This is a genomic window from Sphingomonas sp. Leaf208 (assembly GCF_001421415.1).
GTDB lineage: Bacteria > Pseudomonadota > Alphaproteobacteria > Sphingomonadales > Sphingomonadaceae > Sphingomonas.
In genome coordinates, this window is the sequence record NZ_LMKH01000014.1 from 1 (window position 1) to 53,359 (window position 53,359).

Annotated in this window: 49 protein-coding genes and 1 pseudogene; 28 read left to right on the forward strand and 22 right to left on the reverse strand. The window is 62.8% G+C overall.

What is annotated here, in order from left to right; translation table 11 throughout:
• Positions 1 to 763 precede the first annotated feature (763 nt).
• The 14 genes from ASE69_RS23430 to ASE69_RS09060 all read left to right on the forward strand — a co-directional run bounded on the left by ASE69_RS23430 (position 764) and on the right by ASE69_RS09060 (position 13,332).
• Entirely contained in the window at positions 764 to 1,087 is a 324-nt protein-coding gene (locus tag ASE69_RS23430) for an Rrf2 family transcriptional regulator (protein ID WP_082453011.1), read from the forward strand.
• Complete coding sequence (locus ASE69_RS23435; RefSeq protein ID WP_082453012.1) at positions 1,075 to 1,647, forward strand: RrF2 family transcriptional regulator; 573 nt, start codon at positions 1,075 to 1,077, stop codon at positions 1,645 to 1,647. Before ASE69_RS23430 ends, ASE69_RS23435 begins: the two co-directional genes overlap by 13 nt.
• The gene (locus ASE69_RS21310) at positions 1,635 to 1,910 is read left to right on the forward strand and encodes a hypothetical protein (protein WP_082453013.1); all 276 of its coding nucleotides are present in this window, start codon (positions 1,635 to 1,637) and stop codon (positions 1,908 to 1,910) included. The genes ASE69_RS23435 and ASE69_RS21310 overlap by 13 nt, the downstream gene beginning before the upstream one ends.
• 222 nt (positions 1,911 to 2,132) lie before the next feature.
• A complete protein-coding gene (locus ASE69_RS09015; RefSeq protein WP_056485395.1) occupies positions 2,133 to 2,978 on the forward strand; it encodes a LysR substrate-binding domain-containing protein in 846 nt (281 codons plus the stop codon).
• 176 nt (positions 2,979 to 3,154) lie between these two features.
• Positions 3,155 to 3,955 (forward strand): ABC transporter permease, encoded by an 801-nt coding sequence (locus ASE69_RS09020; protein ID WP_056485397.1) that lies wholly within the window; start codon positions 3,155 to 3,157, stop codon positions 3,953 to 3,955.
• A gap of 3 nt (positions 3,956 to 3,958) precedes the next feature.
• A complete protein-coding gene (locus ASE69_RS09025) occupies positions 3,959 to 4,714 on the forward strand; it encodes an ABC transporter ATP-binding protein (RefSeq protein ID WP_056485399.1) in 756 nt (251 codons plus the stop codon).
• Positions 4,714 to 5,328 (forward strand): cysteine dioxygenase, encoded by a 615-nt coding sequence (locus ASE69_RS09030; protein WP_156362257.1) that lies wholly within the window; start codon positions 4,714 to 4,716, stop codon positions 5,326 to 5,328. The genes ASE69_RS09025 and ASE69_RS09030 overlap by 1 nt, the downstream gene beginning before the upstream one ends.
• On the forward strand, positions 5,325 to 6,548 hold the full coding sequence (locus ASE69_RS09035; RefSeq protein ID WP_056485404.1) for a rhodanese-like domain-containing protein: 1,224 nt from the start codon (positions 5,325 to 5,327) through the stop codon (positions 6,546 to 6,548). Before ASE69_RS09030 ends, ASE69_RS09035 begins: the two co-directional genes overlap by 4 nt.
• A gap of 15 nt (positions 6,549 to 6,563) precedes the next feature.
• Positions 6,564 to 7,664 (forward strand): LLM class flavin-dependent oxidoreductase, encoded by a 1,101-nt coding sequence (locus ASE69_RS09040; protein WP_056485406.1) that lies wholly within the window; start codon positions 6,564 to 6,566, stop codon positions 7,662 to 7,664.
• A complete protein-coding gene (locus ASE69_RS09045; protein WP_082453014.1) occupies positions 7,664 to 8,683 on the forward strand; it encodes an ABC transporter substrate-binding protein in 1,020 nt (339 codons plus the stop codon). The genes ASE69_RS09040 and ASE69_RS09045 overlap by 1 nt, the downstream gene beginning before the upstream one ends.
• Positions 8,684 to 8,801: 118 nt before the next feature.
• Positions 8,802 to 9,314 carry a TonB-dependent receptor plug domain-containing protein gene (locus ASE69_RS22920; protein ID WP_235518357.1) on the forward strand — a complete coding sequence of 171 codons (513 nt, stop codon included), beginning with the start codon at positions 8,802 to 8,804 and terminating at the stop codon, positions 9,312 to 9,314.
• Between the two features lie 15 nt (positions 9,315 to 9,329).
• Entirely contained in the window at positions 9,330 to 11,336 is a 2,007-nt protein-coding gene (locus ASE69_RS09050; RefSeq protein WP_235518361.1) for a TonB-dependent receptor plug domain-containing protein, read from the forward strand.
• The gene (locus tag ASE69_RS09055) at positions 11,333 to 12,679 is read left to right on the forward strand and encodes an LLM class flavin-dependent oxidoreductase (protein WP_235518364.1); all 1,347 of its coding nucleotides are present in this window, start codon (positions 11,333 to 11,335) and stop codon (positions 12,677 to 12,679) included. Before ASE69_RS09050 ends, ASE69_RS09055 begins: the two co-directional genes overlap by 4 nt.
• Positions 12,676 to 13,332: a peroxiredoxin-like family protein gene (locus tag ASE69_RS09060; protein WP_056485410.1), complete on the forward strand. Its 657-nt coding sequence runs from the start codon at positions 12,676 to 12,678 to the stop codon at positions 13,330 to 13,332. Before ASE69_RS09055 ends, ASE69_RS09060 begins: the two co-directional genes overlap by 4 nt.
• Before the next feature lie 219 nt (positions 13,333 to 13,551).
• Here the strand turns inward: ASE69_RS09060 and ASE69_RS09065 are convergent, their stop codons facing one another.
• Positions 13,552 to 14,148 carry an alpha-ketoglutarate-dependent dioxygenase AlkB gene (locus ASE69_RS09065; protein ID WP_056485412.1) on the reverse strand — a complete coding sequence of 199 codons (597 nt, stop codon included), beginning with the start codon at positions 14,146 to 14,148 and terminating at the stop codon, positions 13,552 to 13,554.
• Complete coding sequence (dinB, locus tag ASE69_RS09070; protein ID WP_056485414.1) at positions 14,148 to 15,242, reverse strand: DNA polymerase IV; 1,095 nt, start codon at positions 15,240 to 15,242, stop codon at positions 14,148 to 14,150. The genes ASE69_RS09065 and dinB overlap by 1 nt, the downstream gene beginning before the upstream one ends.
• Before the next feature lie 313 nt (positions 15,243 to 15,555).
• Here dinB and ASE69_RS09075 point away from each other — a divergent pair.
• The 5 genes and pseudogenes from ASE69_RS09075 (at position 15,556) to ASE69_RS09100 (ending at position 22,032) form a co-directional block, all read left to right on the forward strand.
• Positions 15,556 to 17,787 (forward strand): annotated as a pseudogene (locus ASE69_RS09075) (TonB-dependent receptor).
• A gap of 72 nt (positions 17,788 to 17,859) precedes the next feature.
• Positions 17,860 to 19,284 carry a M20/M25/M40 family metallo-hydrolase gene (locus ASE69_RS09085; protein ID WP_056485420.1) on the forward strand — a complete coding sequence of 475 codons (1,425 nt, stop codon included), beginning with the start codon at positions 17,860 to 17,862 and terminating at the stop codon, positions 19,282 to 19,284.
• A 278-nt stretch (positions 19,285 to 19,562) separates the two neighbouring features.
• Positions 19,563 to 20,132: an alpha/beta hydrolase gene (locus ASE69_RS21315; RefSeq protein ID WP_162236866.1), complete on the forward strand. Its 570-nt coding sequence runs from the start codon at positions 19,563 to 19,565 to the stop codon at positions 20,130 to 20,132.
• Between the two features lie 194 nt (positions 20,133 to 20,326).
• Complete coding sequence (locus ASE69_RS09095; RefSeq protein ID WP_056485468.1) at positions 20,327 to 21,217, forward strand: fatty acid desaturase; 891 nt, start codon at positions 20,327 to 20,329, stop codon at positions 21,215 to 21,217.
• Positions 21,214 to 22,032 (forward strand): phosphate/phosphite/phosphonate ABC transporter substrate-binding protein, encoded by an 819-nt coding sequence (locus tag ASE69_RS09100; RefSeq protein WP_056485424.1) that lies wholly within the window; start codon positions 21,214 to 21,216, stop codon positions 22,030 to 22,032. The genes ASE69_RS09095 and ASE69_RS09100 overlap by 4 nt, the downstream gene beginning before the upstream one ends.
• A gap of 105 nt (positions 22,033 to 22,137) precedes the next feature.
• On the opposite strand, the gene ASE69_RS09105 is transcribed toward ASE69_RS09100, so the two are convergent.
• Genes ASE69_RS09105 through def form a run of 3 tightly spaced genes read right to left on the reverse strand, consistent with a single transcriptional unit; the run spans position 22,138 to position 24,823 of the window.
• Entirely contained in the window at positions 22,138 to 23,031 is an 894-nt protein-coding gene (locus tag ASE69_RS09105; protein WP_056485426.1) for a TauD/TfdA dioxygenase family protein, read from the reverse strand.
• Positions 22,989 to 24,281: an APC family permease gene (locus ASE69_RS09110; RefSeq protein ID WP_056485428.1), complete on the reverse strand. Its 1,293-nt coding sequence runs from the start codon at positions 24,279 to 24,281 to the stop codon at positions 22,989 to 22,991. Before ASE69_RS09110 ends, ASE69_RS09105 begins: the two co-directional genes overlap by 43 nt.
• Positions 24,281 to 24,823: a peptide deformylase gene (gene def, locus ASE69_RS09115; protein WP_082453017.1), complete on the reverse strand. Its 543-nt coding sequence runs from the start codon at positions 24,821 to 24,823 to the stop codon at positions 24,281 to 24,283. The genes ASE69_RS09110 and def overlap by 1 nt, the downstream gene beginning before the upstream one ends.
• A gap of 210 nt (positions 24,824 to 25,033) precedes the next feature.
• Here def and ASE69_RS09120 point away from each other — a divergent pair, with 210 nt between their 5' ends.
• The gene (locus ASE69_RS09120) at positions 25,034 to 27,427 is read left to right on the forward strand and encodes a TonB-dependent receptor (protein WP_056485432.1); all 2,394 of its coding nucleotides are present in this window, start codon (positions 25,034 to 25,036) and stop codon (positions 27,425 to 27,427) included.
• Positions 27,428 to 28,319: 892 nt separating this feature from the next.
• Here ASE69_RS09120 and ASE69_RS21320 read toward each other — a convergent pair.
• Positions 28,320 to 29,120, reverse strand: a complete 801-nt coding sequence (locus ASE69_RS21320) for a carbohydrate porin (RefSeq protein ID WP_082453018.1) — start codon at positions 29,118 to 29,120, stop codon at positions 28,320 to 28,322.
• A gap of 13 nt (positions 29,121 to 29,133) precedes the next feature.
• Between ASE69_RS21320 and ASE69_RS21325 the strand changes: the two genes are divergently transcribed.
• Entirely contained in the window at positions 29,134 to 29,757 is a 624-nt protein-coding gene (locus tag ASE69_RS21325; RefSeq protein WP_082453019.1) for a hypothetical protein, read from the forward strand.
• Positions 29,758 to 29,922: 165 nt separating this feature from the next.
• Here ASE69_RS21325 and ASE69_RS09130 read toward each other — a convergent pair whose 3' ends face one another.
• The 7 genes from ASE69_RS09130 to ASE69_RS09160 form a co-directional block, all read right to left on the reverse strand.
• Positions 29,923 to 30,996, reverse strand: coding sequence for a phosphotransferase (locus ASE69_RS09130; protein ID WP_056485470.1), 1,074 nt, complete (start codon positions 30,994 to 30,996; stop codon positions 29,923 to 29,925).
• A gap of 115 nt (positions 30,997 to 31,111) precedes the next feature.
• Positions 31,112 to 31,885, reverse strand: coding sequence for an SDR family NAD(P)-dependent oxidoreductase (locus tag ASE69_RS09135; RefSeq protein ID WP_056485436.1), 774 nt, complete (start codon positions 31,883 to 31,885; stop codon positions 31,112 to 31,114).
• Positions 31,882 to 33,378, reverse strand: a complete 1,497-nt coding sequence (locus ASE69_RS09140) for a class I adenylate-forming enzyme family protein (protein ID WP_056485438.1) — start codon at positions 33,376 to 33,378, stop codon at positions 31,882 to 31,884. The genes ASE69_RS09135 and ASE69_RS09140 overlap by 4 nt, the downstream gene beginning before the upstream one ends.
• Entirely contained in the window at positions 33,371 to 34,165 is a 795-nt protein-coding gene (locus ASE69_RS09145) for an SDR family NAD(P)-dependent oxidoreductase (protein ID WP_056485472.1), read from the reverse strand. Before ASE69_RS09145 ends, ASE69_RS09140 begins: the two co-directional genes overlap by 8 nt.
• Positions 34,158 to 34,502 carry an EthD family reductase gene (locus ASE69_RS09150; RefSeq protein WP_056485474.1) on the reverse strand — a complete coding sequence of 115 codons (345 nt, stop codon included), beginning with the start codon at positions 34,500 to 34,502 and terminating at the stop codon, positions 34,158 to 34,160. The genes ASE69_RS09145 and ASE69_RS09150 overlap by 8 nt, the downstream gene beginning before the upstream one ends.
• 16 nt (positions 34,503 to 34,518) lie before the next feature.
• On the reverse strand, positions 34,519 to 35,316 hold the full coding sequence (locus tag ASE69_RS09155; RefSeq protein ID WP_056485440.1) for an enoyl-CoA hydratase/isomerase family protein: 798 nt from the start codon (positions 35,314 to 35,316) through the stop codon (positions 34,519 to 34,521).
• Between the two features lie 41 nt (positions 35,317 to 35,357).
• Entirely contained in the window at positions 35,358 to 36,050 is a 693-nt protein-coding gene (locus ASE69_RS09160; protein ID WP_056485442.1) for a carboxymuconolactone decarboxylase family protein, read from the reverse strand.
• Positions 36,051 to 36,386: 336 nt separating this feature from the next.
• Between ASE69_RS09160 and ASE69_RS09165 the strand changes: the two genes are divergently transcribed.
• The 6 genes from ASE69_RS09165 (at position 36,387) to ASE69_RS09190 (ending at position 44,081) form a co-directional block, all read left to right on the forward strand.
• The gene (locus ASE69_RS09165) at positions 36,387 to 37,625 is read left to right on the forward strand and encodes an acyl-CoA dehydrogenase family protein (protein WP_082453020.1); all 1,239 of its coding nucleotides are present in this window, start codon (positions 36,387 to 36,389) and stop codon (positions 37,623 to 37,625) included.
• Positions 37,622 to 38,698 (forward strand): phosphotransferase family protein, encoded by a 1,077-nt coding sequence (locus tag ASE69_RS09170; protein WP_056485444.1) that lies wholly within the window; start codon positions 37,622 to 37,624, stop codon positions 38,696 to 38,698. Before ASE69_RS09165 ends, ASE69_RS09170 begins: the two co-directional genes overlap by 4 nt.
• A gap of 116 nt (positions 38,699 to 38,814) precedes the next feature.
• Positions 38,815 to 41,184: a TonB-dependent receptor gene (locus tag ASE69_RS09175; protein WP_082453021.1), complete on the forward strand. Its 2,370-nt coding sequence runs from the start codon at positions 38,815 to 38,817 to the stop codon at positions 41,182 to 41,184.
• Position 41,185: 1 nt separating this feature from the next.
• On the forward strand, positions 41,186 to 42,448 hold the full coding sequence (locus tag ASE69_RS09180; RefSeq protein ID WP_156362258.1) for a spinster family MFS transporter: 1,263 nt from the start codon (positions 41,186 to 41,188) through the stop codon (positions 42,446 to 42,448).
• Positions 42,445 to 43,335, forward strand: coding sequence for an SDR family NAD(P)-dependent oxidoreductase (locus tag ASE69_RS09185; protein WP_056485447.1), 891 nt, complete (start codon positions 42,445 to 42,447; stop codon positions 43,333 to 43,335). The genes ASE69_RS09180 and ASE69_RS09185 overlap by 4 nt, the downstream gene beginning before the upstream one ends.
• The gene (locus ASE69_RS09190) at positions 43,332 to 44,081 is read left to right on the forward strand and encodes an SDR family NAD(P)-dependent oxidoreductase (protein WP_056485449.1); all 750 of its coding nucleotides are present in this window, start codon (positions 43,332 to 43,334) and stop codon (positions 44,079 to 44,081) included. Before ASE69_RS09185 ends, ASE69_RS09190 begins: the two co-directional genes overlap by 4 nt.
• A 4-nt stretch (positions 44,082 to 44,085) precedes the next feature.
• Here the strand turns inward: ASE69_RS09190 and ASE69_RS09195 are convergent, their stop codons facing one another.
• The 9 genes from ASE69_RS09195 to ASE69_RS09235 all read right to left on the reverse strand — a co-directional run bounded on the left by ASE69_RS09195 (position 44,086) and on the right by ASE69_RS09235 (position 52,397).
• Complete coding sequence (locus tag ASE69_RS09195; protein WP_056485451.1) at positions 44,086 to 45,102, reverse strand: NADP-dependent oxidoreductase; 1,017 nt, start codon at positions 45,100 to 45,102, stop codon at positions 44,086 to 44,088.
• Positions 45,099 to 46,106, reverse strand: coding sequence for an acyl-CoA dehydrogenase family protein (locus ASE69_RS09200; RefSeq protein ID WP_056485453.1), 1,008 nt, complete (start codon positions 46,104 to 46,106; stop codon positions 45,099 to 45,101). The genes ASE69_RS09195 and ASE69_RS09200 overlap by 4 nt, the downstream gene beginning before the upstream one ends.
• 1 nt (position 46,107) lies before the next feature.
• Positions 46,108 to 47,283, reverse strand: coding sequence for an acetyl-CoA C-acetyltransferase (locus tag ASE69_RS09205; RefSeq protein ID WP_056485455.1), 1,176 nt, complete (start codon positions 47,281 to 47,283; stop codon positions 46,108 to 46,110).
• A 19-nt stretch (positions 47,284 to 47,302) separates the two neighbouring features.
• Positions 47,303 to 48,478, reverse strand: a complete 1,176-nt coding sequence (locus ASE69_RS09210; protein ID WP_056485457.1) for an acyl-CoA dehydrogenase family protein — start codon at positions 48,476 to 48,478, stop codon at positions 47,303 to 47,305.
• Positions 48,478 to 49,626: a thiolase family protein gene (locus ASE69_RS09215; protein WP_056485459.1), complete on the reverse strand. Its 1,149-nt coding sequence runs from the start codon at positions 49,624 to 49,626 to the stop codon at positions 48,478 to 48,480. Before ASE69_RS09215 ends, ASE69_RS09210 begins: the two co-directional genes overlap by 1 nt.
• Entirely contained in the window at positions 49,623 to 50,051 is a 429-nt protein-coding gene (locus tag ASE69_RS09220) for a Zn-ribbon domain-containing OB-fold protein (RefSeq protein ID WP_056485461.1), read from the reverse strand. The genes ASE69_RS09215 and ASE69_RS09220 overlap by 4 nt, the downstream gene beginning before the upstream one ends.
• A 61-nt stretch (positions 50,052 to 50,112) precedes the next feature.
• Positions 50,113 to 50,913 carry a helix-turn-helix transcriptional regulator gene (locus ASE69_RS09225; RefSeq protein ID WP_235518379.1) on the reverse strand — a complete coding sequence of 267 codons (801 nt, stop codon included), beginning with the start codon at positions 50,911 to 50,913 and terminating at the stop codon, positions 50,113 to 50,115.
• A gap of 73 nt (positions 50,914 to 50,986) precedes the next feature.
• The gene (locus tag ASE69_RS09230) at positions 50,987 to 51,601 is read right to left on the reverse strand and encodes a TetR/AcrR family transcriptional regulator (protein ID WP_056485464.1); all 615 of its coding nucleotides are present in this window, start codon (positions 51,599 to 51,601) and stop codon (positions 50,987 to 50,989) included.
• 85 nt (positions 51,602 to 51,686) lie between these two features.
• A complete protein-coding gene (locus tag ASE69_RS09235) occupies positions 51,687 to 52,397 on the reverse strand; it encodes a carboxymuconolactone decarboxylase family protein (RefSeq protein WP_056485480.1) in 711 nt (236 codons plus the stop codon).
• 137 nt (positions 52,398 to 52,534) lie between these two features.
• Between ASE69_RS09235 and ASE69_RS09240 the strand changes: the two genes are divergently transcribed.
• The coding region (locus tag ASE69_RS09240; protein ID WP_235518388.1) for an SDR family NAD(P)-dependent oxidoreductase at positions 52,535 to 53,359 on the forward strand (825 nt) is incomplete at its 3' end.

The following is a 53,359-nucleotide window of genomic DNA, read 5'->3' on the forward strand; positions in this document are numbered from 1 at the left end:
GCCGCGCGTCATAAACATGGCCGCGCGTCATAAACATGCTTGACCCGAAGGGCTGCTTTCCAAAGCCGTGACGGTGACGGTTCCTGCCTCCCGTCAATCCAAGACAATGTCGTTATCAAACGTCCTTCGTCGCCGAACTTGGATACCAACAGATCCGCTTTTATAAGGCTGCCATCGGGACGTACATATGCTTTGCGCAGATGGGTTGGAGCGGCCTTATCTATCAGCCCCGTAAGCATTTTACTGCTTCTGGAGAGATCAGCAGGAGCGGTAATAGCTTTGTACGATATACCAATTAACCGATCAGGCCTGCGCTGAACCAGTCGACAGAACCCGTGATCAAAATCTAGAATGATCCCTGCCATGCTGGATACACAATGAGCGACGGGCATTCAGCGCCTTTCGAATAATTTAAGTTAATTTTCTCAAGGTTTGCGACACAATGAGCGACGGGCATTCAGCGCCTTTCGAATAATTTAAGTTAATTTTCTCAAGGTTTGCGAGATCGGCTTACTTCGTATGCTTGGCACGTGACTGCTACCGGTTGTTACCCCCCCTATCTAGCACAACTAAAAGACGATCGAAAACGCACAAAGATGCTGGGGTTTGATGCTGTTGGCAATCGACCGCGGTGAGACCCTTTGCCGCTCGCGTCAAAGCGTGGGCGGAGGTGAACGCTCAGGTGCTCGGTAGCGTGAGAAACTCGGCGTTTGCCGTGAGCGAGCGATTGGTTTAACTACTACCCGCCGGGTCGGAGTTTCACGTGAGCCATATCAGTACGGCAGTCGAGTATGCACTTCATACCCTGCTCTACATCATTGACTTGCCTGACGACGCAGCGGCGCCAAGTTCAAAGGATCTGGCTACGCTGCGCGCACTGCCAGTGAAGTTCATGGCAGGCGTGACGACYAAGCTTAACAAGGCGGGGATAGTCGTCGCGACCGAGGGTATGCGGGGCGGCATTCGCCTCGCCCGATCGGCTGAAGATGCGGCTTTTCATCTGCCAGTAAGGTTTAAAGTTCGACTACGTAGGTATTGTAAGAATGTGCTTAGCAATTCAGTATCAAGTCGAGTATGCACTCCATAGTCGAGTATGCACTYCATACCCTGCTCTACATCATTGACTTGCCTGACGACGCAGCGGCGCCAAGTTCAAAGGATCTGGCTACGCTGCGCGCACTGCCAGTGAAGTTCATGGCAGGCGTGACGACYAAGCTTAACAAGGCGGGGATAGTCGTCGCGACCGAGGGTATGCGGGGCGGCATTCGCCTCGCCCGATCGGCTGAAGAAATATCGTTTTATGACGTCGTGRTCGCAGTCGACGGCCAAAAAGCGCTCTTCGACTGCCGCAATGTTAGGCATGCATGCCCCTTGTACGGTCAAACGCCCCCTGCCTGGGCGACGTCCGGCGTATGCGGGATCCACGCCGTGATGCTGGAAGCCGACGCGCGGATGAAGGATGTTCTGAAAGCGAGAACACTTCGCGACATGGCTGATCATGCCGCCACGCGGGTTCCCGCKGAGTTTCGGGAAGARACCCGAATATGGCTGGAAAACMGATCTCAAACGAGGCGGCGAACATCGAGTTCGCYAGARGGCATCGCGAAATCTGCTGAGATGACGGAGGTAAAAATATGCCAGAAGTGAAAGCCCGTTTGCAGCAGCTGGCCTTGATCGAGCAAGCCGCCCAGAACGCCGTTTATATTGCTGATCAATGCAATGAGCTTTTGATTGGTATTCGAGCGGATGAATGCCTTCCGCAGCAGCTGGCCTTGATCGAGCAAGCCGCCCAGAACGCCGTTTATATTGCTGATCAATGCAATGAGCTTTTGATTGGTATTCGAGCGGATGAATGCCTTCRGACTGTTCGTGATCGCATCGCTGAAATTTCCGAGCAAGGCCGACTGTAGGTAGGCGTTCTGATGCTACCTTGGCTTGAAGACCCACAAGCAGACGTTCGGGCCTGCTTTGCCATCTCCCAGCTTCGGCCGTTCGTTAATCTCCGCGATCGGACCGCTTCAAGCCTCGATTCCTGCTCATGATGTCGCCTTCCGGAGGCGAGAGGCTTCGTTTCTCATCGGACCCATACAGATTAGCTGCTACGCATCAGCGCCTAGCTTCTAGGACCGATTATGGCCGTCAACATTCCTACCGACGTCGTGCGCAGCTTCGTCGCGATCGTCGATGCCGGCTCCATGCTCCGTGCCGCGGACCGCGTGTTCGTCAGCCAGTCCGCGCTCAGCCTGCAGATGAAACGCCTTGAGGAACTGCTCCAGGTCGCGCTGTTCCGGCGGGAGGGACGCAGGCTCGTCCTGTCGGTGCAGGGCGAACGGTTCCTGCCGCACGCGCGCGAGCTGCTTGCGGTCAACGACCGTGCGCTGGCAGCACTCGGCGACGGCAGCCTGGCCGGCCCCGCGCGGATCGGCTTCGTCCAGGATTTCGCGGAGACGTTGTTGTCCGGCGTCTTATCCGTATTCGCGTCCAGTAACCCCGACGCCTCGCTCGACGTTCGCGTCGCGGGATCGGCCGAACTGCTCGATCTGCTTGCCGCCGACCGTCTCGATATCGTCCTGTGCATCGGCGAGGACATCGACAAGGCCGCCGTCGCCACCGCCGACATGCACTGGCTCGGTAATCCACGCCTGACCTCCGCCGCGATCCTGCCCTTGGCGGTGCTCCAGAAGCCATGCCGATTCCGCGATGCCGCGATCGCCGCGCTGGAGGCGGCGGGCAGGCCCTACCGGATCGTCCTGGAGACGCCGAGCCTGTCCGCCCTACGCGCGGCAGTAACCGGCGGCATCGGTATAACCTGTCGGACCGATGCCTTGATGGGGCTCGATCCGGAGATCCACGACGGGCTCCCCGCCCTGCCCCGCGTCGGCTATGTCCTGCACATCAACGACACACGACATCCAGTACTCGACCGGCTCCACAACGTCGTCCTTCGCTCGATCGTCGCATCCGACAGCGGAGATTGACGCTCTTCACTTCCGCAAAGTCTTTCTTTCCCGGTTAGCTAACCTGCTGAGATTGATGCGGTTTTTCGCTCGTATTTGCATCACTCATAAGGCTCGCAAGCTATTCTCTATTGAACCGATAGGAATTGAAGACGCATTGAAGGCGCTCTGGAAAACGAGCGTCCGAAAGGCTGTCCATGGCGAAGACGTCCCAACGATCCACCAGCCGATCATGGCAGAGCAGGCTCCAGCGTAGCCGCTGGGTATCGCCGATAGCGCTCATGCTGGCCTGGGAGGCGGCGTCCCGGAGCGGCCTGATCCCAACCCGCACGCTGGCGGCGCCTTCGCAGGTGCTCGGGACGCTGTGGGGCATGGTCGTTTCGGGTGAATTGCCCGCCAACCTCGCCGTATCGCTCGGTCGCGCAGCGGCGGGCCTCGTGATCGGCGTGAGCCTCGGCATCGTCCTCGCCCTGGTCGCCGGCCTCACCCGCGAGGGCGAGGCGGCGGTCGACTCTCCCGTGCAAATGCTGCGGACATTGCCCGCGCTCGCGCTGTCGCCACTTTTCATCGTCTGGTTCGGGATCGGCGAGATGCCCAAAATCGCGCTGATCGCGTTCGCGACGCTGTTTCCGGTCTATCTCAATCTCTACAATGGCATCCGCGGCGTCGACGTCCGGCTGATCGACGCGGGGCGCAGCTTCGGCCTGTCGCACGCGCAGATCGTCACCGACATCGTCCTGCCCGCCGCGCTGCCGCAACTGCTCGTTGGCCTACGCTACGCCTTTTCGGTCGCGGTGCTGATCCTGGTCGTCGCCGAACAGATCAACGCGTCGGCGGGTCTCGGCTTCCTGATCAACAACGCGCGCGATTTTATGCGGACCGACATCATCGTCGTCTGCCTCCTTGTCTATGCCGGGCTCGGCCTGCTCGCCGACCAGTCCGTGCGCCTGATCGAAGACCGTGCGCTCGCGTGGCGCCCCAAGCTCGTGGAGGCCTGACCCATGATTATCTCGCACATCATCCCAATGCCGCAGCCCGTCCGCCCCGTCGTCAAGCTTACGCGGTTCTCGCGCAGCTTCGGTACCAACACCGTCCTCGACAATCTCCATCTTGATATAGCCCAAGGCGAGTTCGTCGCGCTGCTCGGCCGTTCGGGATCGGGCAAGACCACGCTCCTACGGACGCTCGCGGGACTCGATGCCGCCGATGCGCAGGACGTGACAATCCCGACCTCTCGCGCCGTCGTGTTCCAGGATGCGCGGTTGCTGCCGTGGAAGCGCGTGTGGCGCAACGTCGGGCTCGGACTAAAGGGACCGGACGTGCGCGACCGGGCGGAAGCGGCGTTGCGCGAGGTCGGTCTCGGTCATCGTCTCGACGTCTGGCCGCTGACGCTGTCGGGCGGCGAAGCGCAGCGTGTGGCGCTCGCCCGCGCGCTGGTCCGCGAACCGAAACTGCTGCTGCTCGACGAGCCGTTCGCAGCACTCGACGCGCTGACCCGCGTCAAGATGCACGGCCTCGTGATGGCGCTGTGGCGCGCGCACAAGCCCGCCGTGTTGCTGGTGACGCACGACGTCGACGAGGCGATCGCGCTGGCCGACCGGGTACTGGTGCTCGATGCCGGGCGGATAGTCGTCGAGGAACGCATCTCGGTCCCGCGCGGTCAGCGTACCGGAATCGCGACGGCATTGCGCGAGCGGTTGCTGGGATCGCTAGGCGTCGAACGCGACGAGCCCCTGCCCTTCGTGAAGGCCGAATGATGGCGAGCCTCGTACAAAACCGCCTACGCCTCGACCGCTTGCGCGACTTCGTCACCGGCATCGGCACGCTGCTCGACCGCACCCGCGACGAACGCTCGCTGCTGAAGGAAGGCAGCACGGCGCTGGGTAGTCTGGTCGCTCACGACGACTGGCTGCCGGACGCGTACGCAGCGCCAAAGCCGGATCGTTACTCGCAATACCTCCTCCATTGCGACAGCCGCGAACGCTTCTCGGTCGTCAGCTTCGTCTGGGGACCGGGACAGGCCACGCCGATCCACGACCACCGCGTCTGGGGTCTGGTCGGCGTGCTGCGCGGCGCCGAACTGTCCGAACGGTTCGCGCGCTACCCGGATGGTGGCTTGCACGCGGTCGGCGCAATCGAGCGGCTCGAAGCCGGCGAAGTCGAGGCCGTCTCGCCGTCGGTCGGCGATATCCACCGCGTATCGAACGCGTTCGACGACCGGGTGTCGATCAGCATCCACCTCTACGGCAGCAACATCGGCGCGGTCGAACGCGCCACCTATGACGCGGCGGGCACGCCAAAGCGGTTCGTGTCGGGCTATGCCAACGCCGTGCTGCCGAACCTCTGGGACCGTTCGGGAGCCACCGCATGACCACCCCAACCGAGATCCGCACCGCGCTGCTGCTCGGGCACGAAATCGCGCTGCTCGACGTCCGTCACGAGGCCGCGTTCGCGACCGGGCACCCGCTGTTCGCCGCCAATCTCGCCTTCAATCGGATCGATCTGGAAGCGATGATCCGCCTCCCGCGCAAGGACGTACCGATCGTGCTGTACGATGACGGCGAAGGCTATGTGCCGACCGCCGCCGCAGCGCTGGCCGCTCTTGGCTATACAAACATCGAGACGCTCGAAGGCGGACTCAAAGGCTGGCGCTCGGCGGGCTTCGAAGTGTTCGAGGACGTGAACTCCTACTCGAAGGCATTCGGCGAACTGGTCGAGGCGCGCCGCCACACGCCGTGGCTCGCTGCCGAGGACGTCGCCGCGCTGATCGAGGAAAAGGCCGACATCGCAATCCTCGATGCGCGCCGGTTCGAGGAATATGCGACGATGAACATTCCCGGCTCGACCAGTGTGCCGGGCGCCGAACTCGTGTTGCGCGTGGCCGAGGCGGTGCCCGATCCCGACACGACGATCATCGTCAACTGCGCCGGCCGAACGCGTAGCATCATCGGCACGCAGTCGCTGATCAACGCCGGAATCCCCAACCGTGTCGTCGCGCTGCGCAACGGCACGATCGGCTGGACGCTCGCCGGCCAGTCGCTCGCGCATGGTAGCGACCGTCCTGCGCCAGAAATACGAAAGAGCGACGAAACCGCCGCCACCGCCCGCGCCGTCGCATACCGCGCCGGGGTAAAACGCCTGACGCCTGCCGAGCTAGCTGTGCTCGAACGCGATACCAGACGCACGCTCTACCGCTTCGATGTACGCCGTCCGGACGAATACGCCGCTGGCCACATCGCAGGCTTCCGCTCCTATCCCGGCGGCCAACTCGTGCAGGAAACCGACATCGCCGCGCCCGTCCGCGGCGCGCGCATCGTCCTCGCCGACGACATCGGGCCGCGAGCCGACATGACCGCGTCGTGGCTCGCGCAAATGGGGTGGGACGTGTTCGTCCTCGACGGCGGTTTCGACACCCCCCTCGAAACCGGCCCCGGCCCGACGATCCCACCGGGCGACCCCACGCACCGCTACAAGCGCCCCTACGAAGGCACCGACAACGCCGCCGCCGCAATGCAAGCCTATCTAGACTGGGAATACGGCTTGGTCGACCAGCTCGCGCGCGACGGCACGCACGGCTTCTACGTCATCTAACACTGGAGACACGTCATGCCCGTCAAGTTCATCGGCTATATCGGTTTCAACGACGCGTCCGAAATCCACGGCGTCGGCAAGGCGCGCGGGCTCGACAAGGCTTATGTCGAGGCCGCCGCGATCGCGCAGGAAAAGGGTGGCTTCGACCGCGTGCTGATCCCGTTCGGCTCCGACAGCCCGGAAAGCCAGATCGTCGCCGCGCACGCCGCCGCGATCACGACCAAGCTCGGTTTCCTGATCGCGCACCGCCCCGGCTTTACACAGCCGACGCTCGCCGCACGCCAGTTGGCGACGCTCGACCAGCTCTCGGGCGGACGGGTCGCGGTCCACATCATCACCGGTGGCGCGGACAGCGAGATGGCGCGCGACGGCGATCATTCGGTCAAAGACGATCGTTACGCACGCACCGCCGAATATCTAGAAATCCTGAAGCAGGAATGGTCGTCGGCCACGCCGTTCGATCACGACGGCCGTTTCTACAACGTCCGCCAGGCGTTCAGCCAGATCAAGCCGACCAATCTACCCGTGTTCTTCGGCGGATCGTCACCCGCTGCGATCGACGTCGCCGGGCGCCATGCCGATGTCTACGCACTGTGGGGCGAGACACAGGCGCAGGTGCGCGAGGCGGTCGGCACTATCCGCCATGCCGCAGCGCGCTATGGCCGCAACCCCGGTTTCTCGCTGTCGCTGCGCCCGATAATTGCGGACACGGAAGAAGCTGCGTGGAAGAAAGCCGACGAGATCGTCGAGAAGGTCCGCGACCTCCGCGTCTCGGCCGGTGCGGCAACCAGCGGCCACGCACCACCGAACGCCGGCTCGCAGCGGCTCCTCGACACCGCCAACCAAGGCTACCGCGTCGACAAGCGGCTGTGGACGGGTGTTGCGGCACTCGGCGGCGCGCAGGGCAATTCGACCGGACTGGTCGGCACGCCCGAACAGGTCGCCGACGCGATGCTCGATTACTATGACCTCGGCATCGACCATTTCCTGATCCGCGGGTTCGAGCCGTTGCAGGACGCGATCGATTACGGACGTGACCTGCTGCCGGTTGTCCACGAGTTGATCGCCGCGCGCGATGCAGAACGCGATCTCGAACCGAAGCGGGCGGTGGGCTGATGCCGGACTGGACGGATGACGAGGGGGCGGCAGCGACGCCGCCCCCTCCAGCGGAAGGCCTGAAGCGCTGGTGGCCGTTGCTGCTGGCCGTCGTGCTCGCGGCAGGCCTGTATGCGTGGCTGGGACGCGGCGGGGCGAGCGGCGACGTGCTGCACGTCGGCAGCCAGCGCGGCGGCACAAAGGCGCTGATGCTCGCGTCGGGCGCGCTCGACGGTGCGCCCTACCGCGTCGAATGGTCCGAATTCCCCGCCGCGCAAACGTTGCTGGAAGCGATCGGCGCGGGTGCGGTCGATGTCGGGATGGTCGGCGACGCTCCGTTCCAGTTCGCCTACCAGAGCGGCAGCCCGATCAAGGCGGTGGCGGTGCAGTCCGCAACGTCGCGACCGCGCGAAAGCCTCGCGATCCTCGTGCCAGCGCGGTCGCGGATCGACGATGCGGGTGGTCTTCGCGGCAAGCGGATCGCAACGACGCGCGGCTCGGTCGGCCACTACCTCCTGCTGCGTGCGCTCGATGCGAAGGGTCTCAAGCCCGCCGACGTCCGCCTGATCTTCCTCGCGCCGGGCGATGCCAAGGCGGCGTTCGATACCGGCTCGATCGATGCCTGGTCGATCTGGTCGCCGTATAGCGGGACCGCGCTCGCCGAAGGGGCGCGCGTCGTCGCCGACGGCGCGGACTATCTCAGCGGTTATGGTTTCGACGCGGCGAACGCGAGCGCGGCAACTGCGAAGAAGGCGATCCTGACCGATTACCTGCAACGTGAGTCCCACGCACTCGATTGGGCCCGTGCGCATCCAGAAGACTATGCCGAGGTGCTCGCCAAGGAGACCGGTCTGCCGCTCAAGATCGCACTGTTCCATGCCAGGCATCTGCCAATGGCGCGGGTACCGCTCGACGACACGGTGAAGGCCGAGGAACGCGATGTCGTCGCTCAGTTCCGCAAGGCAGGCGCGCTGACGGGCGATAGACCGCTCGACGACGCGTATCTCCCGCTCGACCAAGGGGCACCCCTTGCACGCTAAGCTTCGAATGCGGGCCTGACCCGCCCGCGGCCCGGGGCCGCCCAATCTTCGTCTTTTTACTTCGCGCGCCCCCGCTTCGGCAGGATCGGAGACGCGCGCCTAGCCCACGGACATCAACATGACATCGACCTCCCGCTTGCTCGCCGGTGTCGCCCTCGCGACCTTCGCCTCGCCCGCCTTCGCGCAAGACGCGCCGCCATCTCTCGGAACGACTTTGACCGAACCGGCTACGGGCGGTGGCACCGACGACACCATCATCGTCACCGGCGTTCGTGGCGGACAGGCGCGGACCGTCGCCGACAGCCCGGTGCCGATCGACGTCATCAGCCGTCGCGAGTTGCAGGCGACCGGGCGCACCGGGTTGAAGGAAATCCTTGGCAACATCGTGCCTTCGCTGACGATGCCTGCGCTCGGTGGCGGCGGGACCTCCGCGAGCGTCAAGCCGATCGCGATCCGCGGTCTCTCAGGCGATTACCTGCTTGTGCTGGTCAACGGCAAACGTCGTCACACCACATCGCTGATCAACAACCTCTCGCGCATTTCGGGCGGTTCGACCCCGGTCGATATCGACCTGATCCCGACCAACGCCGTGGGCCGCATCGAGGTGCTCCGCGACGGCGCGGCCGCGTAATACGGCTCGGATGCGGTGTCGGGAGTCATCAACATTATCCTCGACGATGCCCCCAAAGGCGGACGCTTCTCGATCACCGGCGGCCAGCAATATTCGAAGGGCGCTCCGCTCCTTCAGACCGATCTCAGCTACGGCACGCAACTCGGTGAGGGCGGGTTCTTCCGCGCCGCGGTCGAAGCCAAATACCATGATCGTGCGGACTCCTCGGCCGATGCCGTCCCGCGGATCCTGCCGCTGGTGAACGGCCAGCCGGACCCGCGCGAGGCGACGCTCGACCATGTCTATGCCGGCGGATACGGTCGCTCGAACCGCGACAAGATGATCAACGGCTCGTACAACGCCGAGCTACCGGTCGGTGATACACTGCGGCTCTACAGCTTCTCGACGCTCAGCTACCGCGACATTCGCGACGCGCGCGGCGCGTATATCCCTTCCTCCACCGGCTATGGCGGGCAAGCGAACACAAACGGCGTGTCGGTCTTGCCACAGCTCTACCCGACCGGTTTCCAGGCGTATCGGCGGATTAAGGAAACCGATTTCCAAGTCACCGGCGGCCTCAAGGGTGATCTGGCAGGCTGGGCATGGGACCTGAGTTCCAGCTTCGGCCAGGATCACGTGTGGCTGGGTGCCGAGAACACGTTGAACCCTTCGATCGGGCCGACCAGCCCGACGAACTTCTACATGGGCACCCAGATTCAGGATCTGTGGGTCAACAATCTCGACCTCAGCCGCGACGTCGAGGTCGGCCTCGCCAAGCCGCTGTCGATCTCGGTCGGCGCGGAACATCGCTGGGAACGCTTCCAGTCGCGTGCGGGAGAACCCGACAGCTATCGCAACGGTGGCTACGAGATCCCGGTCGACGACACGCCGTTCGGGCAACTCTATGGCGGTCGCTATCCGTCGCCGGGGCTCGTCTCGTTCACCGGCACCTCGCCCGCCGACGCCGCCTCTCTCAGCCGCAACAATTTGGCCGGCTATGTCGACCTGGCAACCAACGTCACCGATGCGTGGTTCATCGGCGTCGCCGGCCGGTTCGAGCATTACGACGACAGCGCTGGCAACACGGTCAGCGGCAAGGTCTCGACGCGGTACGAGCTTGCGCCCGGCCTTGCCATCCGCGGCGGCGTCAACACCGGCTTCCGCGCGCCGTCGCTCGCGCAGACCGGATTTTCGACCACGCAGAACACCACGACGGTGATCGGCAACACGCCTGTCTCGACGATCGCCAAGTTCCTGCCGGTGAACAGCGCCGCGGCGATGGCGCTGGGTGCTCAACCGCTGAAGCCGGAAAAGTCGCTCAACTACACCGCGGGCATAACCTACGAAGCCGGTGCCCTCCACCTCACGCTCGACGCGTATCAGATCCGTGTCGACGACCGCATCGTCAAGACCGAGTTCCTCGGCACGGCGTCGAACGGCGGCACCGCGATCCGCGACATCCTGATCGCCAATGGTGTGACCGGCGTCGACAGCGCGCAGTTCTTTACCAACGCGATCGACACGCGCACGCGTGGCATCGACGCGGTCGCGGAATACACCTTGCGCACGAGCGGCCTCGGCGCGTTCCGGCTGAGCGCTGCCTATAGCTACAACAAGACCAAGATCCTCAGCATCGCCGACAATCCGGCAGCACTCAGTTCGCTGAACGTCGTGCTGTTCGGCCGTCAGGCGCAACGCGATCTGGTCGCCGCGCTGCCGCGTACCAAGCTGGTACTGACTAACGACTGGTCGCTCGGCCGCGTCCATGCGCTGGCCCGCGCGACGCGATACGGCCGCTACACCGAGTCGAGCAACGTCGCGACCGGCGACAGGACGTTCGGCGGCAAATGGGTCGCTGATCTCGACATCGGCTATGACCTGACCGACAGGGTCACGCTGGCGGTCGGTGCCAACAACCTGTTCGACACCTATCCCGATCGTAACGGCCTGATCGCGGTCGATGGCAGCGGCGCCTATGGCGGGTTCGCCCCGTTCGGGCTCAGCGGCGGATCCTATTACGCGCGCGTCGGCGTGTCACTGTGAGCCGCCAGATGCACCTAGCGCTGTTCGTGACCGCGGATGGCATTCACCACGGCGGCTGGCGTCATCCGCAGGCGAGCGGCGCGGATCAGAGCTTCGGTTTCTACCGCCGCCTCGCCGCACAGGCCGAAGCCGCCAAGCTCGACATGCTGTTCGTCGCCGACAAGCTGGCAGTGGACGATCTCTACGGCAGCCACTTCGCAACGACGGTCCGCTACCGCGCGTCGCGCGGGACGGAGCCGCTTACGCTGCTATCGGCGCTTGCGGTCACGACCGAGCGGATCGGTCTCGGCGGGACGATCTCGACCAGCTATACCGAGCCATACCACGTCGCCCGGATGTTCGCGTCGATCGACCATCTCAGCAGTGGCCGCGCGGCGTGGAACGCGGTCACCTCGGTCAGCGACGCCGAGGCGCATAATTTCGGCCGCGCCGAGCATTACGACCACGCAACCCGCTACGCGCGCGCCAGCGAATATCTCGACGTCGTCCGCCGCCTTTGGGATACGTGGGAAGAGGATGCGATCGCCCCCGACAAGGGTGCCGGCATCTATGGCGATCCGGCGAAGGTCCATTATGCCGATCATGCGGGCAAGTGGTTCGACGTGAAGGGCCCCCTGTCGCTGCCGCGTCCGCCGCAGGGTCACCCGGTGCTGATCCAAGCCGGCGCATCCGGCGCATTTCAGGATCTCGCGACGCGCAACGCCGAGGTGGTTTTCGCGGTCTATCCCGACATCGATCGTGCCAAGGCCGGCTATCGCCGCTTCAAGGACGATGTCGCCGCCGCCGGACGGTCGCCGGACGCGGTGAAGATCCTGCCTGGCATGGTGCCGATCATCGCCGACAGCGACGATGCCGCCGCCGACCTGCTCGGCGAACTCGACGCGCTGGTCGAACCGCTGGCGGGGCTCAGCTTCATGTCCGGCAGCATGAACTACGACCTCGCCGGTCACGCGATCGACGATCCCGTCCCCGACATCCGCGACTTTATCCGGGGCAGCAAGGGCCGCTTCCACTACGTCATCGGCAAGGCGATTGAGGAAGGCTGGACGTTTGCGGACCTCGGTCGCTGGTACGGCTCCAGCCTGTCCTTCGCCAAGATGATCGGCAGCCCGCGCACCGTCGCCGACCAGATGGAACACTGGTTGATCGAGGAGGCCTGCGACGGGTTCGTCGTCATGCCTGCGTTCATGCCGGCCGGCGTCGACCGGATGCTGCGCCACGTCGTGCCGCTGCTGCAGGCGCAAGGGGTTTTCCGCCGGGATTACGCCTCGTCCACGCTGCGCGGCCATCTCGGGCTCGCGCATCCAGCCAACAGCTTTCATCGACAAGGAGACCGATCATGACCGAATCCGTCCGCGCCGCCTTGGCCGCGCTACAAGCCGAGCGCGACCGCAGCTGGACACCGGCACAGCTCGCGCTCAACACGGGCCAGCGTTTCGATCTCGTGGAAAGCTTCGACCCAAGCAGTGCAGTAAGAGCGGGCGACACGATGCCCGATTTTGCGCTCGACGGGATCGACGGCACGATCGTACGCCGCGATGCGGTGATTGCCGACGGACCGGCCGTGCTCATCTTCTTCCGGTTCGCCGGGTGCCCCGCCTGCAATACCGCGCTGCCGGTCTATCAGCGCGCGCTCTGGCCGAGCCTGCGCGATCTGGGCGTACCGCTCGTTGCGGTAAGCCCGCAGATCCCGTCGCTGCTGTCGGAGATCCAGCGGCGTCACGCGTTCGATTTCACGATCGCCAGCGACCGCGACAATGCACTCGCGCACCGGTTGGGGATCGTCTTCGAGGCGAATGCGGCAACGCGCCAGGCCGCCGCGACGCCGCTAGGGACGGTCACCGGAACGGGCACGTGGGAACTGCCGTTTCCAACCGTTCTACTGATCGGCAGGACCGGCATCGTCGAATGGGCGGATGTCGCACCGGACTGGATGCAAAGGACCGAGCCGAGTTCGATCCTCGACGCCGTGCGATCGATCATGTTACCGATCTAACGGCGGAGGGCGGAATACCGCGAAGAAGCGATCTTTCGCATCTTCCTGAGATAAAGCTCGTCCCGTCCTGTGAGCCCCTTGCCGCCTTTCGACTGCATTGAGTTGCTAGCCGGCTTGGACTCGCGGATCTGACCCAGTTGTGGACATTCGCGGGTAACTCTCCGCCGTCCGGTTTCGGACATTCGTTAATCAGATCTCTGCGGAACGGCATGTTACGCTCTAAGAGCGGGATATGGGTTCTCCAGCCAAATTCTTTCGCCCGATCATAGACAGACTGCGGAATGTAATCGACCACCGAGGTCGGTCCATCTCGACAATACTGTGTTCCCATTCGTGGCGAGCAGCTCCGCTTAATTGGTAAGCGGCGCGGGGATCGAGCGGGGCAGTAGCCCGCTCGAAGCCACCTTTACACCGGCGTCTGAAGCGCATCGTCGCAGACTCGCCGAGCGATATGCCGATGACATCCTCATATACCGGTCGATCACGGTGCCAGCCGATGCCTGCGCCAGGATCATACCGGATCAGCAGTGCCTGAACGAGAAGGGTCGGGTCCAGCTGGGCAAAACGTGCCGCGCGGTCCCTGATCGGAAGCAGCCAATCGGGAAGCGGTTCGGCAGCCACCGGACGTCCCACCTCGAAATCGTAACTCCAGCCGAATGACGTGGTGAGGCGCTTGCCGGTCCAGCCCTGGAACTTGAACGGGGTCGGATCGGTCGCGTCGATCCGCACGATCAGTGCCTGTTCCTCGTCCCGATCGAGGAAGTCGGGACATGCACGAAGCCCAGGTAGTACCGGCATATCGAAAAGATCGAGCATTATGCCGCTGCGGGCGCTGCGAAGATCGGCAATTGCTCCAACTCTGCCGCCGTCGCCTCCGCAAAGTTCGACACCGTTACGCCGACCAGCCTGATGCCCTTGGCCAAGGGAAAGACCGAACGCACGAGATCGATCGCCGCCTGACGCAACTGGTCGTGGACGGTCACGACCGTCGGTTGGCTGCGGCTTCGCGTGATCTGCTGAAAATCGGCATATTTGATTTTCACGGTGACCGTCCGACCGAACGCTCGGCGCCGTTCGCACCAGTTCCAGACATCGTCCGCCATCCGCAGCACCCCGGTTTCAATCTCGCTCTCGTCCGTCAGATCGCGGTCGAACGTCGTTTCCGAACCGGACGACTTGCGGACCCGGTTCGGATTGACGGAACGCGTGTCCCGCGCACGAGCGATGCCGTAATACCATTCGGCAGAACTGCCGAAATGCCGCCGCAGGAAGTCTAGCGACTGTGCGCGAAGATCGGCTCCCGTCTCGATACCCAGCCGCTTCATCTTAGCCGCGGTGACAGGACCGACGCCGTGAAACCGGGCGACCGGCAACGTTTCGACCCAGGCCGGCCCCATGTCCGGAGTGACCGCAAACTGACCGTTCGGCTTTCGGTGATCGGACGCGATCTTGGCGAGGAACTTGTTGTACGAAATTCCCGCGGACGCCGTCAGTCCGGTCTCGCGGAATATGTCCGCACGGATGGCTTTCGCGGTGAGCCACGCCGTCGGCAAGCCCACCTTGTTGTCGGTGACATCGAGATAAGCCTCGTCCAGCGATAACGGCTGGATCACCGTCGTGTAGCGCGAGAATACCGCGTGAATTTGTCGAGACACCTGCTGGTAAACCTCGAAGCGTGGCGGCACGAATATCAGGTTCGGACAACGACGTTGTGCCGTCACCGAAGGCAAGGCCGACTTCACCCCGTATTCGCGCGCCTCGTAGCTGGCGGCCGCGACGACGCCACGAGCCCCCGCGTGACCGACCGCAACCGGCTGGCCTCGGAGCGCCGGATTGTCCCGCTGCTCCACGGAGGCAAAGAAGGCGTCCATATCGACGTGAATGATCTTGCGGCTGGGCTCGACGACCATGGTCGAGCGGAATATCGCAAAACGAACGAATGGAGAACACTGTTTCTGGCGTGTGTATCCCACGCCGCGTCGTCAGCTCGAACGAGGCCTCGATCGGACAGGTTTGTGCAACATGGATTATCTTCGCCAGCTCCAATTCCATATCCCATTGGCACCTAGGATTTGAGTCCATTCTCCCGGAGCGTGAGCCTGAAGAGGACACGCTGAAACGACAAATGGGGGCAGAATGCTAGTATCCGTGCGATCCGGCTTTTTAATTCTAACGACCGTAGCTCTGCCCTGCCCCTTGCTGGCACAAACCGTGCCCGTGGACGTGCCATCAGCCCCCGCGCCTGCCGAAAGTGCGGATGCTTCCGGCGACATCGTCGTCACGGCGCTCCGTCGCCAATCGACGGTACAGACAACGCCAATCGCCATCTCGGCGCTGGGGGAAGGCCAGTTGGCCAAGCTTGGCGCGACGACCATCGCCGACATCATTCGGCAAGTCCCGGGACTGCAGCTGACGGAGAGCGATTCAGGACGCACGCGCGTTTCGATCCGCGGCGTTCAGGCGGCCGGCGAAAGCACCGTCGGACTGTATTACGGCGAGACGCCGCTGACCGGTCCTTCCGGGACGAATTCGGACCCCGCGGGAAACACGCCGAACCTCAATCTCTTCGATGTCGAGCGGGTCGAGGTCCTGCGCGGTCCGCAAGGTACGCTCTACGGATCCGGATCGATGGGCGGCACTCTGCGCGTGTTGTTCAACCAGCCCGATGCGAGCAAATACGAAGGTACCGCGGAACTGCAGGCGACCACCACGCGGAACGGCGGCATCGGCTATTTCGTGAAGGGTGCGCTCAACGTCCCGATCATCGCGGACAAGCTCGCGCTGCGCGTCGTCGGCTACCGCGAGCGGCAGGGCGGCTATGTCGACTACACACTGCTCGACCGGAAGAACACCAACCGCGCTACGCTCGAAGGCGGTCGCGTCATGCTGGGCTTCACGCCGAATGACGACGTTTCAATCACCGCGACCGCGCTGCTGCAGACCCAGAACATTGACGGCACCGCGCAGTATAATTCGGTCCTCGGACCGTTCCGCGCGGACTTCCAGATATTCCAGCCGTGGCATGACAAGCTGCAACTCTACAACGGCGTCGGGCGGTTCAATCTCGGCTTCGCGACCCTGACGACCAGCGCGTCCTGGTATCGCTGGAACGTGGAGAGCACCAACGACAACAATGCCGCGTTCGCCAGCGTAGTTTCGGGCGCACGGTGGTGCCCGCTCTATACCCGCGTCGCCCTGGGCATTCCGACGACGACCTGTACCCCTGCACAACGTACCGCGTATCAGGCCTATGCCCGGTCGAAGGCGCCGTTCGGTGCCTATCAGCCGCGCTATGTCCGGAATTTCATCCAGGAAGCACGGCTCGGCTCGAACGGGAATGGCCCACTCAGCTATACCGTCGGCGTGTTCCACGAGGATCGCTTCGACCGCGTAGACACCCTGCCCTTTGCCGGCGACCCGGTCAGCGGCGGGCAGCGCGATCCGGTCGACAATCTGGGCGGTCGCAACATCCTGACCAGCGTCAAGCAGACCGCGTTCTTCGGCGAGGTCGGCTACCGGTTGCTGTCGCCGCTGACCCTGACGGTCGGCCTGCGCCACTTCGATTATACCAAGACCGTCGGCGGCGAGTATCTCGGCTACAATTTCACCAACGGCCAAGAACCGCGCCCCTATGAGGAAACCAAGGCCAACGCCAAGGGCTGGGTGAAAAAGTTCAACGCTGAACTCCGTATCACGCGTGATTCGCTGATCTATGCCAACGCCGCACAGGGGTTTCGTCCCGGCGGCGCCAACAACATTCCCAATCTGCCGGCGCAATATCTCGTCTACCGTCCGGACTCGCTGTGGAATTACGAGCTCGGCGCGAAGACGTCGTGGTTCGATCGGAAGGCAACGCTCAACGTCGCGATCTATCGGACCGACTAGGACGAGGTACAGACCTCGGTATCGACGCTCCAGCAGGGCGGTGGCAATTTCAACTTCATCTACAATCTCGCCGGCGTCCGGGTCGAGGGTGTCGAAGTCGAAGCAAGCGTTCGCCCGGTCCGCCACCTCAGCATCAATGGCAGCGTCAACTACAACGATGCCAAGCTGACCTCGGACCAGATCGATTCCACCGGGTTCATCAATGCTCCCGGCCGCAGCGGCGATACGCTGGCCTATATCCCGAAGACGACGGCGTCGGCTGGTGTCGAGTACTCCCCGCCCCTGACGGATAGGCTGACGGGGCTGATACGGTTCGACTGGACCTATACCGGGCGGATGAACACCGAATTGCGAGAGACCAATGCGTTCTATCGCGAGATCGGCAACTTCAGCATCTTCAACGCGCGGATCGGCGTCGATGCGCAGAACGGACTTGCCGTTTCGCTGTTCGCGAACAACGTCTTCAACAAATACGGCCTGAACCGGGTTGCCTCGGCGACCGGCGTACCGGACTATTATGTCAGTTCCCGACCCCGGACGATCGGTATCAACGCCCGCAAGAGTTTCTGACGATCCCCTGCCGGGTCGACCACGTCATCGTTCTCGGCCCTTGTTAAACCTCATCGACCAGGAAGACATAGCATGAAGCATATTGCGCCTGCCCTGATGGCGACCGTCGCCCTGATCCTTCCGCTCGCTGCGACCGCTCAAGACGCCGCAAACCGGCCCGATCGAACTGCCTTCCGCAGCCTTTACAAGGAACTGGTCGAGACCAACACGACCTCGTCGGTCGGCGACTGCACCAAGGCCGCGCAGCAGGTTGCGGCCCGGCTGCGCACGGCTGGCTTCGCCGACCGCGATCTCACGCTCTACGTGCCGGAAGGGCGCCCACGCGACGGCGGCCTCGTGGCGACCTACGCAGGATCGAGCGCCAAGGAGCCGGCGCTGCTGTTGCTTGCGCATATCGACGTCGTCGAAGCCAAGCGCGAGGACTGGGTCCGCGATCCCTTCACGCTGATCGAGGAGGATGGCTATTTCTACGCCCGCGGAAGCAGCGACGACAAGGCACAGGCTGCGATCTTCTCGGACACGCTGATCCGCTGGAAGAAGTCCGGGTTCAAGCCACGCCGTACCGTGAAGCTCGCGCTGACCTGCGGCGAAGAAGGATCGAACGAACGCGTGCTCAACGGTGCCGGCTGGCTGGTCGACAACCGGCCGGAACTGGTCAAGGCCGGCTTTGCGTTCAACGAAGGCGGCGGTGGGCGGACGGCACCCGGCGGCGGTCCAGAAACGCTCGGCGTCCAGGTGTCGCAGAAATCACCGCGCAACTTCATCCTGGAGGTCACCAACCGCGGCGGACACAGCTCGCAGCCGCAACCCGACAACGCGATCTATCGCCTGGCTGCGGCTCTCACCAAGGTCAGCACACTGCAATTCCCGGTGAACCTCAACCCCGTCTCGACGGCGTATCTGGCGCAGGCCGGTGCCCTACGGAAGGATGCCATCGGGGCTGCGATGGTCCAGCTTTCGAAGCAACCTGACGACGCTAAGGCTGCGGCGCTGGTGTCGTCGGACGTGAGCCTGAATCCTCTGCTTCGCACGACCTGCGTGGCGACCCTGATCGAAGGCGGGCATGCCGCCAACGCCCTGCCCCAGCGCGTCACTGCCTCGATCAACTGCCGGATCGCGCCGGGCGAAACCGCGGACCAGACCAAGGCCGCCATCGAGCAAGTCATCGCCGACCCTCAGGTCAAGGTGCTCCGTAGCAAGATCCAGGAACGCCCGGTCGCAGTGACACCGCCACTGGATCCCGCGATCCTGAAGCCAATCGCGGCGATCGGCGCCAAGCATTTTCCGGGCATCCCGGTCATCCCGACCCAGTCGGCCGGGGCAACGGATGCAACATACCTGAGCAAGCTCAACATCCCGACCTATGGCATTCCAGGGCTGTGGAACGATCCTGCGACGGCCGGCACGCATGGACTGAACGAGCGCATCTCGTCTGATGCCCTGTATCGTGGCCGCGACTACATTTATGATCTTGCGACCTACTTCGCATCGCACTGAGAGACAGAGGATCCAATGTGAACGGGGCAGCGCAACGTGCTCGCGTTCAATGTTTGGTCTTGAATGAAATGGAAGCTTTTTTGCTCCCTTATTTGATGAGAAGGAAGATGCGCCGCTTAAGTGACTTGGCGACTGGGACGGTATTTCGCGTGAAATCGGATCGCTCTGATTTCCACCGAAGCCCGAGATAGAACGGTCTGGCGCGTATCTGAGGAGCTGCGTTGCGTCGTCGACCGGAAGAAGGCAGCTTACGCATTCACGGAGAGGGAGACCGGATTGTGTCTGTTGCTGTCCTAGATAGCCATCGGCTGACGCTCATCGCGCTCGTTCCCGAAAAGGCCGACCCTATATTCGGGCGTTTTCAGGAGTTTCCCCGGTTTGGCGATCCGCAGCATATCGCTGTTCGCAGCCGTACCGCTTCTGAGCGAACGGCGCTGGCGGCGCGGATCGATGCCGCCGTATCGGCGTCTGATCGTGCCGTCATGCTCCTGGCGCAGGGCAGCGCCTGCGCGGCCGCCGCATGGTGGGCGCGACTGTCACCGAAAGCCTATACCGCGAACGTTGCCGGCGCCTTGTTGGTCGCCCCTGAAGGCACGAGCTTGGACCACCGTAACTTCGCGGCGCCAAAAATCGGCTTGCCCTTCCCATCGATCGTCGTCGGCGCCGATGACGAAGCGCAGCGCCTGGGTGTGGAATGGGGCAGTCGCCTAATCGATGGCCCGCTCCTGAATGCTGCGACGGCGCCGACCAATCGCCTGCGCGCCATCATCGAACGCTTCACCTCGGCTGTCGTCGAGCGTGACGTTATTGCCGCCTATCGCATTATCCAAGCGATCGGGGACGCCTAGCTGGACGCCGGCCGGTAAGCGAGATCGGCCGAACGTCGGACAATGTGAGCGCCCTGCGGAGATCATACTTCGTGTTTGGGGTCGGCGCGCTCGCGTATCTTCGTGACGAAGCAAACCTATCTCAGCTGCGCACCTTTGCTTGCTGTCAATTCCCATCGGTCTCGGGGATGTTGGCATCAGCCAAGGAGTTGGATATGCGTAATCTCTTCGCGAGGATGCCCGTCATCGAGTGGCCCACGCTCACGGTCGCGGTGCTGATCTACGCCGGCTGGATCGCGCTTACCGCGGTTCATACGCAAGTTCCGCTGCCCGTACTGATCGTCCTTGGCGGATGGCTGGTCGCCTGGCAGGGATCGCTGCAGCACGAGACGATCCATGGCCATCCGACCGGGATTGGCCGGATCGACAGCGCGATCGGATTTGCCCCCTTGTCGCTCTGGCTGCCGTATCGCCTGTATCGCCGAAGCCATATTGCGCATCACGGTGCCGAGGTGATCACCGATCCCCGACACGATCCTGAATCGCGCTACCACCTATCCCGACACGACGCCCTGATCGCCTCGCTACAATCGACCTTGGTTGGCCAGATGATCTTCGGCCCGGCATTGTCGATCGGACGTTTCCTATTCAGCGAGGCGCGCCGCGCCGTTCGCAACCCCGTTGCTGTCGCGCGGGACTGGGTGCCGCATCTGTTCGGCGTAGCTGCGATCTTGTGGTGGCTGGATCATGTCGGACTGAGCCTCGCCAAGTATGTGCTGGCATTCGTCTATCCGGGCACCGCGCTGACGATGCTGCGCTCCTATGCCGAGCATCGCGCCGACCTCACGAGTCCCGGACGCGCCGCCATCGTCGAGCGCGGCGGCCTGTTCGCGCTTCTGTACCTCAACAACAATCTCCATGCCGCGCATCACGAACGTCCGGGGCTCCCCTGGTATCGCCTCCCGTCCTATCACAGCAGCCACCGTGACCGGTTCGTGGCGCAAGGCGCGCCGGTATATCGCGGCTATGGCGAGATCGTCCGGCGTTTCGCGTTTCGATCGCACGACGACATGCTCCATCCTGGTGCCCGGCAACATACCGCATGAACCGCTTGGTCGCATCGCTCGGAATGTACGATCATCCGGCGCAGCAGCCCGCCAACGACCGGATCTGGTCCGCGATCGTCCGCATCCTGCGCAAACGGGGGGTCGACGGCGTGCCCGACGTCCTCGACCGGGCGCGCCACGTCCATGATCTCTGGCGGGACCCGAACCTGCTGTTCGGGCAGGCGTGCGGCTATCCGCTGATCGCCGACGATAGCCTTGCCCTGCAAGTGATCGCCTTACCGATCTACGATATGCCGGGGTTCACGAGTAGCGACGCGACACATGCCAGCGTACTGGTGGCGCGCGCGAACGATGGACGGAGGTCGCTGGTCGACTACCGCGACACCCGCGCCGCAATCAACGATCCGCAGTCGAACACAGGAATGAACCTGTTCCGCGCGACGTTAGCGCCGATAGCCGAGACCAGTGCCTTCTTCGCTCGCGTTGTGCAGACCGGATCGCATCGCGGCAGCGTTGCGGCGATCGTCGCAGGGAACGCGGATATCGCGGCGATCGACACCGTCACCTATGCGACGCTGGTGCGTCACGAACCAGATTTGACCGCCCCCCTCAAGATCGTCGCCCGTAGCCCGGCCTCTCCGACGCTGCCGTTCGTGACGTCCGCTGCGACGGGCGTCGAGACGATCGCAGCGCTGCGACTTGCCTTGCAACAGGTCATGACGGACCCACGCCTTGCGGAGGCTCGTGCCAGCCTCGGGCTGGCGGGGATCATCACCGCGAACCTCGACGCGCTGGCCCCGATCCACGCGCTGCAACAAACGGCGATCCGCTTCGGCTACCCGAACCTGCGATGACCACCCCGCCCCATCATCAGACGGCTAATCTCGGTTGCGTCATTGTGAGCCTGTGCGGCGCCCGCCCTGCTTTGCAGCACATCGATGGTGGAAGCGAAGAAGCGTTTAGACCGGAATGTCACCGCGTATCGTTACGCGTTCCATCTTGCGGCGCGCAGGCCAATAGTCTGCGACGGGATAATGCTGCGTCGCTCGATTGTCCCAGATGACGACCGCGTTCGGCGACCATCTGAAGCGAACCTGATATTCGGGCACCTTGAACCGATCGAGCAGATACCCGAGCAATTCTGCGCTCTCGGCCTCATCTATCCCGTCGATCCGACTGGTGAAGCTCGCGTTGACGAACAGGACCTGCTCCCCCGTCTCGGGGTGCACGCGGACGATCGGATGGTGCTGTGGCGGAAACTCTTGAGCGAACGCCGCCCGCCGCTCGGGCGCGATCCGGTCGCCGAAATCGAACAGCAGGTCATGCGTCGCGGTCCGCCCTGCGATCCGGGATTTCACGTCGTCGGGAAGCCCAGCGTAGACAGCGGCGGCATCGGCCCACAACGTATCTCCACCAATCTCCGGGATTTCACGGGCGCGCAACACGGCCCCCATCGAGGGTGCGGCGCGGAAGGTTACGTCCGCATGCCACTTGTCGAGCGTCTGGAAGCGTTGGTTGCCGGCGTTGTCCTCGACGCGTCCCTCCGAACCGCGAATGTCGAGGATCTCGGGATATCCCGGTACATGCTTGATGACCGGATGCCCTTCGAGGTCACCCCACACCCTGGCCAGCGTCAGATGCTGCTCGTGGGTGAGATCGAGATCCCGAAAGAACAGGACCTTGTGGCGCAGCAGCAGATCGCGAAGAGCTGCGGTCACTGGCGCATCGATTGATCCATCGATACGCAGGCCGGAGATTTCCGCGCCTAGTACCGGGCCGGATGGCGCGACTGATAGACCCGCGGTGTCGACTACACCCGCTGAAACCAGCGGCTCCCGTTCGATATCAGCCAAAGCAATCCTCCAACGACGATCAGAACACCCAGCCGCGCAAGCTCGGCCGATGCCACAACGAGCAGCACCCCACACACCAGGATCACGCAGGTGGCGACTGCCGCTCCAAGCGGCAAGTGAAAGCGCGCGTCCGGAGCGCCCCGTTGGCGACGAAGACGCAGCAGCGCTGCGGCGCACCCCATGAAGATCAGCAACCGCGATGCGCTTGACGCTGCGATGCCCGTGACGAAATCGCCTCCGAGCGCCAGCACAATGGCGACGATGCCCGTCGTCACGATGGCCACGTCCGGCGTCCCCCTGCCTGACGCGATGCGGCCAAATATCACCGGCAATTGGCGGCTTTCTGACAGCGCGAGCATAAGACGCGGAGCCGTGATCCATTGGCTGACGAGCGTACCGAGCACGATCACCGCGGCCGCGAGCTCGGCGCCACGCGCAACCTCGTTCCCGAACAAGCGGGCGAGCAGATCTCCGACGGGACGCTCGCTCAGCGCGAGGCTCGGCACGCCGCGCCAGCATGCGGCGATCACGCCTGCATACAGCGCAGTGACCACCGCCATACCGGCAAGCAGGGCGAACGGAACTGCGCGGCGCGCGTCTACCACCTCACCTGCGACCGCGGTTGGTCGTTCGAACCCGACGAATGCGAAGAACATCAGGATCAGCGCCGTTACGGGCTGTGCAGCTGTAGAGGGTAAGGTAGCGGGAGCCGCTGATGCGGTAAGGCCAGCGATGGCCACCCCCGCCAGCAAACCGAGCTTGAGGACGGTCAACGCACCGCTCGCGTTTGCCGAGCGCCCCATGCCTGCACAGGTCAGGACGGTCAGTCCCAGTCCCGTACCGACCACTATCATGGTGTGTGCGTCAGGTGCCACCATGGTAGCGAAGAGGTTGAGCAGAGACGCTGCAGCCAAAACGGTCGCCGCCCACAAGAGCCAGCCTGCCGCGAACCCCGCGACCGGACCGAAGGCCGCCGTGCAATATTCGACAGGGCCCCCGCTTCCGTCCATGCGGCTGCCAAGCTCCGCAAGGCATAGCGCGGCCGCTAACGCGAGGATGGCTGCACCGGCTACGACCCAGCCGGTCGAGGCGCCTGCAAGCGCATAGACCTTGCCTGGCAGTCCGAGTATTCCGGCGCCGACGACGCAATTAATCGTAAGCGCCGTCAGCCCCCACCGTCCGAGCGAGCGAACGAGACCGACCCGGTCTCGACTGACTACCTCATTGGCGTCTTTCGAACCCGATCTCATCACCGATCCGTTTCGAGCGCGGCCAGGCCGCTGTTGGGGAACAACGCGTCGGTGAACCCGAATTTTGTCATGTCGGCGATCCGCTGCGGATACAGCACGCCGTTCAGGTGATCGAACTCGTGCTGGACGACCCGTGCGTGAAAGCCTCGGGCCTCGCGGACGAGGTCGCGACCGTCCTCGCCAATGCCACGGTAGCGGATGTGCGTCGGGCGGGACACCGATCCTCGCAGGCCCGGGATCGAAAGGCATCCCTCCCACCCCTCTTCGGTCTCGTCGGTCAGGATGTCGACCTGCGGGTTGATCAACGTGGTCTTCGGCACCGGTCGTTCGTTCGGATAGCGCGGGTTGTCGTCAAAACCGAAGACCATGACGCGCAGCTCGACCCCGATCTGCGGCGCTGCCAGGCCGACGCCGTTCGCCGCGGCCATCGTCTCGTACATATCCGCGAACAGCGATCTCAGAGCCGGATCGTCCAAATCGTCCACCGGCTGCGCCATGCGAAGCAGAAGCGGATCACCCATCTTCAGGATTGGCCTGATCACAGCAACACCACCAGCTTGGTGACCATCTCTCAGCCCTCACCCACTCGATTGCCTGCAACCTGATCTGCAGGATGAAAATCATGCCATGCCAGGCACCGAAAGCCGAGCGATGCAGCGCAAAACAAAAGCTCTGTCCACAATCCCCACCTTCAGCATAGGGATATCGCCATACAGGGCAAGCAGCGGCAAACGCTGACATAAAGGGGTATCATGGCAGCACATCCGTCATCGACGACGCGCGCGCTCTCGGCGCTCGCACTCATCGCAGGCATGGCCGCTTCGCCAGTTTCTGCGCAGTCGATCGCGCAGTCGCCCAACGCGGCTGAAGCCGCCCCTACGGACGACGTCGGCGAGATCACGGTCACCGCTCGCCGCCGGGAAGAGAGTCTGCTGACCACGCCGGTTTCCGCGACGGTCCTGTCGGGCAGGAACCTTGTCCAGCAGAACATCCGCAACTTCCAGGATCTGCGCGGCGCCGTGTCCAATCTCGAACTGGTACCCCTGCTGTCCGGCGGCACGAGCTTCACCATTCGCGGGATCGGACAGACGTTCAATCAGGTCAATTCGGACACAAAGGCCGGCTTCTACGTCGACGAGATGTACGTCAGCCGGCAGGAAGGCAACGACCTCTACTTCTACGACGTCGCGTCGCTGCAGGTCCTAAAAGGCCCGCAGGGAACGCTGTTTGGCAAGAACACGACGGCAGGCGCGGTGTTGCTCACGACGCAGCGTCCGACCGATCGGTTTGAAGGCTATGCGCAGGTCCGCGCTGGCAGCTTCAGGCGGATCGATACCGAGGGTGCGCTCAACGTGCCGCTGACCGATGGCATCTATGCCCGGGCAAGCTTTCGCACGCAAAGCGTACGCGGCTATATCAAGCACGTTCTGGACAACGACCGCAGCGGGAACGTCAACAATCAGTCGGGCCGCGTTCAGCTGCGTGTCGACAAGGGCGGGCCCCTCACGATCGATCTGCTCGGCGAGTATAATCGGTCGAAGACCGATGGCGGCGCGACCATACCCGTCGGCTGTCTTTCCACGGCGGGATACATTCAAAACTACGATGCCCTGCACGCCGTCCCCTATTGCACGGCCTATCCCGTGTTCGGGAAGGACTACACGGTCTATGGCGGCGCCACTCTCCTTGCGCCTACGAGCGCGGCCGTGACAGACATCGCGCGCAGTGGCGATGCGGGCGGTATCTCTCGTTATGCGGGCCGTGGCCCCTTCAACAACACCGACGCAACGACACTAAACGGCCGGCTCGGCTATGATCTGGGCGGCGGCATCGCCCTGCATTCGATCACCGCGTATCGCCGCTCGCACGCCCAGTTCTACACGCCAGTGAACAACGCCCCGAACGACATCTACGCGGAATATGATGACACTCGCAGCACGCAGTTCACGCAGGAGCTTACGATCGGTGGTACCATCCTGGACGACCGCCTGACGTTTCTCGCGGGCGCCTTCTATTTCCAGCAGAAGACGGACTTCCTCCAGGATACCGGACCCGACTGGATCGATCCGCTTGGCTACGTCTACGACGCCTCGCTCAAGTATCGCAGCTACGCAGCCTTCGCGCAGGCGTCGTACAAGATCACGCCGAAACTGGAGGCGACTCTCGGCGGGCGTTACACCTATGATCGCAAGACGGGCTCGAGCTACGTCTTCTTCGCCGGCCGGGAGAACACGTTCCTCTACAACGGCGTGCCAACGCAGTGCGGCTATTTCAACGGCGACTTTCTCGGAGGGATCGCCAACTGCGGTGGTGCCCCATTCACAGCGCGCGATACCGATCACTGGGACGGCTTCGATCCGAAGCTTCAGCTTTCCTATCGCTGGTCCGACACGGTCTTCACCTATCTAACTGCCGCACACGGCTACAATTCCGGCGGCTTCAACCAGCAATTGGGCGGCCCTTCAGTCGATGGACGCTTCCCGTCTTCCTACGACCCCGAAAAGCTGTGGTCGTACGAAGCCGGCGTGAAGCTCGACCTACTCGACCGGCGGGCGGTGATCAACCTCTCCGGCTTTTATCAGAAATACACCGACATCCAGGCGAGCGTGAACGTCCTGGTCGGCAACGTCTCTACGCGCCAGGTTCAGAGCGCGGCGTCTGCTCACGAGGCAGGGTTCGAAGGCGAATTCGTGCTGCGGCCGGTGCGGGATCTGACGGTACGGGGCAACGTCTCGTATCTGACGCAGGGCTATGACAGCATTCGCCCGAACGCCGTAACGCTAACGCTCGATACGCCGGTCAATTCCGCACCGAAATACACCTACAGCGCGGCTGTAGCCTATGATCTGCATGTTGGAGGTGGGCTTGTGACACCCAGTGTCGACGTCCGCGGTGTCGGCAAGAAGCCCGCGTGCCAGTCAGGGGCCGACTATGTTTGCCGCTTGCCGGCTTATGCCTTGGTTGGATTCCGGCTCGACTATTCGCCTGACGCTGACGGGCGCTGGCGGATCGGCGTTTACGGGACCAACGTCTTGGACAAGGTAACGCAGCAGGCCCGTACGGGGTATTTCGGCGGCTTTGGCATCGACCGCTACACACCCGGTCGGCCGCAGGAGTTCGGTGTTGAAAGTTCGTTGCGGTTTTAAGGGGGGATGTCGACGAGCCCGGACCGAGCTCGCCAAGTAACCGCAATGTTCCATGACCCACAAGCGGTCGTTTAGAGCACCCTGCTCGCTTCCCAACTCCAGACATTCGTTCATGTCGAACTTCGCGGCTTGCGAAGCCCTAGGTCCGCACATGGATTGGCGAGGAATGTTTGGTTGAAGCCTCAATTTACATTATACCGAAGCGGCATTATCGAGTTTGGGAGCTGCGATTGCAGTGAAAAACAAGGACTACGATTGCCGTAGCGCCTTCGGCAGCGGCGACCGCTCTTATGTGCAGTTCGTACATGGGATCCTGATGATCTTAATTTCCCCTGAAGCTTCCTTAGCCATCACTTCTGAAAGCGGTACGGCCCGATTGGGGAAGATCTGATGAATGCCTCGATGACATGGCTTGCACAAAGCATGTCGATACGGTTCATCTGTATAATGCTCATCGTCACGTTCGACATCGTGATGAGTGTCCGCGCATCCATCCTTCAAAGTTGTGTCGCACCTCGCACATTTATAGTTAGTTTCACGCGTTTTCTTGCGTCGCTTACGCTCCGATCTGCTAACGTTCGTCATTGCTTAGTCCCCTCGTAATTTGATGGTCCCGAATTATCGCCCTCTGGCATTTTTGCCTTAAAGAAATTTTACCGATTTCAATAAATCCTTGATCCGGACGCTGATACCGCTCTTCACGCTGACCCAAAAGCGGACGTTTAGGGGGCCTCGCCCCTTTTCCAACTTCGGACACTCATTCATCTTTAAAGTGATAGTGTATATTGCCAAAGTCTGATCGTTAGCATCCTAGTACGATGGCAATACACAAAGCTTTGACGATATCATTTCAGCGCAACCAGGCCAGTCGGAAAGTATATAAGGTCAGCAACTAGAACAACGTAATCAGGCTAAGGTAGGCGTTCAGCGCCGGCCCGAATCTTGGGCTGAAGATCGGATGCACCGTTACTCCCAAGCCCGGCTGGATATAGATCCCCGCCGCAGCGCGATAGGCGTAGCTGGCCGTGGCAGCCCAGGTACCTTTGTAGAATGATTGGTTTGTCCGGACACGAGCGCGCAGTCCCTCCGGACTATACACGTTATACGTTGTTACCAACGACGCCAGATCGAAAGGACGGCTTTTGATGAGACCGACGCCATAGACGCGGCCTTCGTAATATTGCGTGAAGAAGTTCTGTTCCGGTGGCGCGTAGTTGAATGTCGCTCCGGCATAGATTCCGCGAAAGGGTTTCGCCGGATCGGTCTGCGTCAGCTGTCGATCGGCAGCGACGAAAACGGCCCAATTATCTTTTTGTGCACCGTCGGAAAAGCGAGTGTAGTGAGTCGAGTTATGAATGCCGCCAAACCGTACCCAGGCAGATTTTGTTCCGGGCGCCGATGCCCGATTGAAACCGATTTCGTCGATCAATAAGACGCCAGTACCTGGCGGAGAAAAACGAAAACCTCCCGGGTTTACGGCGTTTTCCGCTGTCGCGCCCCCTGGTGGCAAGCTGCGCTGAATACCGAATTTGTTGTAGAAGCCGGCCTTGGATCGTACCCGGACGTTGATACCGGGCGCGGCAAACCCGCCATAACTCAAACCGAGTTGGAACGGGATCGTCGCCTGCGGTCCAAGGTTTCCGGTTGCCATATCGTACCCGGACGTTGATACCGGGCGCGGCAAACCCGCCATAACTCAAACCGAGTTGGAACGGGATCGTCGCCTGCGGTCCAAGGTTTCCGGTTGCCAGATTGCCACCGACGTTGATCCCAAGGAACTCCTGCGTGTTGTCGATGTAGCCCGCTTTGAAGTCCAACACCCCGGCGATCACATCCTGATAATAGTGGAGACGACCGATCCGGATTTTCTTCGGACCGTTCACTGCTGGAAAGCTGTTGTCGACGATGCTCAATGTCGTCGCGATCTGTCCACCCTTGAGCCCAATACGGCCGAGGTCATAGGTCGCGGTGAGGCTGGCCGTGGTATTGGTCCGCGTTACACGCTGACCGTTATAAAGCTGTGGTCCACGATAGCCGCGATCGTTCTGCAAGAAATCATATTGGAAATTGGCCGTATTGATCGGCGAAATGCCTATCCCGATATCGGCGAGCGCATCACGAACGCCCAGATGATCGGCGAGGATCGTATCGGCAACCTTGGGATACGAGATTGCCCAACCCTTCAGACTAAGATCGTCGAACCGCTTGAAGCGATCGGGCGCGGGCAAGACGCTGTCGTCTGGCAGTGCGCTGGTTGTAGCAGGCTGTGCCGTCTGTTCGGGGGGAACCGGTCGCGGGGGCACCTGAGCAAGAGCCACGGAGGGCGCTGACACCGCCCATAGCGCTGCAACGCAGCAGAATGCGGTAGGATCGGACATACGCAACTCTCCAAATATCAGCGACGCGTCGCGCGCTCCGCCTGCGCCCAGGCCAGCGCAGAAGCGCTGCAACGCAGCAGAATGCGGTAGGATCGGACATACGCAACTCTCCAAATATCAGCGACGCGTCGCGCGCTCCGCCTGCGCCCAGGCCAGCGCCATCAACTCGGGCAGCACCGCGACGCGCTGGCGTGCCTCGGCAGACGCCGCCGTACCGTTCAGCACGCGGCCTTTTATTCCGTGGAAGATCGCGGCGAGGCGAAAGAAGTTGAACGCAATGTAGAAGTCGTATCCGGGCATCGAAGCCAAGCCACGCCGAGCACAATAGGCCTGCAGATACGTCTCTTCGGACGGGATCCGCAGCGAAGCTGGATCCACACCACCAAGCCCGGCGACGATATGTGCCGGCATCCGGTACATCATGGCATGATAGGCGAAATCCGCTCCCGGATGCCCGAGTGTCGACAATTCCCAATCGAGCACCGCCAATATCCTGGGTTCGCTGGGATGAAAGATCAGATTGTCGCAGCGAAAGTCGCCATGCACGATGGACGATGCATCGTCGTCGAGGGGAATGTTCGCCGGCAGCCATTCGACGAGCCGGTCCATATATGGGTCCCGCCCTGCGGCATCGTCGGACAGATACTGGCTCGACCAACGCGTGATCTGACGTTCGAAATAATTGCCGGGCCTGCCATAGTCGGCGAGTCCGATCGCGTCTGGATCGATCCCGTGGAGCTGCGCCATCGTCGCATTCATTGCATCGAAATACGCAGCCCGCTCTTCGGCAGGTACGTCAGGGAAGGTCGCGTCCCAGACGACGCGTCCTTCGACCATGTCCATGACGTAGAACATCGTGCCGATCACCGTGTCGTCCACCGACAATCCGTGCACGTGCGCTACCGGAAAGCCGGAACGATCGAGTGCGATCAGCACCCGGGCTTCGCGGTCGACGGCGTGAGCGCCCTTCAGCAGCGGCCCGGGCGGCTTGCGACGCAGGACGTAACGTCGCTTCGGCGTGGCCAGATGGTAAGTCGGATTGGATTGCCCACCGCGAAACTGCGTGACGATCAGCGGCCCCTGATAGTCCGCAACATTCGCGCGCATCCACGTGTCCAACGCGGCTTCGTCAAGCTCGAAACCCGGGCGTACTGGCGTGGTCCCCAGATTGGCATCGGAGACCCTCGTCATGACGTGCTCGACCCGCAACTTGCCGAGCCGCGGTAGCGGTTCGCCGGGAAGACCAGCGTCAGTTCGGCGGCGCAACATGCGATCTGGCACCGACCAACCCTGGTATGCCAAACCTTCAAAGCGTCTGTCCGTCGTCGATCGTCATCACCGAACCGGTCAGGTTCCGGCTCGAATCGGACGAGAAATACAGGATCATCGCGTCAAGCGCGTCGCTGTCCATAACGCGCTTTCGCGGAAAGGACGCGAGCAGCCCCTGCCCCGCCGGCTGATCCCAAAGCGTTTCGTTCATTTCGGTGGAAATATAGCCGGGGCAAAGCACGTTGACGTTGATGCCCTTGCGTGTCCAATCCTTCGCCAGCGATCGCCCCATCTGGGCGACGGCAGCCTTTGTCGCGCTGTACGGGGCAATGCCCGCCCCCGGTTGATGCGCAGTGATTGACGATATTATCGTGATGCGACCATGTTCGCGGTCCTGCGATCCGGCTGCCACCATGCGCCGCGCACCTTCGCGTGCCGTCAGGAACACGCCGCGCAGATTGACCGCGACGATCCGGTCGAAGGCGTCGGCCTCCAGCCCGAGAGAACTGCCTGCGACGTTCAATCCAGCGTTAGCAATGACCGTATCGACCGGGCCGAAGCGTGCTGCGGCTTCGTCATAGGCCGCGATGATCGAGGCCTCGTCGGTGACATCCATCGCCAGCGGCAGCGCTTCGCCGCCATTGTCCGCTATCTCCTGCGCAAGCGTGTCGAGCAGTTCGGCACGCCGCGCACCGATCACCACTTTCGCACCGCTCGCCGCCAATATGGTCGCAAACCGACGCCCCAGTCCCGATGAGGCCCCGGTGACCAGCGCGACCCGCCCGGTCAGGTCGAACGAAAATCCAATCATGCCGACACCAGTGCCGCAACCGCACGCGCGGCCATGGCCTTCTTGTCGAGCTTTCCGGTCGCGCCGATCGCCATCTCATCGACCAGGACCAGATGTTCCGGCCATTTCTTACGCGACATTCCTTCGCGTTGGAGATGCGCGATCATCTCGTCGAAACTGATCGGCGACGCCCCATCGCGTATCCGACAGACTGCGCAAGCCTGCTCGCCAAGCTTGCGTTCGGGAACGCCGACCACTGCCACCTCGGCGAGCGCCGGGTGGCGCAGCAGTGCGGCTTCGATCTCGGCGGGGTCGATGTTCAGACCGCCGCGAATGATCTGGTCCTTGATCCGACCCACCACCCGGACATAGCCCTCATCGTCGCGCACGATCTCGTCGCCGGTCAGGTAATAGCCGTCGGGCGTCATCCGCTCCTGTCCGGCTCCCAGATCCTCGGCATAGCCCAGGAACAGCGACGGTCCGCGCACGCCCGCCTGTCCACGCTCACCGCGTGGCAGCGAGCGACCGTCCAGATCGAAGGCTTCCTCGAGCGTTCCCGGGAAGGGTCGCCCATCGGTCGATTGACGCCGCACGAGCGTGTCTGCCGGCACTGTCGAACAATGTCCCATGCATTCCGACATGCCGAACATACGCAGTGCTTTCAGGCCCAGCAGAGTATCGGCATCGGCGATCAATTCAGGCGTCATCGCACTACCGCCAACGGCCACCGCGCGTAGCGGCAATCGCCCCGACCACGCGCCCGTCTTCGCCGCTTCCACCATCGTATACAGGTGCGTCGGCACCATGATCGCCCAGCCGCAGCCATGAACGGTCGCACGTCGCATCGCTGTCACGGGATCCCATGGATCGATCAGCACGAGGTGGTGGCCAAGCGACAGGGCGAAATGCGCGGTGAACGTGAAGCCCGGCGCGCTGTCGAGCGGTACGATCCCCAGGATCGAGTCTCCTGGCTTCAGGCCGGCATTGGCAGCGCAGGCACGTGTCGCGTAGTTCAACGCCGTCGACCCGTGCATCACGCCCTTGGGCACGCCTGTCGTACCGGACGTGAACCCGATCAGCGCGGCGTCGCGGTTGCGAAAATCATTGGAGCGGACTGTCGAAGGAGCGGGATCGATGCGGATCGCGTCGTCGGTATCCACGACGATATGCGCGGCGTGGCCAAGCCGGCTCTCTAGCGTCGTGCGGTCGGCTTCGGACAATTTTGGCGAATAGGGGCAGAAGATCGCCTCGCACGCCGATACGGCGAGCGCCACGACCAAGGTGCTCGCGCGCTTGTGCCCGGCGACCAGCACGCGCGATCCTGCGCCGACACCCGCTGCACGCAGACGGACCTGCAGGGCTTCCGCCTCGGCACGAAGCTCACCCCGGGTCCATCGTCGATCATGGCACTCGACCAGAGCCGTCGCGGCTGGATCTTCGTCGGCCCTCGCCACGAACTGCGGCCACAGCCGGTCGTCCGACCAGACAAGTCCATCCGCGCTCAGGTCAGCCAAGGGATTGCCCTCCGTCCACGAGGAAAGTCTGGCCGGTAATGAAACTGCCGGCCTGGGAGGCAAGCAGGGCCAGCGTACCTGAGACTTCGTCGGGGCGTCCGAAGCGCCCCATCAGGATGCGTGCCCGGGTCTTGTCCTGAATCGCGGGATCAAGCGTCTCTGTCATTCCGGTCTCGATCGATCCGGGCGCGATCGCATTCACGCGTATGCCGTGTTCAGCCCATTGCGCAGCCAGATCACTCGTCAGGTGGACGATAGCCGCCTTGCTCGTCGTGTACGGCACGACCTGGCCATCCGCTGGGCGGTAGGAGATGAAGGCGCCGACCGAGGCGATGTTGACGATCGCACCACCGCCATGCGCGATCATGTGCCGTGCCGCATGCCGACAAGCGAGGAACGTGCCGGTGACGTTCACCTCCATGACCTTGCGCCAGCCCTTGAGCGGGATGTCCTGTGGGAGCCCCCACCACGAGGCACCGGCATTGTTGACGAGGATATCGAGACCGCCAAGTCGAGCGATCGTCTCGGTCACGGCGGCCTCGACGGACTCCTCATCCGAGATATCGCAGGACAGTCCGATCGCCTGCGTGCCAAAGCGCTCGGTGATCGTGTTGGCTAACGCAACACATTCGTCGCCGTTGCGGGAGGCGAGTGCTACGGCGCAGCCCAGATCCGCCAAGGTCGCGGCCATCGCCTCTGCCAGTGCGCCGCGTCCGCCCGTGATGAGCGCACGCTGGCCGTCCAGTCGAAAGCCTTGAGCCAAAAAGCCAGGAGAGAGTTCACTCATCTCCATACTCCTTCGACTGAACCTGCGCTTCCAGCAGATCGACCTCCTCGGTGATCAGGATGATCCGCCGACCGCCCATCCCCCGGGTCTGGGCAGTCGCCGCCTTCCATTCGGGCGAGGCGAAGGCGACGTCGAGCGCCGCCTGATCAGCGAAGGTCAGCACGGCGTGCCCGTCCCATCCCGGCGTTTCGGGACTGTCATAGTCCTTCGTCACGACGCCGTGGCGATACGCGACGAGACCAGGCAGTACCCGGGCGGCACCGGCATGGGGCCCGCGCCACCACTCGGTGAAACGCGCCTGCGTCCAGTCGTCGGGACGGCTTGCGAGCACGACCATGCTGACCTTCGTCACCTTAGTTGCCCGTCCAGACCGGCTTGCGCTTCTCTAGGAACGCGGCGACGCCTTCCTTCGCATCGGCGGAATGGTGGACGACGTTGCAGGTCATCGTCTCAAGCGTGATGAGCGTGTTCGTGTCCGCGTCCATGCCGCGGTTCAGCGCCATCTTGGTCATCCACATGCAGAACGGGCTCTTGTCGATCAGCGGTGCGCAGAAGTCGGCGATCAGAGCATCGAACTTGTCGGCGGGTGCAGACGCGTTGCACAGGTTCCACTCGACCGTCTCGTCGCCGGTCAGCAGTTTGCCGGTCAGCATCAGTTCCTTGGACTTGCGCATGCCGATGTAGCGCGGCAGGCGATAAATCGGTCCGGCACCGCCGAACAGCGCGCGGCGGATATGGAAATCGCCGATCTTCGCTTCCGATGCAGCCAGTGCGAAATCGCACGAGATCATCAATTCGAAGCCACCCGCGACGGCATAGCCTTCGACTGCAGCGATGGTCGGCTTCGACATGTTGTAGATCTTGTCGTAGGTCCGCGCCGAATCGATCGCGAGCTGCAGCGAGACCGTGCTCTCGTGCAGCACCGGACCAACCAGCTGGTCCAGATCGGCACCAGAGCAGAACGTGTTGCCGCGTCCGCGAAACACCACGGCCAATGCCTTCTTGTCGGCAGCAGCGCGATCGACCGCGACCTCGAGTTCGCGCAGCAGCTGGGGGCTGACGCAGTTCCGCTTGTGAGGCCGGTTCAGCCAAATCGTGCAGATACCATTATCCGCCAGTTCATACTGGATGACGTCTTTTTCGAGTTCCATGTCGCTCTCCGTTTTTAGTGATGGAAATACTTGTAGAAAGTTCAGTCCGCTGCCGGTTCCAGCAGCGCGCCAACGGCCATCCAGGCGGCAACCCCTGCTGCGGGGATCGCGCAGAGCACCGCTTCGGCGATTTCCTCGTCGCTGGCGCCCGCCCGGCGGGCACCGCGAACATGCGTTGCCGCCATCGGGCTATACCCGGCCGCGAGGATCGCCAGCAGCAGCAGTTCGCCATGCTTGGGCGACAGCGGGTTCGCGTCGATGCTGCCGCGACGCATGAGATAATATGCGTCCGCGGCCCGCGGCACGAGCCGCAGCAACTGGGCCAGCGGCGGCGGAATCGTCCCGAAATACGCCTCGAAATTGGCGACTGCTTCGCCAGGTGCGGCGTCGGGTAACGGTTGTGGTTTCGGTAACTCGCCCAACGCCATCGTCCTGGTCACTAGTTCGGCGAATTCCAGCGCCGCACCTTCACCGCGCAGGCTGCTCAAGACGATGATTCCGGCAGTCGCCTCCGTCACGGTGAGACCCAGACCCACGCCACGAACGAGTTCGCGGCGAGCAAGATCGGGATAGCGCCGATCGATCGCCGTGACCGCGACGAACAACGCCTTCAACCGCGCTGGAACGGCTCCGTCCCGATCGATGACGTCGCGAAAGGCCGCATACCCAGCCAGCGTGTAAGGGGCGTGAGACCGCAGCAATACCGCGTCTTCCAGCCCGTTCGACGAACTCATCAGCACTATCCTCTCTCGCCGCCAATTGTGTCGACCGTCCGGTCGGGCGTCAATCTTTTTTCTTGGTTGGCGGTCCGGTGGTCGCGATTACCATCCTGCCGAACCGATACTCCAACGTCAGTATCTAAGCACCGTCCGACCGGACGGTCGCCTGTCTAATTGGTCAATGGATTTCGCGAATCGATATCTGCCGAACCCGGCGATTTGGCGCGTCCATGTTCCGCCCCAGGCGCCACAAGACCGGTTGACAGCCGACCGGTCGGTCGAATAGCTTTATCAGTACACGACCGACCGGTCGATTGAGTGATGATTTAGTTGTTAGGCAGGGGTAGCCGCATGAATTTCGAGCATTCGGATCGATCGCAGGCCTGGATGGGCCGTGTCCGCGCATTCATGGACGAGCATATCATTCCTGCCGTTCCTGTTTATCACGAGCAGGCCGCGAAAATCGATCGCTGGAACGATATTCCGCCAATATTCGAAGAGCTTAAAGCCAAAGCCCGCGACGAAGGATTGTGGAATTTCTTTATGCCCCCTTCGGAGCATGACGACGAATTCTTCACCAGTCCCGGGCTGACGAACCTCGATTATGCCCCGATCGCGGAGCTGATGGGTCGCGTGTCATTCGCGAGCGAAGTCTTCAATTGCATGGCGCCCGACACCGGCAATTTCGAGGTGCTTCACCGGTATGGTACGCCTGCACAAAAGGCACGTTTCATGGTGCCGCTGCGTGACGGGATCACGCGGTCTGCGTTCCTGATGACCGAACCCGCCGTCGCCTCGTCCGACGCGCGCAACATACAGACCGCGATCCGCCGCGATGGCGATGAGTATGTCATCAACGGCCGTAAATGGTGGTCGTCCGGTGCGGGCCATCCCAAGTGCGACTTTTTCATTCTCATGGGCAAGACCGACCCCGACGCGGCGGCCTATAAACAGCAATCGATGATCCTGGTGCCGCGCGACACGCCGGGCGTGACCTTGCTGCGCCACCTGCCCGTATTCGGTTACGATCACGCGCCGCACGGCCATTTCGAGGTATTGCTCGAGGACGTTCGCGTGCCCGTCGACAACATGCTGCTCGGCGAGGGACGCGGCTTCGAGATCGCGCAGGGCCGCCTCGGGCCCGGCCGAATCCATCATACCATGCGCAACATTGCGACGATGGAGGTGGCGCTCGAAAAGATGTGCCGGCGACTCCTGACCCGCCATACGTTCGGCAAGGCTATCGCCGAACATTCGGTGTGGGAAGAGCGGATCGCGCGCGCGCGTTGCGAGATCGAGATGACGCGCCTCCTATGCCTGAAGGCGGCCGACATGATGGACACCGTGGGCAACAAGGCCGCCCGCGCGGAAATCGCGATGATCAAGATCGCCGCGCCCCGCATGGCGCAGCAAATCGTCGACGATGCCATTCAGGCGCATGGCGGTGGAGGCGTCAGTGACGATTTTGGATTGGCCGAGTTGTGGGCGAACACCCGCATCGTCCGTCTGACCGACGGCCCCGACGAAGTGCACGAACGTCAGCTCGCACGCATGGAATTCGACAAGTACCGCGGGGAGTTGGCGGCATGAGTGCTCCCGCTGCAACGATCGGCCAAACCGAAGCAGTCGTGCCTGGTACCCAGTTCGACGAGGCGACGCTGGAGCGTTACCTCGTTGGGGCAGTACCTGGGTTTTCTGGTCCCATGGCCGTCGATCAGTTTCAGGGCGGCCAGTCCAATCCGACATTCCTGCTGACGACTCCGGATGCCAAATATGTATTGCGCCGGAAGCCGGCTGGCGTCCTGCTCGCGTCGGCGCATGCGGTGGATCGCGAATATCGCATTACGCGCGCGCTGTTCGAAGCGGGGCTGCCCGTTCCCGAACCGCTGGTGCTGTGCGAGGACCTCGATGTCATCGGCACAATGTTCTACGTCATGCGACATGTACCCGGCCGCGGCTTCTGGGACCCCCGCATGCCGCAATTGTCCCCGGCCGAGCGCGCGGCGGTGTATGATTCCGCAAACGACACGCTCGCCCGACTTCATCGCGTTGATTATGCGGCGCTCGGTCTTGCCGACTATGGTCGCCCGGGAAATTATTTCGTCCGTCAAATCTCACGCTGGACGCGCCAATACGAGGCGTCACGGACGGTCGATATACCGGAAATGGACTGGCTGGCCGAGTGGCTGCCAGGGGCCATTCCGCCAAGCGACGAACGCACGACGATCATCCACGGCGACTATTCGTTCCACAATTTGCTGATCCACCCGACCGAACCCCGCGTCGCGGCGGTGATCGACTGGGAACTGTCGACGTTGGGGGATCCGCTCGGGGACCTGACCTATCACATGATGGAGTGGTTTCGCCCCGAGGGGGTTGATGTCCGCGGAACGTTGCGCGGCGCCGACCTGACGGCCCTCGGTATCCCGACGCCCGAGGCTTATGCCCGGACGTATTGCGAACGCACAGGGTTCGACGTCGACCCCACGCATCCCTTCTACACCGCGTTCAACCTGTTCCGGGTTGCGGCCATCTTGCAGGGCATCGCCGGGCGCGCGCGAGACGGTGTGCAGACCGCCGCCAATGCAGGCGAAATCATCCAGCGGATCCGTCCCCTCGCCTTGGCCGCATGGCACTCAGCGCGCGAGGCCGGCGCAGGCTGACCTTCCTTTCGCGGCCCGAAACCTACCGTCGGGTCACAGCGACCATCTGACTACGGAGCGAAACAAGCGACCATCAGATCCGACAACAGATCGGACGATATAAAGGAGAGGATTATATGACGCGATCGATGATTCCGTTGGCGCTAGGTGTTTCGACGCTGGCCCTGCTTACTCCGATGACGGCTTATTCCCAAGCCGCCGGCACCACGACGCCCGGGGAACAGGAACCCGTTATTCCGACTACGCCAGCCCCCCCGGCCGGCAGCGTGACGGACGCGGTACCGACGCCGCAGGCAACAGCGGCAACTGGCATCGCCGGCGACATCATCGTCACCGCGACGCGGCGGTCCGAACGTCTCCAGAATGTACCGATCGCCGTCAGCGCGCTGGGGGAAGAGCAAATTCAGGCTCGCAAGGTCGACAATTTCGCCGAGATCGTGAAGATCGCACCTGGCCCCACCTTCGTACCGGTCAAAGGTACATCGGTCGTTACGGTACAAATCCGAGGTCAGGGTACCATCAACGATTCACCCGGTCTGGAAAGTCCGGTCGGGGTGTATATCGACGACATATTCTACGGGACGCTCGCGTCGTTCGACGCCAATCTCTATGACGTCTCCCAGGTGTCGATACTTCGCGGACCGCAAGGAACGACCTTCGGTCGCAATGCCGTGGGCGGCGCACTCGTCGTCACCAACAACATGGCCGAGATTGGCGTCAGCAGCGGCCGCGCGACGTTGACTGGAGTGACCTATAAAGGCGGACGCGGCGGGTTGGAGGCTGACGGATTCATCAACGTACCGATATCGGAAACTCTCGCCGGACGTTTCGCTTACAGCGTGAAGTCGGTTGGCGGATATCAGCACAATTTGATCACCGACAACTACCTCGCGAATAACAAGGTATCTTCCTATCGGGCGTCTGTTCGCTGGCGGCCCAACGAGAAATGGAACATCGTCGCGAGCGGCTCCTACCTACGCCGCGTTGGGTCCGGCGATGGCCCTACCATCGTCGGCGACGGCGCCCTGGCGGCATCGGTACAAGAACGAACGAACGGCAATCTTCACAAAGTGCTTCTCGATGACGATGGGTTCACGCGGCGTACGATCGGCACCGCGTTGCTCAATGCGAGTTACGAGACCGCCATCGGACAGATCAGTTCGATCACGGGATACCGATACCTGAAGTCGAGACTTGCCGAAGACGCCGATGGAGGCCCGAACCCCGTCAACTTTCCTTCACTCAACACGAACGACGAGTGGCAGGTAAGTCAGGAATTCCGGTTCACATCAGACCTTGGCGGCCCCTTCGATTTCGTCGCGGGCGCATATTTCGGCTATGAGGACTTGAACCACAAGATCACGTTCGGTTTCGACGGTCGCGATCCGAACCTCTTCTTCTCGGTCCTCAATGCGGGTCGATATACGCCAGGTCAGACGTTCGAGGGACAGATCGAGAATCGCAGCTTCGGACCGTATGCCGAGGGAAAATACAAGTTCACGGACAAATTGTCGCTGACCGCCGGCCTTCGTTACAGCTACGAGCGCAAAACGGGCTACACGCAGCATATCGGATCGTCTCCGTTCCAGGGCGGTCCTTACTTCCAGCAACTGCCGGCCAATGACGATGCGGTCGACAGCTGGAAAGGTTGGACCCCGCGCGTCATCGCGGAGTATCACCCATTCCGTGGCAGCCTGTTTTACGCATCGGCGTCGCGGGGCTTTCAGGGTGGCGGCTGGTCGTTCAACGTCCGAACGCCGCTGGCTGCTGCTACTCCGCTGCGCGCCCAAACGACGTGGAGCTACGAGGTCGGCACAAAGACCGATCTCTTCAATCGTGCGCTCACCATCAATATCGCTGCCTTCCACGCCGACACGGCCAATCTCCAAGTGCGGTCACAGGTGGACGGCGTGTTTCAAGACTCGAATGCAGGGAAGCTTCGGTCTCGCGGCGTCGAAGTCGAGGCAGTGGTACGTCCGACGTCCAACCTGTCGATTGGCGCCAATTATGCTTACACCGACGCTTTTTATGCAAGTTTCGTCGGATGCACTGCAGCAGGTTTGAATTGTACCGGGAACCAGGCTCCATTCACGCCGAAGCATGATTTCACTGCCCTTCTCGATTATACTGCCGATCTTGCGAGCGGCGCTTCGGTGATCTTTCACTTTGATACGAAGTTCGCCAGCCCGTTTCAGGTTACCTCAACCGGACTTGGCCAGCCCGCAGTACCACTGACCGAGCGCAAGAATGTTGCCAATACTTCTTTAACTTTCAAACCGGCCGCCGCCGACTGGGATATCCGTGTCTGGGCGCGCAATCTGTTTGACAAGCAATATGCCACCAACGGTCTCCAGTATAACTTCTATCATGTGTCGCGCGCCGAAGTTGCCGCTGCAGGTGGCTTGGGCAACCTTGACGTTGAACGGATCACCGTCGGCGCACCGCGAACGATCGGTGCGACCCTGACGATACGATATGGGAAATGATATGACGGGACAGGCCGCAGATACCCCGACGACGGCATCACGACGGATCGCATTGTTGGTGCTGATCGTGGTGTCGGTGTTCAACTATCTCGATCGGACGGTGATCTCGATCTTGCAGGTGCCGATCAAGCGCGACCTGTCCCTCAGCGATGCTCAGCTCGGCGCGTTGACCGGGTTGACGTTCGCCCTGTTTTATTCCACGCTCGGCGTGCCGATCGCGCGGCTGGCCGATCGGTACAGTCGCAGGATCGTGATTGCGGGATCGTTGTTGCTGTGGAGCGCGATGACTGCGGTAAGCGGGTTCGCTGGCAGCTTTGCCATGCTAGTTTTCTTTCGCATTGGCGTGGCGCTGGGAGAGGCAGGCAGCATTCCCGCAAGCCATTCGATGATTGCCGACTATTATCCGCCGGAGCGCCGGGCGACGGCGCTCGGTATCTGGGGGCTCGCACTCCCGATTGGGGTCATGCTGGGGTATCTGTCGGGCGGCTGGCTCGCCCAGGCGATCGACTGGCGGGCCGCTTTGTGGATTATCGGAGGGATCGGCGTCGTGCTGGCACCGATCGTCCTGATGATGCTCCGGGAACCGGTTCGCGGGCGCTACGATGCCGGGCCCGCCCCCGACGCCATGCCGTGGCGCGACGGGCTGGCTCTGATGGCGCGACGGCCGAGCCTTTTGCTGCTGTTCGCCGGTGGCGCGCTGAACAACGTCGTGCTCAGTGTTGCGCTCAATTGGAACGCGCCATTCTATACGCGGCTGCACGGCATGGCGCTTGGTGACGTCGCAACTGCGCTGTCGCTGATGACAGGTCTTGGCGGCGCAATCGGTATTTTCCTGGGAGGGTGGCTGACCGATCGTATCGGGGCCGACAAACCTCATCTCCGGCCGGTATTGACCGGGATTGCTCTGATCGCGGTCACGCCTGCCGCACTCGTCCAGCTGTTGTCGCCATCGACCACGGTATCGCTGATCGCGTGCGCGATGACGGTCATGCTGCTGTTCTTCTACTACGCGCCGATCATCGCGATGACCCAGACGCTGGTGCCGGCATCGATGCGGGCATTCACGTCGTCGATCCTGTTGCTGTCGGTCAATCTCATCGGGCTCGGTCTTGGACCATGGCTGACGGGCGTCCTGAGCGACGTCATCGGCATGGGCGACCAGTCGTTGCGCTATGCGATGGCGGCAATGTCCTTCGTCGGAATCTTCGCAGGGTCATGCTTCCTGCTCGCCGCCCGCTATTACAAAAAGGATTTGGCAAAATGAGCGATTGGTCGAACGGCTGTGCTGTCATTACGGGTGGCGGCAGCGGGATCGGCGCTGCACTTGCGCGCCATGCAGCGACATTGGGCATGAACGTCGTGCTCGCGGATATCGCGGTCGAAGAGGCGCAGGCGGTCGCCGACGAGATCGGAGTCGATCGTGCGATCGCGCTGCGTTGCGACGTGTCGTCCGAAGCCGACGTCACCGCGCTCGCCGATGCTGCGGAGGCCCGGTTCGGCCGTGTCGGCGTGCTCTGCAACAACGCCGGGATCGTGCCTGGTGGGCGTCATCGACGTGTGTGGGAATATACCGAAAACGACTGGCAATGGTCGCTCGGCGTTAATTTGGGGGGCGTATTGAACGGCATGCGCGTGTTCGTGCCCCGTCTATTGGCGGCGGAAGCGCCTGCGCATATCATGAACACGGCGTCGGTCGCCGGGCTGGTCAGCGGGTCGGGATCGGCCTGTTATGGCGCGGCGAAGCACGCCGTGGTCCGCGCGACCGAGGCCCTGTATGCGGGCTTGCAAGAAATGGAGGCTGCGATCGGTGTCACGCTGCTTCTGCCCGGCCTGGTAGCGACGCGGATCTACGATGCCGAGCGGTCTCGTCCGCAAGCGTTGGCGGGGCCAGATGGTCCGCCCAGCGAGTCCGCCGCTCTGGAAGCGATGCGCGACGATCTCTATCGCGGCGCACTTACTGCCGAACAGACCGCCACCATCGCCTTCGACGCGATCCGACAAAACCGCTTCTACGCGACGACGACCGACGCGTTCGATCCCGCAATCCGCGCGCGTGCCGATGCGATCCTGTCCCGGACGAACCCCCATTTCGAGAGCATCGTCGACATGAGCCGCAAGGATGCCGGATTGGCGGTCACGTCGGCGGGATGAGCTTCGTCGGCCGCTCTGTACTGATATCCGGTGCGGCAATGGGTATCGGCCTCACTACCGCGGGTCGCTTCCTCGAGCACGCGGCCGATGTATGGCTCGCCGACCGAGACGAACGCGCGCTCGCGTCTGCGTGCGGTGATCTCCCCCTTGCCCGCCGCGATCGTGCCATCGTGCTCGACGTCACGAACGAAGATGACTGGGCGGACGCCGCCAGTCGCATCGCCACGGCCGGCGGGTTGGACGTCCTGATCAACAACGCCGGGCGGGGTCATTTCCGTATGCTCGCCGATACCAGCCTTGCCGAGTGGCGCGAGATCCGCGCGGTCAATGTCGACGCACTGTTCCTCGGCACGCGCGCGATGCTGCCGATGCTTGCCGCGTCGGGATCTGGTGCGATCGTCAACGTCGCGTCGATCCGGGGCATGATCTCGGGGCCGGGATCGGGTTCCTATTGTGCAGCAAAAGGCGCGGCGCGCATGTTCGCCAAGGCGGCGGCGTTGGAGTTCGCGGCGCTCAGCAACCGCGTGCGCGTCAACACGGTCAATCCCGGCCTGATCGACACCCCGCTATCGCGTGCGGTGTTCAACGATCCCGCTGCGTCTGCCAGGCGATTAGCGGACATCCCGCTCGGTCGCGCGGGGACTGCGGAGGAAGTCGCCGACGCTATCGTCTTTCTCGCAAGCGACGCCGCCGCCTATATTACGGGTGCGGAGGTGTCGATCGATGGCGGCCAGACCGCGGGCTGACGCGTCACGCCGTGACCAGCAGCGTGCCGTCATTACCTCCGTCAAACAGTGCGACGAACGCTTCGGGCAGACGCTCGAACCCGGCGCGCTGGTCGACGCGGACGGTGAGCCGGCCTTCGTCAGCCCAATTCCGCAACTTCGCGCGCGCGACAGCAGCGCGACCGACGAAATCACCGACCACGAACCCTTCCATGCGGATGCGGCCATAGACCAGCTTCATCATGTCTCGCGGCCCTGGAGCGCCGCCCGCCCGGTCGTATGATGATATTTGCCCGCACAAGACGATACGGCCATGATCGGCCATCGCGTTCGCCGCAGCCTCGAGTTGCTCGCCACCGACATTGTCGAAGAACACGTCGATGCCACCGGGGCACAGTTCAGCCAAGCGGGCCGGAACGTCATCGTTGCGATAATCGATCGCTGCCGTCGCACCGAGTTCTTCGACCAGCTTGCGACATTTGTCGGGGCCTCCTGCGATACCGATCACGCGACCGCCTACTATCCCCGCGATCTGGCACACCAGCGAGCCAACCGACCCTGCCGCGCCTGACACGACGACGGTTTCGCCCGCCAGAGGCCGTCCGATGTCCAGCAACCCGAAATAGGCCGTCAGACTGTTGGGCGAATACAGGCCAAGCGCCTCGATGAGTGTCACGTCGGCAGGTATCGGAAATGGCGGGACGGGTGCTGCATCCGGACGAAGCACGCTCCAGTCCTCCCACCGCGCCATTGCAACCACCCGGGTGCCAACGAGATGATCCGGATGGTTCGACTGCACGACTTCACATGCTGTCATGCCGGCGATGGTACCGCCGATTGGGATCGAGCCGCGATAGCTTGCGGGTCCGGCGTTCAGCCAGTTGCGGATCGTCGGGGCCAAGGCGAAGATATGGTTGCGGACCAACACCTCGCCTCCGCCCAGCGCGGGAGGCGTAAAGGGCTCAGTCAGCATTGCAAAATCGCTCGTCGCGACACGCCCGTCGGGCCGCTTGGCCAAAGTCCACTTGCGGTTGAACGTCACGCCGCGAGCGCCACGCGCGCCTCACTGGCGCTACCAAATACACGTGCCAACAGAATGACCCGGCGCAGGCCGCGTCCGACTGGAAGTTCGTCGGTCACGCCCATTCCGCCGTGAAGGTGCACCGCCTCCTCGGCAAGCCGCTGTGCGGCGTCCGCAACATAGGCCTTGGCGCCCAACACGCCACGCACGAACCCGGCATCATCGCGGTCGACGATCGCCGCTTTCAGCATCAGCGATCGCGCCTGTTCAAGCGCGACGAACATTCGCGCCAACTTGTGCTGAACGACCTGAAAGGTGCCGATCGCGACGCCGAACTGTTGGCGCTGGCGCACATACTCCACGGTCTGCTCGTACAGCGTGGACATTGCCCCCACCAATTCGGCGACGTGGCAAAGGCGAATCATTGCCAGGGTCGTATCGCGGTCGCCTTGCGTCAGGGCCAGAGCAGGCGTGCCGTCAAACCGCACCATGCCGGCGGCCGATCCGTCGATCAGCCGCACCGGGTCGATCGAAAGCCCCTCGGCGGCGCGTTCGACAAGCCAGGTCGCGCCGTCGCCTATCACGACCAGTGCGGCTGCATCGACTGCGGACAATACAAAATCCGCGCGTCCCGTCAGCCGCGCGCCATCATTCGAGACATCGGCCACCGCGACGGCGAGCACGTGATCGCCCGTCATCGCCGCTGCTACCCATGTCTCGATTGCTGCGGCGTCACCCCCACGGGCGATCGCATCCGCGGCGCCGACGATCCCCTCGGCCAATGGCGTGATCGCAAGCGCGCGACCAAATTCTTCCGCCACGATCATCACGTCCTGCGGACCACCGCCCAAGCCGCCCGCTGCTTCGGGCAACAGGAAGCCGAACAGTCCCAGTTCACCCAGCGCACGCCAGTCGTCCTGTGAGATTGGCTCCTCGCCTGCCGTTGCGGGGTCCGTCCGATCCGCCAGAAAACGGCTGACGGTATCGCGCAACAGGACCTGTTCCTCGCTGGGGGTGATGTTCATGTCACGCCCGCTCCACGATCGTGACGTTGGCGATGCCCCCGCCCTCGCACATCGTCTGCAAGCCGTACCGCCCGCCGCGCTCATGCAGCGCGTGAACGAGAGTCGCCATCAGCTTCGTGCCCGTCGCACCCAACGGGTGGCCAAGGGCGATTGCACCGCCATTCACGTTAAGCCGCGCTGGATCGGCACCGAGCGCGGACAGCCACGCCATCGGGATTGATGCGAATGCCTCGTTCACCTCGAACAGGTCGATCTGATCCAGCGTCATGCCCGCACGCTGCAGCGCGCGACGGGTCGCGGAGATAGGCTCCTCCAGCATGATGACAGGATCGCCCGCCGTCACGGTAAGGTTGTGGATGCGCGCGAGCGGCGTCAGGCCATGCGTCCGAACCGCTTCGGCGGAGGCAACGAGGACACCGCTGGCGCCGTCGCAGATCTGGCTGGCGGTCGCCGCTGACAACGTGCCCTTCTCGCTCAACAGCTTGACCGAACCGATCGACTCGAGCGATGCGTCGGCACGTACGCCCTCGTCATGATCATGCACGACCGAATTGCCATCCGCATCGATCGTCGTGACCGGAACGATCTCGGCAGCGAAGGCGCCGGACGCGCGAGCGGCTACCGCCTTACGGTGGCTTTCCAGCGCATAGGCGTCCATCGCCGCCCGGTCGAAACCGTATTTGTCAGCGATCATCTGTGCACCGGTGAACTGGCTGAAGCCCTCGACTCCGTAGCGTTCCAGGATCTTTGCCGAGAACGGACTGCCACCCATCCCGGCCTTGGCGGCCAGCGTCACGGGCGATCCCATATGGACGCGGGACATGCTCTCGACGCCGCCGGCGATCACCAGATCCTGCGTGCCAGACATCACCGCTTGAGCGGCGAAGTGCAGCGCCTGTTGCGAGCTGCCGCATTGGCGATCGATCGTGACGGCAGGCACACTGTCGGGCAGCGACGACGCAAGGACGACGTTACGGCCAAGTGCGAAGGTCTGCTCGCCGATCTGGCTGACGCAGCCGATGATGACGTCGTCGATCGCCGCTGGATCGACACCGGTCTCGGCGATGATGGCGTCGAGTATCGTCGCACCCAGGTCCGCCGGGTGAATCCCCGCAAGCCTGCCATTGCGACGGCCACCGGGAGTACGTTTCGCTGATACGATGAAAGCTTCTAGCATGAAAATGGTCCTTCGATGGTCAGAGGCCGACGGCGGCCTTGGCAATGATGGTGAGCTGGATTTCGCTGGTGCCGCCAAAGATCGACCACGCCCGCGCGTTGAGATAGCGTGCGGCGGCCAAGCCTGCCTCGGGCGGGCCGACCAGTGCGGGCGCGTCGTCGGCGTGGAACGGGCGTTCGGCGGGGAGCTGCAAGCTCGCCATGCCGAACGCGTCGATCGCAAGACCCTCGATCCCCTGGCGCACCTCGGAGGCGATGAGTTTCACCGCGAGGCTACGCGCATGCGGTGGATTGCCCTGCTCGATCTCCAGCAACGTGCGCAACTCGGTCATCTCGAGCGCTTCCGCCTCCAGCCGCAGCCGGACGGCGCGATCCGCAAGTTCGCCCGTCAACGTCGTGGCGCGCGTCAAATGATCGAGATCGGCCAGCAATTGCGGCGCATAGCCGGTACCACCGCGCTCGTTCTCGAGCAGGAACTTGGCGATCGTCCACCCCTGCCCTTCTTCGCCGACCAGGTTCGCGACGGGAACACGGACGTCTTCGAGAAAGACCTCGTTCAGTTCATGGTCTCCCGACGCGCTCAGGATCGGTCTCACGGTAACACCGGGCGATGCCATGTCGATCAGCAGGAACGAGATGCCGCGCTGCGCCTTGACGGTGGCGTCGGTGCGTACAAGCGCGAACATCCAGTTCGCGAATTGCGCCTGCGTGGTCCAAATCTTCTGACCCGAAACGATATACTCGTCGCCTTCGCGCACCGCGCGGGTGCGGAGCGAGGCAAGGTCGGAGCCTGACCCCGGTTCGGAGAAACCCTGTGCCCAGATGTGCTCGCCGCTGCGCAATGCGGGCAGAAACCGCTTCTGCTGTTCATCGCTGCCGTAGGTATACAGGACCGGCCCGACCAGCTTCAGCCCCATACCGGGTAGGATTGGTGCACCCGCGGTCGTACATTCGGTCTCGAATATCCAGCGGCGCACGGCATCCCATCCCGGTCCACCGGCCGCTTGAGGCCAGAAATAGACGAGCCAGCCCTTGGCGTTCAACGCCGCCTGCCATGCAAGATACACGTCGGGTTCGGCGAACACGCCCGATGTCAGAGTTGCGCCCCGCCGCATCGCCGGCGTCAGAGCGTCCTGCAGGAAGGACCGCACCTCCGTACGGAAAGCCTGCTGTTCTGGAGATAGCGAAAGATCCATCACGCGCGCTCCACGATCGCGACGCCCGAGACGCCGGGGGCGCCGTAGACGTGACTATATCCCAACCGGGGGCTGCCCGGCACCTGCCGCGCGCCAGCCTGGCCGGTCAGTTGGCGATAATTCTCGTACACCTGCCGCAGCCCCGAGGCGCCGACCGGCTCCCCGCACGCTAGGCAACCACCATCGGTGTTCACCGGCAGCGCACCGCCGATCCGCGTTCGTCCCTCCGCCAGCCACCGTTCCTGCTCGCCATCGGCGCAGAAACCGTTCTCGGCCATGTGCATGATCTCTGCCCCGCTTTCGGTATCCTGCAATTGCGCGACGCTGATATCGGCAGGACTAACCCCTGCCATCTCATATGCGGCGCGCGAGGCGATCTCGGTGGGTGATGGCCCACGATCGATTTCCAGCGCCGGCGAAAAGACCTCGAACGACCCCGGCGGGCGGCTACGGACCGCGGCCGCACGAAGCCGCACCATCGGCAATCCCAGTTCGCGTGCGCGCTTGCCACTCGCGAAGATCAGAGCAACCGCGCCTTCGCCAGGCGAGCAGAACATGAACTTGGTCAGCGGGTCGCTTACCATCGTCGATTGCAGGATCATGTCCGCATCGACCGGTTCGCGCCGCCATGCATGCTCGGTCAGCGCACCATTTGCGAACGCCTTCTCCGCGACGGCTGCGAGGGTCGGTGGCGTAATGCCGTAAGCTGCCATGTACCGTTGGATCTTCATCGCGAAGAACTGCGTGGTCAGCATCAGGCCAGTCTCGCCATACCATTCGGGCAGGCCCCATTCGGCAGGCTTGGGATCGAAGGCACCACGCGGATGCTTGTCGAAGCCGACGGCGATACCCAAGTCGAATTCGCCCGACTTGATCGTCGTATAGGCGCCGAACATCGCCGAGCCGCCGGTCGCGCAACCGTTCGACACGTTGATGAACTGCAAGCCCGTCAGTCCCAGATCGGAGACCATGGTGTCCGCTTTGCCCGCGGCGTCCGATCCGCCGTAGGCGAACTGCACATCAGGCCACGACAGCCCTGCATCGGCGAGCGCCGCACGAACGGCGAATGCCCCTTGCTGCAAGCCACTACGGCCCGGCGTACGGCCGAACGGGTGAATGCCAGCACCGACGATGAAAACGTCGCTCATGCCGCCAACGCCGTTGGCGCGAAAGCGAAGGTCGTACGAACCTCTCCATCCATTCGCGTAAAGGCCTGCGCCACCAGCGTCATCGGCATGTCGATCGCGAATTGGTCGATGGGTGCGCCGGTCAGCCGACCCTCGACGATCAGTGCTTCACCCAAAGCCACATAGCCGACCGCATAAGGTTCGAACGCTTCTGGCCCCGCATAGGGCGGCGACTTGGGACGGAAACGCTGCACCGTCCACGACCACAAACGGCCTTCGCGAGGCAACGTTATCGTTTCAAAACGGTCCTCGTCATCGGGTAGCGGAAAGGCGATCGCGCCCGTCATGCGATTGCGGCCCGCCAACAAGACGACGTCGCCCTGTCCATCGCGGACAAGCAAGCGATCGTCGATCAGGGTCGCATCTTCCTGCGGTGCATCCAGCATATCTCTCTCCTTGGTTTGAGAGACTAGCGGCATCGCCAATGATACGCCGCTGACCTTTGTGTCAGCGCACCTTGCCGAGAAAACCGAGCTGCGCCGCCTTGAACAGCGCCTGGTCGCGATTGACGGCATCGAGCTTCTGCGCGGCGGAGCGGATATGAAACCGGATGGTGGTGCGCTTCAGGCCAAGGATGATCGCGATATCGTCGTTGGTCTTGCCCGCCCCCGCCCACCGCAGGCACTCGACCTCCCGCTTCGTCAGCGCCACTCCCGCCAGCTGCTCGCGTGGCTGTTCTGTTGCCTTGACGTAGCTGGTGATGAAGATTCGCGCGAGCAGCGCCAGTGCCTCGTCATGCGCGCCGAAGATCGCGCTCAGGTCCTCCACGTCATGATCATGATGGACGAAACTCGCAGCGCCGATCTGTCCGAACGGGAGATGCACCGGCGCCACGATCGCCGCGCGCGTGAACGCCCGCGCCTCAAAATCGGAGAGGTCGAGCGCTTCCAGCGCACGATTGCGCGACCGCGAATAAATGCCGCTTCTGTTGCACCAGAACGGTTCCCCCTCCAGCCGACACGCCTTGGGCAAAGGCGACGTCAGTCCGAGCAGGGGTACTTCCCACCATAACGCCCCAGCCTCGCCCGGCGTGAAGACATCGCCGGCGAGTACGCGGCCGTCCACATCCTTCATCGGCGTCGAGGTGGCGATATTGTGCGTGATGTTGACGAGTAGCCCGGTGCGCTCGCTCACCGCATCGCGCAGCGCCTCGGCAGCCGGACGTATGTCTGCGGACGTCTGTATCCGTACCGCGTCGAGGATATTGTCGTCGATCAGCATGGCAGCGTGGAGGGACTCACCGTCCAAGCATAAACAAGGTGAGGATCAGGTCGCGATCGGTCGTACATGGACGGGGTCTAACAGGATCGCCGCCGGCGCGTTACCCCTGCGATGGGTTGGTCTTGAGCCCGTCGAAGAAGGGTTGGCATAGCGCATCCGCGACTTGCTCCGGCGTCTGCGTCGGGGCCAGCGGCGGGTACCATTTATACGCCCAGTTGCACATGCCCAGGAAGCCGTAGGTCGTAATGGTCGAATCGACGCTGCGGAATTCGCCGCTCGCTATGCCGGCCTCGATCAAGCCCTTCACGCGGGCGAAATAATCGCGTCTTGCCTGGCGGATAGCATCGCGCATTTCCCCTTCCAGATCACCGTAATTGTCCATGAAGGCACGAACATAGCCCGGGTGGTTGGCGATCTGAGTCAGGATGCCGACGCACGCCGCGCGTAGCGACGGTACCGGATCGGAGCCCTCCTCCACCGTAAGCCCGGCAAGCAAGGCCTGGATATGCGTATCGTGGATCGCGTACAAAATGGAAATCTTGCTCGGGAAGTAATGGTACAGGGTCGGCTTTCCCATGCCGACCTCGTCCGCGAGCATCTGCATCGACGTATTGTGATACCCGACTTTGTCGAACAGGCCGGCGCAATGCTCGATGATCGCAATACGCTTCTCATCATGCGCTTCCGTGCGAACCTTGGTCGTCTTTGCCGGCATGCGGTGTCGTATCCTGTTGTCTAGCAGTTGTCGTTCGTATGCCGTTCGAGCGCGTGCGTCCATGCATCCGAGCAGCCTTGGCCTGTTAACCGCCCTTTGGCGCTTCCATCGCGGTTGCGCCGATCACCCATGCCGACAACCCGGCGACCGGGACCGCGCAGAGGATGGCTTCGGCGATCTGGGCCTCGGTCGCGCCCGCCTTTCGTGCGCCATCGATGTGAACGGACGCCCAGTTACTATAGTCCGCGGCGAGCACGGTCACGAGCAGGAGTTCCGCATGAGCCGGCTCCAATGCGGTCCCCGACAGCGTCCCCTCACGCATGAGATAATAGGCGTCGGCGCCGGTAGGCACGAGATCAAGCAACAGCCGAAGCGATGGCGGCACCGTACCGAAATACTTGATGAAATTGCCTTCCGCGTCTCCCTCCTCGACCTCAACCGGCTGCTCATCGGCCTCGATCACGGCATCGTCGGGATAGGTCACGCTCAGCACTTCGGCGAAACGGAGCGTCGCCCCCTCGCCTCGCGAACTCGACAAAATCGTCATCGCCGCGGCGGCATGCTCGCTCGTCAGCCCAGCGGTCGCGGCCTGCGCCAATTCCCGTCGAGCCATCGCCTCATAGCCTTTCGTACAAGCGGCCGCGGCGACAAACAGACGCTTGAGCGAAGCCGGCAGCGCACCGTCCTCCTCGACCACCTTACGAAACCGCGCATAACCCGCGACGGTCTTCGGCGCGTTGGAGCGCAGTCGCCCGCTTGTAAGCAGCGGATTGGCTTCGGGGGCGTCGCGAGTCACGTCTTTCTCCTTCAAGCAGAAGCCGATGATCCTTGGTGCGGCCTGTGTACCGCCCTTCTTAACGACCATCCGGACGCTGACAACAGTTGACGACCGACCGTACGGTCGATTATTCGTGGCGGCGATAATCGAGAAAGATGTCAGGCTATGACGAACGACCGGCAATCGACGTGATGAGAGAATTGGAAAACCGCGTTGCCCTGGTCACCGGCGCAGCGTCGGGCATCGGGCGCGCTACCGCCCGTCGCATGGCCGAACACGGTGCGACCGTTATTCTCGTCGATCGAACAGCAGACGCCTTGCCTAGCGCGCTGGAAGACCTGCCGGCAGGTGCGCACCGCACCGTCACGCTCGACGTCACCGACGAAGCCGGATGGATCGACGTGGCGCGGACCATTGACGATGAGATCGGGCATCTCGACATCCTGGTGAACAACGCCGGCTTCGGGACCTTCCGTTCCATCGCCGATACGACGCTCGATCACTGGCGGATGGTCATGGCCGTCAACCTCGACAGTATCTTTCTCAGCACCAAATATCTTCTGCCCCTGCTCGCGAAGTCGCCGACGGGCGGTGCGATCGTCAATATGTCGTCGATCCGCGGCATCGCGGGCGCCGCCAACACCGGCGCTTACTGTGCGGCAAAGGGCGGCGTTCGCATGTTCACCAAGGCCACTGCACTCGAATGCGCGGCCTTGGGCAACGGGGTACGCGCCAACTCCATTCACCCCGGACACGTCGCCACGCCCCTGACAGCGGGAGCGCACGCGTCGGAGGAAGGACAGCGCGCGCTGCTGGCGGACACGCCGCTTGGGCGCAAGGCCTCGCCGGACGAGATAGCCGACGCCATTGTCTTCTTGGCCGGAGACGGATCGCGTTCCGAACCTGGAGTCGACCGCACCGTTAACGTCCTTGTAATGCCGCGCCGCCCCGATACCGCCACGTTAAGCGCAAACGCCGTT

What these genes read in the sequence shown, in the direction of transcription:
- ASE69_RS09015 (WP_056485395.1), top strand. Translation starts at nt 2,133, where the DNA reads ATGGCCGTCAACATTCCTACCGACGTCGTGCGCAGCTTCGTCGCGATC.
- ASE69_RS09020 (WP_056485397.1), top strand. Translation starts at nt 3,155, where the DNA reads ATGGCGAAGACGTCCCAACGATCCACCAGCCGATCATGGCAGAGCAGG.
- ASE69_RS09025 (WP_056485399.1), top strand. Translation starts at nt 3,959, where the DNA reads ATGATTATCTCGCACATCATCCCAATGCCGCAGCCCGTCCGCCCCGTC.
- ASE69_RS09030 (WP_156362257.1), top strand. Translation starts at nt 4,714, where the DNA reads ATGGCGAGCCTCGTACAAAACCGCCTACGCCTCGACCGCTTGCGCGAC.
- ASE69_RS09035 (WP_056485404.1), top strand. Translation starts at nt 5,325, where the DNA reads ATGACCACCCCAACCGAGATCCGCACCGCGCTGCTGCTCGGGCACGAA.
- ASE69_RS09040 (WP_056485406.1), top strand. Translation starts at nt 6,564, where the DNA reads ATGCCCGTCAAGTTCATCGGCTATATCGGTTTCAACGACGCGTCCGAA.
- ASE69_RS09045 (WP_082453014.1), top strand. Translation starts at nt 7,664, where the DNA reads ATGCCGGACTGGACGGATGACGAGGGGGCGGCAGCGACGCCGCCCCCT.
- ASE69_RS22920 (WP_235518357.1), top strand. Translation starts at nt 8,802, where the DNA reads ATGACATCGACCTCCCGCTTGCTCGCCGGTGTCGCCCTCGCGACCTTC.
- ASE69_RS09060 (WP_056485410.1), top strand. Translation starts at nt 12,676, where the DNA reads ATGACCGAATCCGTCCGCGCCGCCTTGGCCGCGCTACAAGCCGAGCGC.
- ASE69_RS09065 (WP_056485412.1), bottom strand. Translation starts at nt 14,148, where the DNA reads ATGCTCGATCTTTTCGATATGCCGGTACTACCTGGGCTTCGTGCATGT.
- dinB (WP_056485414.1), bottom strand. Translation starts at nt 15,242, where the DNA reads ATGGTCGTCGAGCCCAGCCGCAAGATCATTCACGTCGATATGGACGCC.
- ASE69_RS09085 (WP_056485420.1), top strand. Translation starts at nt 17,860, where the DNA reads ATGAAGCATATTGCGCCTGCCCTGATGGCGACCGTCGCCCTGATCCTT.
- ASE69_RS09095 (WP_056485468.1), top strand. Translation starts at nt 20,327, where the DNA reads ATGCGTAATCTCTTCGCGAGGATGCCCGTCATCGAGTGGCCCACGCTC.
- ASE69_RS09100 (WP_056485424.1), top strand. Translation starts at nt 21,214, where the DNA reads ATGAACCGCTTGGTCGCATCGCTCGGAATGTACGATCATCCGGCGCAG.
- ASE69_RS09110 (WP_056485428.1), bottom strand. Translation starts at nt 24,281, where the DNA reads ATGAGATCGGGTTCGAAAGACGCCAATGAGGTAGTCAGTCGAGACCGG.
- ASE69_RS09120 (WP_056485432.1), top strand. Translation starts at nt 25,034, where the DNA reads ATGGCAGCACATCCGTCATCGACGACGCGCGCGCTCTCGGCGCTCGCA.
- ASE69_RS21320 (WP_082453018.1), bottom strand. Translation starts at nt 29,120, where the DNA reads ATGGCGGGTTTGCCGCGCCCGGTATCAACGTCCGGGTACGATATGGCA.
- ASE69_RS09130 (WP_056485470.1), bottom strand. Translation starts at nt 30,996, where the DNA reads ATGACGAGGGTCTCCGATGCCAATCTGGGGACCACGCCAGTACGCCCG.
- ASE69_RS09135 (WP_056485436.1), bottom strand. Translation starts at nt 31,885, where the DNA reads ATGATTGGATTTTCGTTCGACCTGACCGGGCGGGTCGCGCTGGTCACC.
- ASE69_RS09145 (WP_056485472.1), bottom strand. Translation starts at nt 34,165, where the DNA reads ATGAGTGAACTCTCTCCTGGCTTTTTGGCTCAAGGCTTTCGACTGGAC.
- ASE69_RS09150 (WP_056485474.1), bottom strand. Translation starts at nt 34,502, where the DNA reads ATGGTCGTGCTCGCAAGCCGTCCCGACGACTGGACGCAGGCGCGTTTC.
- ASE69_RS09155 (WP_056485440.1), bottom strand. Translation starts at nt 35,316, where the DNA reads ATGGAACTCGAAAAAGACGTCATCCAGTATGAACTGGCGGATAATGGT.
- ASE69_RS09160 (WP_056485442.1), bottom strand. Translation starts at nt 36,050, where the DNA reads ATGAGTTCGTCGAACGGGCTGGAAGACGCGGTATTGCTGCGGTCTCAC.
- ASE69_RS09165 (WP_082453020.1), top strand. Translation starts at nt 36,387, where the DNA reads ATGAATTTCGAGCATTCGGATCGATCGCAGGCCTGGATGGGCCGTGTC.
- ASE69_RS09170 (WP_056485444.1), top strand. Translation starts at nt 37,622, where the DNA reads ATGAGTGCTCCCGCTGCAACGATCGGCCAAACCGAAGCAGTCGTGCCT.
- ASE69_RS09175 (WP_082453021.1), top strand. Translation starts at nt 38,815, where the DNA reads ATGACGCGATCGATGATTCCGTTGGCGCTAGGTGTTTCGACGCTGGCC.
- ASE69_RS09180 (WP_156362258.1), top strand. Translation starts at nt 41,186, where the DNA reads ATGACGGGACAGGCCGCAGATACCCCGACGACGGCATCACGACGGATC.
- ASE69_RS09185 (WP_056485447.1), top strand. Translation starts at nt 42,445, where the DNA reads ATGAGCGATTGGTCGAACGGCTGTGCTGTCATTACGGGTGGCGGCAGC.
- ASE69_RS09190 (WP_056485449.1), top strand. Translation starts at nt 43,332, where the DNA reads ATGAGCTTCGTCGGCCGCTCTGTACTGATATCCGGTGCGGCAATGGGT.
- ASE69_RS09200 (WP_056485453.1), bottom strand. Translation starts at nt 46,106, where the DNA reads ATGAACATCACCCCCAGCGAGGAACAGGTCCTGTTGCGCGATACCGTC.
- ASE69_RS09205 (WP_056485455.1), bottom strand. Translation starts at nt 47,283, where the DNA reads ATGCTAGAAGCTTTCATCGTATCAGCGAAACGTACTCCCGGTGGCCGT.
- ASE69_RS09210 (WP_056485457.1), bottom strand. Translation starts at nt 48,478, where the DNA reads ATGGATCTTTCGCTATCTCCAGAACAGCAGGCTTTCCGTACGGAGGTG.
- ASE69_RS09215 (WP_056485459.1), bottom strand. Translation starts at nt 49,626, where the DNA reads ATGAGCGACGTTTTCATCGTCGGTGCTGGCATTCACCCGTTCGGCCGT.
- ASE69_RS09220 (WP_056485461.1), bottom strand. Translation starts at nt 50,051, where the DNA reads ATGCTGGATGCACCGCAGGAAGATGCGACCCTGATCGACGATCGCTTG.
- ASE69_RS09230 (WP_056485464.1), bottom strand. Translation starts at nt 51,601, where the DNA reads ATGCCGGCAAAGACGACCAAGGTTCGCACGGAAGCGCATGATGAGAAG.